Source organism: Rufibacter ruber, assembly GCF_014138425.1.
GTDB classification, from domain to species: Bacteria; Bacteroidota; Bacteroidia; order Cytophagales; family Hymenobacteraceae; genus Nibribacter; species Nibribacter ruber_C.
Map to the genome: position 1 here is coordinate 1 of NZ_JACJIQ010000028.1, position 41,981 is coordinate 41,981.

The following is a 41,981-nucleotide window of genomic DNA, read 5'->3' on the forward strand; positions in this document are numbered from 1 at the left end:
AGGGCGCAGCACTGGCTTGCCCTGCATCTGCTAGCCTTTACAGCCTTGTTTATCCGAAAATTCAACCAAAATCAAAAACTCTAAACAGCTTCAATCTGTTATCAAAGCATGACAAAAAAGTTCACGCTGTTTTTGCTCTTGAATCTGGGAATGTGGTGGTGGTCACTGCCTCAGGCGCTGGCACAGCCGTCTAATGACTTTCATTTTCCATTTGTACAGAATTACCCAAAGCTGAACTACCAGGCAGGAAATCAGAATTGGGCAATTACCAAAGGCCACAACAATGTCATGTATTTTGGCAATTCAGATGGCCTGCTGGCTTTTGATGGCCAATACTGGCAGCTTAACCGCATGCCTAACAAAGTCATTGTGCGGGCTGTGGCGGCAGACACGGCAGCTAACCGCATCTATGCCGGGGGCTTTGGGGAATTAGGCTATTGGCATTACAATCACCAAGGCAAGTTTGTCTATCAGACTTTAACCCATCTTCTACCTAAAGCCAGTCCGCTTAAAGACGAGATCTGGAAGATCTACGTGGAGCCAGACCGGGTAATTTTTCAGTCCTTTTCTGCCATCTACATCTACGCACAAGGCAAGATTACCGTCATCAAGGGCGAGCACACCTTGCTTTTCCTCTTAAAGGCAAAGGGCAGGTACTTTGTAGAAGTCATTGCCAAAGGGCTTTATGAGCTGAAACAGAACAAACTGGTGCTGGTGAAGGGGAGTGAGTTTCTAGGCATGAGCGGGGTTTTGTCTGTTCTCCCCTTCTCTGAGAATTCCTTCCTGATTGGCACTGCCAAAAATGGGGTTTTCTTATTGACTGACGCTACCATCACCCCCTGGCCCAATGCCGCCAATGATTTCTTGAAGGCAAACCAGCTTAATAACGGAGTGGTTTTGCAGAAAGACTATTTTGCCTTCGGCACTATCTTAAATGGCATTATCATAGTAGACCGGGAAGGAACTGTGATCAACAGAATCAACAAGTCCAGTGGCCTGCAAAATAACACGGTGCTAAGCTTATTCACAGACCAGGAACAGAACCTGTGGGCTGGTTTAGACAATGGCATTGACAGAATTGAGATCAATTCCCCGTTTTACTTCTACTTTGACAAAACCGGTAAATTTGGCACCGTCTATTCCAGCATTATCCATGCGGGCAAAATATACCTGGGAACAAATCAAGGCCTTTTCTATAGTGACTGGCCCTCTAATTCCCCACAAAATTACCAATCACTTGATTTTAAAATAATAGAAGGGTCACAAGGCCAGGTGTGGGAGTTAGCTTTGGTAGATGACCAGCTATTCTGTGGCCACAATGAAGGTACTTTTCTGGTGCAGGGTACCCAGTTCAGGAAAATTTCTGATTTCAAAGGAGGCTGGACCCTTAAAAAGCTCTCTTCCCGGCAAGACATGCTCATTCAGGGCACTTATACGGGGTTAGTGCTCTACAGAAAAACCCAAGACGGTTCCTGGGCCCTTTCTCATAAAATTGAGGGGTTTGGAGAACCCTCCAGGTATGTAGAACAAGACAACAATGGGCAGCTCTGGGTAAGCCACGCCTATAAAGGACTATTTAAACTCACCTTAAGCCCAGATCTCCAGAAAGTAGAGAAAATAAAACGGTATGACCAGCGGCAAGGCCTCCCCAAAGATTACCACATCAACACGTTTAGGCTAGATGGCAGGCTTGTCTTTACCTCTGACAATGGTTTTTATGTGTATGACGCCATCAGTGATTCTTTTTCAAAATACACTGAGCTGAACAAAAAGCTTGGCTCATTTGCCAAGGCTAACAGAATTATAAAAGCGGCCGGCAGCAACTACTGGTTCATTAGTCAAGGCCGCGTGGCTTTGGTAAGTATGCCTCAAGCGGGTACCTTACAGGTAAACGCCACCCCCTTCAACATGCTGAGCGGGCGAATGGTGCAGCATTATGAAAACATTAGCCGGATCAGTAACTCTATCTACCTCATCAGTATTGATGAAGGCTTTGTTGTTTATAATGCGGCAGCACGGCCTGCTGCCAGAAAAACCATTCCGCCGGTGTTAATCAGGCGGGTTCAGCACACGTTAGAAGCCCCCCATGTTCTTACAGAGCTGGCATCTCAGAAAATTGAGATCCCTTTTAAGCAAAACAGTATAAGCATTGCCTTCTCCCTGCCATACTATAGCCAGATCCAGCCCAAGTTTCAGTACTTTTTAGAAGGCTACTCGCGCGAGTGGTCAGACTGGTCTTCCACCACTCAAAAAGAGTTCCTGAACCTGGCCCAGGGCGAATATAGGTTTAAGGTGAGGGCAAAGATTGAAAATGAAGCCATTTCCCCTATTACGCAATTTGCTTTTACAGTGGGGCCGCCGTGGTATGCCACGTATTGGGCCTATATAGGGTATGTGGTTTTGGGAATCCTGCTGCTGTATGTGTCCAGACACCTGTATCTACAGAAGCTGCAGAGAGATAAAGAACGCATACGGGTGAAGATGGAGCAGGAGAAAGAGGAAGTTCTGAAACGGGAGGCTTTGATCAATGAGCAAAAGCTGGTTAAGCTCAGAAACGAGCAGCTTGAAAACGAATTGGCATCTAAAAGCAGGGAACTGGCTAACTCTGCACTGAGCATTGTCTCTAAAAATGAACTCCTGGAGGGCATCCGCGAAGAAATTCTCCAGCTAAAAGATGCTACTGGCAAAAAGCTGTCGGCAGACCAGTTAAAGAAACTACAGCGGGTTATTGATGAAGGCATGGACCGCGATTATGACTGGAACCTATTTGAAACCAGTTTTAACGAGGCACATGAAAACTATTTTAAAAAGCTTAAGACCCTTCATCCTGACCTTACGCCTAAAGACCTAAAGCTTTGCGCCTACCTGCGCCTGAACATGAACAGCAAAGAAATAGCTTCGTTGCTAAACATTACAGTACGCAGTGTTGAAATAAGCCGGTACCGCCTCCGGAAAAAACTGAATCTGGATCATGAGAAGAATCTGGTAGAGTTTCTCATGGAGGTCTAACCTGTCCCCCTCATTTCCTGTTTTAGGGCTGTTTTTCTTAAAACAGCCCTAAAACAGGAAATGAGGGGGACCCACCAGTCGTTTTATCTTGACCGTCCTAAATAGCTACTTCCTCTCATTCCACCTCCCACTTCTCATGACAATCAGGGGCCAGTATGCCACCCTTTCCCTGACAATTTTGAACATTCCTAAGACAGACTGAATAAGCAGCCGATAAAGGCAGGCAAGCCATAACCGTAAAGGTGTTGTGCAGGAAGCAGAAGTTCCAGGAATAAGAAGACCTTGCTTTTTTACAATAGTAATTCTCCCTCTACATTGCCTCATGCCAACCCAAAAGAGCAGTTTTTGAGAATCTCACCCCTACATCTTGCAGATGAACACCTCACATTTCTTTTCAATCTAAGGGAAACCACCTCAACATTACCACACACACCAGCCTTTCATCTACATTCTCTCTGTTTCCATTTTCAAAAATGAACCTTCCTAAATAGGTGTTAAAGCAGCAAAAACAGCTAATCATTACTCAAATTTTAACATTTTAACATTTGATGTAGCATTGTATAGGTGGTTTTTTATTAAATCAGCAAAGAAGTAAGCAGATTTGAGAACGATTTCTAACAACTGAATCACTTAAGCTCAAACTCTATTCTACCATGAAGAGACTACTACTAGTACTATTTTTCACTTTGCTCCTGCTACCGGCACTTTATGCCCAGGGGCTTCTTACCGTAAGAGGGAAAATTACCTCCGGAGCTAACAATGATCCGCTCATTGGTGCTAGTGTTCAAGTAAAAGGAACCACCCTTGGCGCCCAGACTGACCTTAACGGAGAATATTCACTTTCTAATGTGGCCAGCAACGCTACATTGGTCATAACTTACATTGGCTATGTTTCCCAGGAGGTGGCAGTGAACGGCAGAACCTCTATCAATGTGGCACTGCAAAGTGCCTCTAGTGAGCTGGACCAAGTGGTAGTGATAGGCTATGGCACCCAGCAGAAAAGAGATGTCACGGGTTCTATTGTGTCACTGAAAGCCGAAGAGTTTGAAGACGTTCCTGTTCCTAACCCGCTTAATGCTCTACAAGGGAAAGCTGCAGGGGTTTTGATTACTAACAACGGATCTCCGGGTTCAGCTCCTAGCATTAGAATTAGAGGTGTAGGGTCCATCAATGGAGTTTCTCCCATTTTTGTGGTAGATGGGATTATTACCAACAACATTGATTTCATCAATCCTAATGATATTGCGTCAATGGAGATCCTGAAAGATGCCTCTTCACTAGCCATCTTCGGACTACAGGGTGCCAACGGGGTGGTTATTGTGACCACTAAAAGAGCACGTACAGGTGAAACAAACATCAATGTAAATTCTTACGCTGGTGTGCAGCGGGTAGATAATAAAATTGAGGTTGCTAATGGGCCTCAGTTTAGACAGTTATATAATGAACAGCTAAACAATCTAGGGCAATCTCCTTTTGATTTTGATTTCAATGGGTATACAGCAGACACAGATTGGCAAGACCTCATTTTAAGAGAAAATGCCTTCATCAATAACAATAGCGTCAGCATCACATCGGCTACAGAGAGGAATTCGGCTAGTTTAAGTTTGAGTTACTTTAACCAGGAGGGGCTAGTGAAGTATGACTCTTATAAAAGATATACTGCCCACTTACGGGATGAATTCACTATTAATAAAAATATAAAGGTAGGTGCTGACATTAACTTATTCCGTTGGGACCGCACCCCGGCAACGGGCAGCATCACCGGCGCATTATGGGCAGCCCCTGTCTATACACCTACTCATTCATCTGGAGTCTATAATTCAGGGCCTCTGTTCCAGAGAACACAGGTGGGTAATCCACTAGCTTTTATGGAAATAAACAAGGGCACTAACATTAGCAACGGGTACCGTCTGGTGGCCTCTGCTTTCGGAGAGGTGAAATTCCTGAAAAATTTCACGCTCCGTTCTACCTTTTATACAGACTTGGGCTTCAACCAGAGCAGAAGTTATTCACCACTTTATGTGATTGGGGTGCCAAACCCAGACCCTAGCCTTGACCAGCGTGCGCAGAGAAATGAAGTAACCTCTGTTAGTCAATCTAAGGATACCTACACTGCTTGGCAGCAAGATCATTTACTTACGTATAGCCGCACTTTCAATGAGAAGCATGACGTCACATTGTTATTAGGGGCCACTTTGCAATACAGCGGCAGTGACTTTCTCAATGGCTCTGTGCAAGGCATTACCGCCAACATTCCTAACAACCCAGATTTCTGGTACTTAGGCATCAGCAATGACCGAGAAACGCAACGTAATGGAGGACGAGCAGAAGAGAGTGCTTTAGCGGCCACGTTTGCCCGGATCAATTATTCTTTTGCCGGCAGATATTTACTGAATGCTTCTTTGCGCAGAGACGGGACTTCAAGATTTGGGCCGGTGAACCAATATGACCTCTTCCCTTCTATTGGGGCAGGTTGGGTAATTAGTGAGGAGAGCTTCATGCAGAACCAAAGCATTGTAAACTTTTTGAAGCTGAAAGCGTCTTGGGGACAGCAGGGAAATCAGCAGGTAGGCAATTATGTAATCTACCCTAGATTGAATACGGGTATCTCGGCGGTTTTTGGTGACAGAATTTTCCCAGCCGCTCAGCCTGAATATGTTCCAAACCCTGGTATTAGATGGGAGAAAATTGAAGGATTTGATGCCGGTGTGGAAATTTTCACTCTCAATAATAAGTTAAACCTAGAGATTGACTACTACAACCGTAAAACTAGAGACATTCTAACTCTTGTCCCAAGGCAGGCTACGGTGGGGGTTGGCACCAGTTACGTTAATGCAGGTACCGTTTTAAACAGAGGCTTTGAATTCACAGGTACTTGGAGCGAGAAAAAAGGCGATTTTGGCTACAGCATCAGTGCTAATTTCACAACTATCCATAATGAAGTACTTGCAATTGGGGAAAATAATGGCTTTGAACTTTTTGACGGCAATTCCAGGACCTCTGTAGGCAACCCTATTGGCTCATTCTACGGTCTTGTGCATGATGGTATCTTCCAAAATGCAGATGAAGTAGCCAATTCTCTGCAAGCTGCCACGGCCAAGCCAGGCGATATCCGCTATAAAGATGTTGATAATGACGGAGTCTTTAATCAAGCAAAAGACCGTACCTTCATTGGTTCCCCAACCCCAGATTTTACCTATGGGGCTTCGCTTAACTTCAACTATAAAGGATTTGAGCTAGGCATTGACCTACAGGGAGTGGCAGGTAACTACATCTACAACAGTCGCATTGCCCAAAATTTTGCAATTCTTAATTATGAAGCCAGAAGATTAGGTCGCTGGACCGGTCCCGGCACTTCTAATTTTGAGCCCATTTTGGACAATACTCGGGTACAGAACTTCCTGCCTTCAGACTACTTCTTAGAGAAAGGCGATTACTTCCGCATTAGGAACTTAACAGTGGGGTACAACCTACCTAGTGGTTTTGTGCAGAAACTACGCATGAAAAATGCGAAAGTGTATGTAAATGCCCAGAACCTGAAAACCTTCACAGATGCCACCGGCTATTCACCAGAAGTTGGCGGCCCTACCCCCTTAAGTTTCGGGGTAGACAACGGCACGTATCCTGTTCCTTCCATTTTCACCGGTGGTATCAACATTAACTTTTAGTACTCATGAAAAAGATAACTAAATATACAACTTTTGCCCTAGCAGGCGCACTCTCCCTTTCCGCACTTTCTTGTAATGACTTTCTTGACCGTGAACCTCTAGGCAGATATACCACAGAAACGTACCCGGCCGGCGGTCTTACCCAATATGTATACGGGATGTATTCAGGTCTTCGGGCTTGGGGCGTACATGCCTTTGCTTTTGTGGGCATCACCAGTATTACCTCAGATGACGCAGACAAAGGCAGTACCCCTGCTGACGGTGCAGACCAATTGGCCTTAGATAACTTTAACATTCTGCCCAACAACGGCCTGATCACTGACTTTTACCGATCCCATTACACAGCAATTAGTAACTGCAATGTAGTATTAGAGCAGGCAGAAGCACAGAAGGCTGCCCTTAGCCCTGAAGATTATGTAAGATCACAAGCCGAGGCACGGTTTGTGAGAGGGTATCTCTACTTCAACCTGGTAAGAACGTATGGCCGCGTACCACTTGTGGACCGTGTTTTTAAAGAAGGAGACAACTTTAACATACCGCAATCTTCCGCCGCAGAAGTCTACAATTTCATTGAGCAAGACTTGATGTTCGCTTCCACCAACCTTCCGCCCACGTGGGGTACCCAATATCCTGGCAGACCAACCAAATGGACAGCCCAGGCCATGCTCGCAAAAGTGTATCTATACCAAAAGAAATGGGGCAGCGCCTTGACCAGCGCGAAAGCCGTGATGGGGTCTGGTTTATATAACCTAAGTACTCCTTACAACCAGATCTTTACCGAAGCCAAAGAAAACGGCCCAGAGTCTGTTTTTGAGATTCAGGCGCTGTACACCCGCACAAACCAGTTTGGCACTCAATACGCAGAGGTACAAGGGGTAAGAGGTTCCGGCGAGATGGATTTGGGCTGGGGCTTTAATGTGCCATCACAGCAACTGGTAAACGCCTATGAGCCCAATGATCCCAGAAGAGATGCTACCATCTTGTTCAGAGGCGAAACCACGCCGTATGGCGAGGTGATTCCGGCCTCTGTGCCCAATGAGCGCTATAACCAAAAGGTGTACACAGACCCAAAATTCAGATTGGAAGCCAACAACAGGCATGGCCTATGGGTGAACATCCGAATCTTGCGCTATGCAGACGTAGTGCTTATGGCAGCAGAAGCCGCCAATGAGTTAGGAGGCACTGCCAATACAGATGATGCTTTGGCATATCTGGAAATGGTACGCGCCAGGGCACGCGGGAACAATGCCGCCATTCTGCCAAGAATAACAGAACGTGACCAAGCTGCCCTACGTGACCTTATCAGACATGAACGCCGTATTGAGCTGGCCATGGAACATGAGCGCTTCTATGACCTGGTGCGCTGGGGAATTGCAGGCCCTGTATTGCGCGCCGCCGGCAAAAACTTTGTAACGGGTCGGCATGAACTGATGCCAATTCCGCAAGGCGAAATTGATAAATCAAACGGCGTACTTACCCAAAACCCTAATTATAACTGATCTACTCCCGTAGAGTTCGCCTCTAACTAGTTTCTAAGACTTGACAGATGCTGTTTTTCTGAAGATATGGCGTTTTACGCCTGTTTTCAGAAAAACAGCTCAAAAACACCTCTTCCAATGAGAGGCTGGGATTGAATTTTCTTTACTCAGCCACTTTAGCCTGGTTCAACGCCAACAACACAAAATTAAAGTCTACCACAATGGGTTTATTAAAGCGCGTACCCTTGCTGCTTCTTTCAATTTTCTGCATGGGCTACACCCAAGCCTGCAAGGAACAGGAAGACCCTGCCCCTGAACCTCAACCAGTTGCTCCCTCCTCTACGGCAGGAGATAAAAAGCTGCTGGACCAGGTACAGCGGGAAACATTTAACTATTTCTGGGATTTTGCCCACCCGGCCTCTGGCATGGCCCGGGAACGGACCACCTCCGGTGATTTGGTCACCAGCGGCGGCTCCGGCTTTGGGGTACAGGCCATCATTGTAGGTACGCACCGAAACTTCATCACCAGAACTCAGGCGGTAGACAGATTACTCAAAATCACCAATTTCCTGGCAACAGCTGATAGATTCCACGGCGTATGGAGCCACTGGATCAACGGCAACACCGGCAAGGTCATCGCATTCAGCGCCAAAGACAACGGCGGCGATGTTATTGAGACAGCTTTTCTGATGAATGGCCTGCTTACTGCCCGGGCCTACTTTAACGGTGCAGATGCCAAAGAAACGGAACTCCGTAACAAGATCACCCAACTCTGGGAAACGGTAGAATGGGATTGGTATGCCTCCAGGGGAGACAACAAATTGTATTGGCACTGGAGCCCCAACTATGGCTGGGACATGAACATGCCTATTAGTGGCTGGAATGAGGGGTTAATTGCCTATGTTCTGGCGCTTGCATCCCCTACCCACCCCATTTCTACAGCTGTTTACCAAAACTCCTGGACCAGAAACGGAAGCTTTGTGAATGGGTCTACCTATGAAGGGTACAGACTCCCGTTAGGACCAGCTTTTGGTGGCCCTTTGTTCTTTGCACACTACTCCTTCATCAGCTTAGATCCTAGGCAACTGCAGGACCAGTATGCCAATTACTGGAAGCAGAATGTTATTCATACCCTTATCAACCGCTCTTACAGCATCAACACCGCCCCTAAAAGCTATGGGTACTTTGCCAGCCTCTGGGGGTTGACCGCCTCTGACACTTACAATGGCTACACGGCCCACAGCCCCACCAATGACAACGGTACTATGACGCCCACCGCCGCCCTGTCTTCCTTCCCCTACACCCCATATTTCTCTATGCAGGTGCTCCGGTATCTGTACCAGAACTTAGGCAATACCATGATTGGCACCTATGGCCCATATGATGCCTATAACAAGGAAAGGAATTGGGTAGGCACGCAGTATTTGGCGATAGACCAGGGACCAATAGTGACCATGATTGAGAATTACCGCAGTGGTTTGCTATGGTCTCTTTTCACCAACCTGCCAGAGATACAAGCCGGTTTGGCAAAAGCCAATATCACCAAGCCCACCCCTGAAACAGGTTTCCCCTACGCGGTACTGGAGGTACAGTCTAACCTGCTGGATTTACTTAAACACCCAGATGCAGATGCCTATCAGATAGAAGTAGCGGTACATAACAGCCCTGGCCTCACCCTTACGGTTGAGAAAGGAGATGGTACTGTAGTAGAAACAGTTTGGAACAATGAAAACAAAGCGAATGGGGTCTATACGGTGAATTTTGGGAAAACTTTGCCGCCCGCCACCTACCGCCTTCGGCTTAAAAACAGCACTTTAGATAAATTCATCACAGTTTTCCTGCATTAACCGGTTTACTGCCAGCATTCAAGTTGATCGTCACACCAGAACAGACAAACTAAAACTATATGAGACTACCATTACTCCTTACCTTCAGAAGACAGGTCATCCCTCTATTCATGGTGTCTGGCCTACTGCTGCTCTTCAGCCATTCCTCTTTGGTAGCGCAAAGCAAACGAGATACTGTTAACATTGATTTTGGCAACTCCACCCGCCTTTCTACTGGTACCTGGAATAATGTCACAGATTCTAAGACAGGCTCTGTGAACAATCTAATCAACTACCAAGGCTTGAATTCCGGAATTACCGTGGCTGTCACAGATGCTTTCAATGACGGGAGCAATACAGCCGGAGCAGCTGCAGATGATAGTCTCAGAATACCGTCTAATGCCGCCACTGATAGCTTCTTTGGCAGCAAAAGGGCTGCCGTGGGCGGTTTTGAACCAACTGGGGGTGTGACCTTCTCTAACCTTAGTCCTCAGACGGCTTACAGCTTTGCCATTTTCGCCTCAAGGGTAGACACTGGAACCGGCGGCACTAACCGCGAAACCAAGTACACGGTCACTGGTAAGACTACGCAAGTGGTGGCAATGAACCCTTCTGGGGCTAAAGGCTATTTTGTGCGGGTCAGTAACATGCTCCCCGCTGACAACGGTACTATTACTGTTACCGCTACCACGGGCACCAACAATACCAACCCAGATGGCTACTATTACCTGGGGGTAATCAGAATCACATACCTCAATAACGCCACAGTGGGGCCTAAAAGTCTGGCTGTTACTTACCCTAATGGCGCCGAGCGGTGGGAAGCAGGCAAACAGGTTTTCATTGGCTGGAACAGCGAAAACATTATCTCTGCCAATCTTGAATACTCCACAGACAATGGCGCCACCTGGATTCCTATTGCCTCCTCTGTACCTGCCGCCAACAAAAAATACACCTGGACAGTACCAGCCACGGTTTCAACCCAAGCATTGGTAAGGATTACAGACGCAGATGATGCTAATGTAAAAGATATCAGCAACCACCCTTTCACCATTAGGCCAGACAACGGCAAAGAGTATAACATAGTAGTTCTGGGCTCTTCTACCGCGGCAGGTACAGGTCCTAGCGCCCAAGACAGTGCCTGGGTATGGCGGTACAGAACCTATCTCACCCAAAAAGACACAGACTTCAATGTTATAAACCTTGCAGTTGGCGGTTACACCACCAGCAGCATCTTACCAACCAACAACCCGCAGAACAACATCACCAAGGCCCTTTCTTACAACCCAGAGGCTATCATTATCAATATGCCGTCTAATGATGCAGCTGGCAATGTGGCGGTATCAACGCAAATGGCCAATTATACCACCATCGCCGATTTGGCCGCCAATGCCAATGTGCCGTTGTATGTCACGACCACCCAACCTAGAAACTTCAACGGGGACCAGGCTAAAATCCAGATTCAGGTAGACATGGTGGCTGCCACCCAGAATAAGTTCGGGAACAAGACCATTGACTTCTGGACCGGCTTCCCAGATGAGACAAACCAGATGAAAGCCATTTACAACAGCGGTGACGGCGTGCACATGAACAATCTTGCGCACCGCATTCTATTTGAGCGGGTGGTGGCCATGAACATAGACCAAGCCATCATATCTCAAAACCCTTTGGGTAGTTCTCAAGAGGCAAACCCGTCTTTGTACAGAATTTACCCCAACCCTAGCACTGGACAAATTTTCATTCAGCCCAAAGACGGCCACCCCATTCAGAGAGTCACGCTGCATACGCTTACCGGCCAAGTAGCCTTAGAGATAGGATCAGACAAAAACCTGGGTCTTACAGTTGATGCGTCTGCTCTAACCAAAGGTATGTACCTCTTGCAGATACATACACAGCAGGCTACTTACACCTCCAGAGTAATCCTTCACTAAAACCCATATTACTTTCTTCTCACACTAACTTATTATTCCAAAACATTAAAAAACCTGCTTATGAAACGTTTATCTAACCATTGGAGCACCCTGCTAGCGGCACTGGTCCTTTTATGTTTTACCGCCTGCGGCGATGATGACAGCGCACCGGAACCAACTAAATTTGAGTTGAAGTCTTTGATGGCAGGCACTATTAACCTTAATACGGCAACGGCTGCCACTAATGTGCCAACAGATGCCACCATTAAGGCCACCTTTTCAACCAACGTAGACGCTGCTACCGCTACCAATACGGTTGTGACTCTTAAAAAGCAGGGTGAAACCGCCAATGTTCCGGCTATGGTAACTGTTACGGGCATGGAAGTAACGCTAGCGCCCAATGCAGCACTAACCGCAGGAACAACCTATACACTTAGCATTGGCGCCATTAAATCTTCTGACGGCCAAACAATGGCGGCCATGAGCAAGAACTTCACTACCGCCGGCACTGCGCCCCTCCCTGGCACGGTGGCCCATTGGTCATTTGACGGGAATACCAATGCCGTGGTGGGGAATTACAATCCATCGGCCAGCATTGACATCACCTATGGCCCAGACCGTAAAAACCAGGCCAACAAAGCAGCAGTTTTCAACGGGTCTACTTCTATCATAGAGATTGACAACGGAAGCCAATTATTGAATGCCAGCAATTTCACCCTTAGTTTCTGGATGAAGTTGAATTCAGATAATGGCAACAGAGACCATTTTGTGATGGGCCTAGGTGCTTTTCATGGCTTAGGGATGGAAGTTCCAAAAACTTATGGCCTCTTTAAAGTAGTAGCCCAATATGAATGGGCAGACGGCAGAACAGGTGCCAATGACTTTGTATTTAACGGTGACGGAAAAAACAAAGATAACGGGGGCTGGGCAGCCATTGAAACTGAAAAAGATTTAACAAATACCGGTGGGGTAGCTGGACTGCTGAAAGATAAATGGGCCCACGTCACGTTTGTTTTCAATAGTGCCACCAAGTCAAGGTTCCTGTATATCAACGGCGAACTCATGGAGAAAGACAACTTTACCTTATTGCCAGACGGTGACCTGAAGACGGCCAAAGGCCTTAAATTCAATGGGAACACTGAGGTGCAAAACAAACTGGCGTTTGGGTTTAACCAGGCAAGAGGCGGCATTATGTGGGCAAATGAACCTTGGGGCGGTTATCAATTCCCAACGGCTAACCATTTCAAAGGAAGCTTAGACGAGATTAGAATATTCCATTCCGCCTTAACCGCAACTGAGGTGCAGGCTATGTATAACTCTGAGAAATAATCAACTGCAGCTTTCTGTTTTCAGGTTGTTTTTCCAAAACTAGCCAGAAAACAGAAAGCTGCTTTTCTACCTCCCCCTACACACGTACCTGTCAACTATACCTTCTTTTTATCCCCCGATTGTGTCTTTCATGCCCAGTCATCAACAACTACCTATTGCCATGCCCATGAAGAAACTTGCTGCCCTCTTCTTCACTTTTTGTTTATTTCTTCCTGGAGGAGTACAAGCCCAGAAAAAAAGAAATTCTGCCCAAAGCACCGTTTCCAGACCCCAGAATCTATCAGATGAACAACTGCTGGACCTGGTGCAGAAGCAGACCTTTAAATACTTCTGGGACTTTGGCCACCCCGTAAGTGGCATGGCGCGCGAGCGCAGCAATACCTCCTTTGACTACGGCAATGAAGTAGTAACCACCGGCGGCACCGGCTTTGGCGTGATGGCCATTATTGTAGCCGCAGAACGCGGCTGGATTACCCGTCAACAGGCTGCAGAGCGCACCCTCAAAATTGTGAACTTCCTGCAAAAGGCAGACATGTTCCATGGCGTATTCCCGCATTGGCTCAATGGTGCCACGGGCAAAGTGATTCGGTTTAGCCCCAAAGATGATGGCGGAGACCTGGTGGAGACCTCTTTCCTGTTCCAGGGGTTACTGACTTCTAAACAGTATTTCACCCAGAACAACCCCATAGAAAACCAGCTCCGCAACAAAATTCAGGGGCTCTGGGATGGCATTGAGTGGAACTGGCACACCCAGGGTGGGCAAAATGTGCTGTACTGGCACTGGAGCCCCAACAACGGCTGGAGCATGAACCACCAGATCAGAGGCTGGAACGAATGCCTGATTACCTATGTATTGGCCGCTGCATCGCCACGCTATTCCATTTCTCCGCAGGTGTACCACCAAGGCTACGCCACCAGCAACCACTTCCGGAATGACCGGGAGTACTACAACATAAAGCTGCCGCTGGGCTTTGACTACGGCGGGCCTCTGTTCTTCTCGCACTACTCGTTCCTGGGCCTTGACCCCCGCGGTTTAAAAGACAATTACGCAGACTACTGGGAGCAGAACAAAAACCACACCCTCATCAACCGTGCCTATTGCCTGGACAATCCCAAAAAATACAAAGGCTACAGCGCCAACAGCTGGGGCCTCACCGCCTCAGACAGCCACCGGGGCTACGCCGCCCACTCCCCTACTGAGGACTTAGGCGTCATAACCCCCACCGCTGCGTTGTCAGCGTTCCCTTACACGCCAGAATATTCCATGCAGGCGCTCAAGCATTTCTACAACAACCTGGGTGATAAAATCTGGGGTGAGTACGGCTTTGTAGATGCTTTCAGTGAGCACCACAACTGGTACGCCAATTCTTACCTGGCCATTGACCAGGGCCCTATCATTGTCATGATTGAGAACTACCGCACCGGTCTGCTCTGGAAGCTCTTCATGGCGAACCCGGATGTGCAGAACGGCCTGAAGAAGCTGAACTTCAAAAGCGACAAAATCCAGGGGGAGGCAAGTAAATGAGAAAGACGTTTTTCCTTTTCTTCCTTCTCATAGGGCTTGGAGCACAGGCGCAGCAACAGCAGCAAACCTACTGCAACCCCATGAACCTGGACTACGGCTACACGCCCATCCCTGACTTCACCCAGTCTGGGAAGCACCGCGCCACCGCAGACCCGGTCATTGTGAATTACAAAGGCGACTACTACCTTTTCTCCACCAACCAGTGGGGCTACTGGTGGAGCAGTGATTTGTACCACTGGAATTTTGTCTCTAAGTCGTTCCTGAAGCCGCACCACAAGGTCTATGATGACCTCTGTGCGCCCGCCGTGTTTGTGATGGGTGACACCATGTTGGTTTTCGGGTCTACGCATGAGAAAAATTTTCCGCTCTGGATGAGCACCAACCCCAAAGGCAACGAGTGGAAGGAAGCCGTGGAGCCGTTTGAGGTAGGTGCCTGGGACCCGGCGTTTTTCCTGGATGACGACGGCCGCCTGTACCTCTACTGGGGCAGCAGCAACGTGCACCCGCTCTACGGCATTGAGATAGACCGCAAGACCTTTAAACCTAAGGGTGAGAAGAAAGAGCTCATTCACCTGAACCATGAAAAGTTTGGCTGGCAGCGCTTTGGCGAGTACTTAGACAACACCTTTCTGGACCCGTTCATGGAAGGTGCCTGGGTGACCAAGCACAACGGCAAATACTACCTGCAGTATGGTGCGCCCGGCACTGAGTTCAGCGGCTACGCCGATGGCGTGCAGGTAAGCGACCACCCATTGGGGCCGTTCAAACCGCAGCCGCACAACCCGTTTGCCTACAAGCCCGGTGGCTTTGCAAGAGGTGCCGGGCACGGCAACACCTTTCAGGATCAATGGAACAACTGGTGGCACGTGTCTACCATGGTCATCTCGGTGAAGAACAACTTTGAGCGGCGGCTGGGCGTGTGGCCCGCCGGGTTTGACAAAGACGGGGTGCTGTACAGCAATGCCACCTTCGGGGATTACCCGCACTACCTGCCCAATGGCCCCGCTGACCACCTCAAAAGCCGCTTCACCGGCTGGATGCTCCTCAACTACAACAAGCCGGTGACCGTATCTTCCACCCTGGCGGCTTACGCACCCAACTACGCGGTAGACGAAAGCATTAAAACCTACTGGAGCGCCGCCACCGGAGAAAAAGGAGAATGGATTCAGACGGATTTAGGCGCTTTGAGCACCGTGAGAGCCATCCAACTCAACTACGCCGACCAGGACGCTGAGTTTCTGGGCAAACAAACCAACACCTACCACCAATACAAAATCTACCACTCTACAGACGGTAAAAAGTGGAAAATGCTGGTAGACAAAAGCCAGAACAAGACAGATGTACCGCATGACTACATAGAGCTGCCCCAGGCTGTGAAAACCCGCTACCTTAAGCTGGAGAACATTCATATGCCCACCGGCAAGTTTGCCATCAGCGGGTTCAGGGTGTTCGGCAACGGCACGGGCGCCAAGCCTAAGCCAGTGAACAACCTGGTGGTGTTGCGCACTGAGAAAGACAAGCGCAGCGCCTGGCTCAAGTGGTCACAGTCGCCAGACGCGTATGCCTACAACATTTACGTGGGCATTGCGCCAGACAAGCTCTACAATGCCATTATGGTGCACGGCAGCGGCGAGTACTACTTCAAAGGCATGGACAAAGACCTGCCCTACTACTTTCAGATAGAGTCTATCAACGAGAACGGCATCTCTGAGAGAAGCGCTGTTATTGAGTCAAAATAACGTTGCGTTTTGGGCCTGTTTTTCAGAAAACAGGCCCAAAACAGAGAAGGCAGCCTTAGCTACAACAGAAAGGGCCACCCTCGTCAAACACCCCTAGCTTAAAGATTACCCATTACAAAACACGCATGAAAATGAGAAATGTGACCACCCTTGTCCTGGTTTTGCTTTTAAGCGGAAGCTGCACGCAGATGAATCCGCAGAAACCAACGGCCATAGCCACTGAAACCGGGAAACCCCAACCCGAAACCAGCACCCCTACCAATACCGGCAAGCCGCAAGATGCCAAAATGAAGAAATTCATTGATGACCTCATGGCTAAAATGACACTGGAGGAGAAGATTGGGCAGCTGAACCTGGTGTCGGTGGGTTTTACCGTAACCGGCCCCGTGGTAAGCGAGAACGTAGACGAGAAAATCACCAAAGGCCTGGTGGGCGGCGTGTTCAATACCTTCACCCCCATTGCCGTGCGCAAACTGCAGGAGAAAGCCATCAGCCAATCGCGCCTCAAGATTCCGCTGCTGTTTGGGTATGATGTGATACATGGCCACCGCACCATCTTCCCTATGCCCATTGGCCTGGCCGCCAGCTGGGATTTGGCCGCCATTGAGCGCAGTGCCCGTATCTCAGCTGACGAGGCTTCGGCCGACGGCCTGAACTGGGTGTTATCGCCCATGGTAGACATTGCCCGTGACGCCCGCTGGGGCCGTATTTCTGAGGGCTCCGGTGAAGACACATATCTCACCTCCCAGATTGCCAAAGCCATGGTACACGGGTATCAGGGCGCTGATCTGGCAGCCTACAACACGGTCATGGCCTGCGTGAAGCATTTTGCCTTGTACGGCGCCGCCGAAGCGGGTCGTGATTACAACACCACAGACATGAGCGACCGCCGCATGTTTGACGAGTATTTACCGCCCTACAAAGCTGCCCTGGATGCAGGCGCCGCCAGCGTGATGTCTTCGTTCAATGATATCAACGGCGTACCCGCCACCGGCAACAAATGGCTCATGACTGATTTGCTGCGCAAGCAGTGGGGTTTTGACGGCTTAGTAGTGACAGACTATACTGCTATTAACGAACTCATTCCGCATGGCATGGGCAAAAACGAGTATGAGGTAGCCAAAGTAGCCCTGGATGCCGGTATTGACATGGATATGGTGGGCGAGGTGTTCCTGCAGCACCTGAACCAGCTGGTGAAGGACGGGAAGGTAACCGAAGAACAGATCAACGTGGCCTGCCGCCGTATTCTGGAGGGCAAGTACAAGCTGGGCTTGTTTGAAGACCCGTACCGCTACGCCAACGAGCAGCGGGCCAAGGAAACCCTGCTCAAAAAAGAGTACCGTGACGCCGCCCGTGACATTGCCCGCCGCACGCTGGTGCTCCTGAAAAACCAGAACCAGACGCTCCCGCTTAAGAAAACCGGCTCTATTGCGTTGGTGGGCCCATTGGTAAAAAGCCAGATTGACCAGCTGGGTAACTGGAACGGTGCCGGCGACTACAAGCAGGCCATCAGCGTAGAGCAGGGAATCAGAAACGTAGCCCCTAACGTAAAAATCACCTACGCCAAAGGCGCGAACATTGCCAGCGACACCCTCATGCTCAAACGCCTGAACGCCCACGGCGGCATGCTGGAGATTGACCCACGCTCGCCCCAGGAAATGATACGCGAAGCCGTGCAGGTAGCAAAAAAAGCAGAGGTAGTGGTAGCCGTGGTAGGCGAGTCACAAGGCATGACCGGTGAGGCTTCCAGCCGCGCTGACATTACCTTGCCTGGTCACCAGTTAGATCTCTTGAAAGCCCTCAAAGCCACGGGCAAGCCGCTGGTAGTGGTGCTGATGAACGGCCGGCCCTTAGCCCTGGAGTGGGAAAATGACAACGCTGATGCCATGCTGGAAACCTGGTTTGCCGGTACGGAGGGGGGTAACGCCATTGCTGATGTTCTCTTCGGGAATTATAACCCGTCTGGTAAAATCACCGCCACCTTCCCGGTATCTGTGGGGCAGTTGCCTATCTATTACAGCCACAAAGCCACGGGCCGCCCGTATGCAGGTCAGCTGCTGGACAAATACAAATCGCGTTACTTAGACGTGCCCAATGAGCCGCTGTACCCGTTTGGTTTTGGCTTGAGCTACACCAGTTTTTCGTACACGGCCCCAACCCTGAGCAGCAGCACCATGAAAGCCGGCGGTAACTTAACCGTAAGTGTGCAGGTGAAAAACACCGGCAACTTTGACGGCGAAGAAGTGGTGCAGCTGTACGTGCAGGACTTGATAGGCTCCGTTTCCAGACCGGTGAAAGAGTTGAAGCACTTCAAGAAGATTTTCCTCAAGAAAGGCGAAACCCAAACCGTCACCTTTACCTTGTCTGAAGAAGACCTAAAGTTCCATGACATCAACATGAACTACGTGGCCGAGCCGGGTGACTTCAAGGTGTACGTGGGCACCAACTCCCGTGACGTGCAGGCGGCTCCCTTTACGTTAGTTAAATAAGTTGAACTTTGCGTTTTTGGGCTGTTTTTGTAAAAACAGCCCAAAAACGCATTTCTATTTCCTTTAAAGACTATCCTTCTCCCAAAACCCATGAACATGCAGGCGTTCAAAAACAGAGTTCTCTGGCTACTTTTCCTGTTGCTGGCTTTTTCATCAGCCCAGGCCCAGGAGTTAGCGCTATATGAATACAAGCAGTTTGTCTCTGGAACAGACACCCTCCACTACCGCATTCTGTACCCCAAAAACTTTGACGCCAACAAAAAGTACCCGGTGCTCTTCTTCCTGCATGGCGCGGGGGAGCGGGGCAGCAACAATGAATCACAGTTGGCGCACGGCGGAAAGCTGTTTTTGCGGGATAGTATCCGGGAGCAGTTTCCGGCCATTGTCATCTTTCCGCAGTGCCCCAAAGACAGCTACTGGTCAAACGTGAACATTGTCACCGAGCCGGGCGGCAAGCGCCACTTCAACTTTCTCACCGGCTGCGACCCTATGCCGCCCATGCGGCTCCTGCAAAACCTGGTAAAGCAAACCCGCGTCCAAAAGTTTGTTGACAAAGACAGAATGTACGTGGGTGGCCTTTCCATGGGCGGCATGGGCACGTTTGAATTGCTTCGGCGGGAGCCTAAGCGGTTTGCCGCCGCCTTTGTGATCTGCGGCGGAGACAACGTAGGCAACGCCAAGAAGTACAAGAAAGTGCCGCTCTGGGTCTTCCACGGAGGCAAGGATGATATTGTGGAGCCGCATCTATCAGCCAGAGTGGTCACCAAACTGCAGGAAATTGGCGCCAAAGAGGTCAAGCACACCGTGTACCCCAACGCCAACCACAACAGCTGGGACGCCACCTTTGCCGAACCGGCGCTGCTGCCGTGGCTGTTCTCGCATGAGAAGTGATTGGTACAAACTCCTGCGCAAAACTTAAAACCAGACACATACTCAAAAGCCCCTGCTACCATTGTAACAGGGGCTTTTTTATTCAGGAAAACCGTAGATAGAGCAAAACGGCGTACTCTAAGAAAAGAACCTACTTTCTGTTTTCGGGCTGTTTTCTGGAAAACAGCCCGAAAACAGAAAACTACGAGTTGCCCAACATTCTGGCGTTCATCTGCGCTGCAAAGGCATCATTCTCCTCTCTGGAGGCTTTGCGCCTTTCCTCTGAAGAACCAAACCCTACCTCCAATTCGCCAGTATCTATGCGTTGCATCACCGAGTCTGCGAATTCATTGAGGGGTACGCCAAACGTATGCAACCCCACTCCGCCCAAATCTGTGTTGACCGCAGGCGGCACTAGCTCCACCACTTCCACAGAAGTCTTAGACAGCAGAAACCGCAAAGACATGGTGTAGGAGTGCAGCGCCGCTTTGGTGGCGCAGTACACCGGCGCGAAGGCAGCGGGTGTAAAGGCCAGCCCAGAGGTCACATTGATAATTGCCGCCTTCTCCTGCCGCCGCAGGTGCGGAATAAACAGGTGGCACAGGTGAATGGGTGCTTCTACATTTATCAACAGCTCCTGCTGCGTCTCGCCCCACGCCTCCTGCTGCTCCACCGGGTTGATGCGGCGCTGAATACCGGCGTTGTTCACCAGCACGTTCAGGGCAGGAAATTCTTTGGTGGTCCACTCCATTAGGGCAATACGGTCACTTTCTTTGGCCACATCACAGACAATGGTGTGCAGGGCCGGATGCTGCTGCTTCGCCTCATTCAATTTATCAGCACGGCGGCCGCAGATGATCACGGTGCTTCCGGCTTTTAAGAAGCGTTCAGCAATGGCTAACCCAATCCCGGAGGCGCCTCCGGTTACTAAAACGGTATTTCCTGCTAGTCTCATAGATCTTGATTCAACGGTAAGTCTTTGATCAGGAGTACGCGCCCAGCATTCTGTGGTTCCTGTGCATTAGAAGCAGTTTGACAGTTTTTCTATCCTTACTTATTAATTCTTTTTGAAAATGCTCAGGAAAATCTCCATCTTCCTGCAGAAAACCAACACGTTACCATTTACCCCCACTGCGTATGAGAAAAATCCTACCCTATCTCCCCCTGCTTCTCCTCCTGCCCCTGCTCAGCCTGGCCCAGTCACCCAAGCGGGAGTTCAGAGGCGCCTGGATTGCCACCTACTCAAACATTGACTGGCCCAACAAGTCGCAGACGCCTGCCCAGCAGCAGGCTGCTTTAAAAACCATTCTAGATGAACACAAAGCCACTGGCATCAATGCCATCTTCTTACAGGTCAGGAGCCAGTCTGATGCACTTTACCTGAGCCAACTGGAGCCCATCTCTGCAGACCTCACCGGCACCCAGGGCAAGCTGCCTTCCCCGCTTTGGGACCCGCTGCAGTTTGCCATAGAAGAAAGCCACAAACGCGGCATGGAACTGCACGCCTGGCTCAACCCCTACCGGGCTATAGGCAACGTGGCCAACCTGGAAAGTTTTACTGGCAGCCATGTGGCCAAGCAGCACCCGGAGTGGTTGATAACCTCTGGGTCTCTTCGTACCCTGGACCCCGGCCTCCCTGCGGTGCGCAACTACATCATGGCCGTCATTGCCGACATCATCAAACGCTATGATGTAGACGGAATCCACTTTGATGACTACTTCTACCCCAACGCTACGTTTGACGATAATGCTACCTTCACCGCCCACCCGCGCGGGTTCACCAACCAGGCAGACTGGCGCCGGGACAATGTGAATCTTCTGGTAAAGCGGGTGCATGATACCATCAATGATCTGAAGCCCTGGGTGAAATTCGGGATTTCGCCCTCTGGCATTTACCGCAACAGTACTGACCCGGCCATAGGTACCAATACCTCTGGGTTGCAGCACTATTCTGCGTTGTATGCAGATTCCCGTAAATGGCTGCAGGAAGGCTGGATTGACTACCTGGCACCGCAGGTGTACTGGTACATTGGTCAGCCGGGGGCGAATTACGGGGTGGTGGTGCCGTGGTGGAACAACAATGCCTTTGGCAGGCACATCTACATTGGCCTGGCTGGCTACAAAGTGAATGACCCGGCACAGGGAACCAGTTGGGCAGATCCCCAGCAGATCCCTAACCAGGTGCGCATGAACCGGCAACTGGCAAATGTGTACGGGCAGGCCATTTACAATACCAGCAGTTTGCGCAGCTCCAGCAAACTGGGCATGAGAGACTCGTTGCGGCTCTTTTTATATAAAAAACCAGCCTTGCTACCCAACATGCCGTGGCGGGACGCCACCCCTCCGGCTGCCCCAACCGCTCTCACGGCACAAAGGTTTGACACAGACTCAGTGGCCCTTTCCTGGGCGACACCCGCAGCGGTGTCTAATGAGCTGGACAAGGTGAAACAGTATGCCGTTTACCGCTCAGAAAGCCCAGCGATTGATCTCACCACCACTGACCATCTCATTGCCATCACCAACACCAGTGCGGTGGGCTTCAAAGACAAGGTGCCAGACGTCACCAGAAACTATTACTATGCTGTTACGGCCCTGGACCGTTTCCACAATGAGAGCACCCTGTCAAATATTACCAGCAGCACCCTCACAGCCTCCAGAGAAGAAAGCGGGGTCTTCTCCTCTGCCCTGGCCGCCTTTCCTAACCCGTTTTTTGGGGAGCGCCTCACCATCCGTTTCAGCCTGTGGCACACAGACCCCGCCGCAGAACTGGCAGTGTATGATCTCTATGGAAGAAAGGTACAACAGGTTTACAGCGGCAGACTGGAGGGTCAGAAAGAACACCAGTTTGACATTGCTACCCAACCACTACAGGGGCGGGTCTTCCTCATCAGGTTGATGACCGCCGGCAAGGTCTACACTGCTAAAGTGATCAGAGGCTACTAAGCAGAAAGGGAGCATCTTTCCTGCCACAAATCAATCGGCCGTTTTTGGCCTGTTTTCAGAAAAACAGGCCAAAAACGGCCGATTGATTTATGACCTGCAGTTCTTTGACTGCATGCCCTCAGTTTACTATCTCTACTCTAGGCCAGCAGCGTATTCTTCACGTAATCCCGGCTCTGCCTGATGCTCTTGTACGGGTCCATGGCGGCGGCAAAGTTCTCCTGCTCCACAAAAATGCGTTCCACCCCAGACAGTTTGGCCTGCCTGAAGATCTCCTGATAGTTGATGCTGCCGCTGCCCACTTCTGTGTTCAGTTCAGGTGCTTGCTTGTTCATGTCCTTCACGTGCCACATCACAAAGCGGCCCTGGTGCTGCCTGAACAAATCAACCGGCTTCAGGCCCGCCCTGACTACCCAGTAAAGGTCAGCCTCAAAGCTCACCAGCCCCGGATCTGTCTCTTGCAGCAGCACCTCATAGCCGGTGGTGTTGCCATATTTCTGAAACTCGAAGTCATGGTTGTGGTACGCCAGCTTTAAACCGGCGTCCTGGCAAAGCTGCGCTGCCACGTTCATGAGGTTGGCAATGCGTTTGTAGTCATCCAGCTTGGTGCGTACCTCTGCATCCAGCCACGGAACAGTGATGTACGTTTGCCCCACGGCTTTACCGGCCTCAATGTAGCGTTTCACCACATCTGTGTTGCCGTCTTTCATGTACTGGCCAAACTCATAGTGCCCGCTGCTTGAGGTCAGGTTATTGGCGTCCAGCACCTCTCTGAACGCCTTGGGCGACAGCTTCCAGTAGCCGCTGTCTGGGGCGTAGCCATAGGTTTCCACGTCATTGTAGCCCGCCTGCGCCACCCGGGCAATCACCCCTTTCACATCTTTGGGCAGCAGTTGGCGCATGGTGTACAACTGGATTCCGATGTCCTTGATTTCGGCCTTGGCCGATGTGGGATTCTCTGCCCCGGCCGCCTCAGCGGTAGCCCCGGCCGCTGTCTCTGTTTTCCGGCCCGCTGCCTCACAGGAGGTGAGCAAAGACGGCGCAAACGCCACCCCCGCCGTTAACAGGCCCAGCCGCTGTAAAAAAGATCTTCTATTGTTCATTTCAGTTGATGGGTAATTTGGAGGAAGAATTGTTGGCTTCAATGCCAGTTACATGTTTATAAAGTGCAGGCCTTGACAGCTTAGCCACTTAAGCGGCAGCGTTTCCAGCTTCTACAGCGGCGGCAGAACGTTACGCCTGGTTTTCTGGCACGGCCTCTGCGTTACAAAGGCTTTTGGAGCCTGTTTACATTTGTCTTTTGCGCTGCAAACGGGTATCAAAAGCACCTGACGTCGCGGTTGACGCGCACCGTAGCGGGGCGTATGCTGCTCAAGAAACCGCTATAGAAGAACCTTTCGCTCCCCGTTTTCACTGGCAAAACCAAAAGGTAAACAAGCTTTTAGGCAAAAGTCAATTCAACGCATTGGCACATGTTCTTTTTCCTGTTTTGGGGCTGTTTTGGCCAAAACAGCCCTAAAACAGAAACGGGTGCCGCCCTGCCCCACGGGCTTAGACGTCACAGATCTGGACCGCCTGCCTAAGGGAGGCCAGCTTGTCTTTGGCGGTGGGTATGAACTCCTGCGCCACATAGCCTTTAAAGCCGGTGTCTTTGATGGCCCGCATGATAGCCGGGTAGTTCAGTTCCTGTGAGTCATCAATCTCATGCCTGCCGGGTACGCCGGCGGTGTGGTAGTGGCCAATGTACTGGTGGTTGTCCCTGATGGTCTGGATCACGTTGCCCTCGTCTACCTGCATGTGGTAGATGTCATAGAGCAGCTTGAAGTTCTCTGAGCCCAGCCGTTTGGCCAGTTCTACGCCCCAGGCGGTGCGGTCGCACTGGTAGTCTGGGTGGTTCACTTTGCTGTTGAGCAGCTCCATGACCAGCACCACCTTGTGCTTCTCGGCGAGCGGAAGCAGTTTTTTCAGCCCCTCTGTGCAGTTCTTCAGACCGGTCTCATCATCCAGCCCCATGCGGTTTCCGCTAAAGCAGATCAGGTTCTTATAACCCGCCTTGGCCACCTGCGGGATCATGTCTGAATAGTTTTTCAGGAGGGTGGCGTGGTACTGCGGGTGGTTCCAGCCCTCTGTGAGGCTGATCTCGGCTCCGTTGCACATGGTAGACGCCAGGCCGTACTTCTTGAGCACCGGCCAGTCTTTGGGCCCCACCAGGTCAATGCCCACCAGCCCCATTGCCCTGGCCTCTTTACACAGTTCCTCTACAGAGAGGTTGTTAAAGCACCAGCGGCACACAGAATGGTTGATGTTTCCTTTCAAAGCGTAGGTTGTTTTCTTTTCATCTGCCGCAAAGCAGGAGACGCTGCCGGTGGCGGTAAGCACGGCCGCCCCGGCCAGCATGCCTTTGAGGGCGGTTCTTCTTTGGTTGGTTGAATCCATCATAGGGCAATGGGGGTTAAGGCAGGCTGGTCACGGCGGGAGATCTGTCGGTTTCCGGTTCAAAGGCCGGCACTTCTGCTTTAGGGGTTTTCTGGTCTCTGAACAGCAGCAGGAACAGCAGGGCCACCACCGCGGCTATGCCCGCCGGTACCAGCCAGATGCTCTGCCACAGGTTTTCCGCGCCAGCGCCCCGGTAGTACTCCCCAATGTAACCGGCCACCCAGAACCCGATCAACATGCCCACGCCATACGTGGCCAGCGTTACCAGGCCCTGCGCCGAACTTTTATACTTCTCACCGGCTCTGGCATCTGTGTATATCTGGCCAGACACAAAGAAGAAGTCATAGCAGATGCCGTGCAGCGCAATACCAATGATGAGCATAAACGACAGCTCGCCGGCGTTGCCGTAAGCGAACAGCACATACCGCACCGCCCACGCCACCATGCCCACCAAGATGGTTTTTTTAAAGCCGTATTTGGAGAAAAACACCGGCAGCAGCAGCAGGAACAACACCTCAGAGATCTGCCCAATGGTCATTTTGCCCGTGGGGTTCTCCAGCCCCACATCAGTGAGGAACGGGTTGGCGTTCTGGTAGTAGAACGCTAGCGGAATACAGATCAGCACTGAGGCCAGGAAGAAGATCAAGAAGTCTCTGCTCTTTAAAAGCTTGATGGCGTCTAGCCCCAGGATCTCAGAAACAGAGCTGCTGCCTTCACTTTTCACCGGCGGCGTCTTGGGGAGCAGGAAGCTGTAAACCCCCAGGATGGCAGACGCAACGCCCGCCATCAGGAACGTGTTGCGCAGCAGTCCCTGGCCAATGCCTTCGGCCGAATCCCAGTGGAAGATATAGCTGATGGAAAGCCCGGCGGCAATCCACCCCAGGGTGCCCCACACCCTGATGGTGGAGAACTCCTTCTCCGGGTTCTTCATCTGCCTGAATGACACTGAGTTCACCAGCGCCAGCGTGGGCATGTACGCCACCATGTAGGCAAACACATACGGGTAGAACGTGCCCACTTCTGTTGACTGGTACATCTGGTACATCAAGACCGCGCCCACCAGGTGCAGAATACCCAGAATGCGTTCTGCGTTGAAGTATTTGTCAGCAATCATCCCAATGATGAACGGCGCAATGATGGCCCCAAAAGACTGCGTAGAAAACACGCTCGCTGACTCCAGATCAGACGCCTTCAGGTTGTTGCCCAGAAAGGTGCCCAGCGTGACAAACCATGCGCCCCAGATAAAGAACTCCAGAAACATCATGATTGATAATTTGATGCGGGTAATTGAATGCATGATTTGTTTGTTAGTGGTTCAATATTGGTCTCTCGTTGTTGGTTATTCCTGTTTTGGGCCTGTTTTTCCCAAAACAGGCCCAAAACAGGAATAGGCTTTTCAGGAGCATTCTCGCCTATCTCCATCTATGGAAGTAGCCTGCAGGGGAACTCCGAATGCCCTTGCCTGCAGTTTCAGAACTGACGTGCCAGGGGCATCAGGAATCCAGAACAGCTGGGAGTCAGCTCATTAAGCGAGCACTCCTCACTAAAAGCCTCTAGGGCGCAGAAGTGACTTCTGCGCCTCTTTTTCAGGTAGTGCGTTTTGGGCCTGTTTTCAGTAAAACAGGCCCAAAACGCACTACCGCCCGCTACAGCCGCTTGATCATGATGTTCTTGAACCAGACATCATCACCGTGGTCTTGCAGGGCAATCTTGCCAGACTTGAAAGCGCCAAAACCTTCCATCTTGGCAAACTTGCTGCCGGCAATCATGCTGCGCCAGTTGTCATCCCACATAGTGGTTGAAAGCACCTGCTGGCCGTTTTGCAGGACTTTGAGCTGGTTGTTCTGGCTAATGATCTCCACGTGGTTCCATTCGCCGGCAGGCTTTACGGTCTCAGGGCTGCTGGCAATGAGGTCATAGAGGTCACCGGCGCGGTGCTTGTGGATTTTGGCATCTGGGTGGCCGTCATTGTCCAGCACCTGGATTTCAGGGCCCGTGTGCCACACGTATTTGTACTTGGCGGGGTCGTCCTGCACAAAGAGGATGATCCCGCTGTTTCCCTTAGGGGCAATCTTCCAGTCCATTTTGAGGTGGAAGTTGTCAAAGCTCTGCTCAGAGACAATGTCGCCGCCCTCAGCGGTCTGCCAGTCTTTCTTGGCGGCGGCATCCAGGTGCAGGGCCCCGTCTTCTACTTTCCAGGCTTTGCCAATGGTAGCCTTGCCGTAGCTGTGCCAGCCGTTGGTGGTTTTGCCGTCAAACAGCGGCTGCCAGCCACCTTTGGCACTGTTTTGCGCGGTAGGCATAGACGTATTTTGAGAGGATTGGCAGGCGCCCAGCACCGCCAGTGATAAAAACGGGAGAAGTTTGCGCAGTTGCATAGAGCATTTATTTTTTAAGGGAAAGGACATATTGCGCCATGGCTTTGGCATCTGCTTCGCTCACGCCCGGGTGCGGCGTCATAGGCACTTCGCCCCAAACCCCTTTGCCGCCCTCAATGATTTTACCCGCCAGATAGTCAATGTTCTTCTCATTGGCCTCATACTTCTGGGCCACCTCCTCATAGGCGGGGCCCACCAGTTTCTGGTCGTTTCTGTGGCAGGCGGTACAGTCTGACTGTGCAATCAGCTTGGCGCCTTTCTCTGCGTCTGGCAGGGCCGTGCCGCCGCCCCCGTCTGAGCGGTCAGTGCCAATGTTCATGGCGTTGGTGTCAACGTCTGAGGGTTGGCGGGTGGCCGCGCTTAAATCTGCGGCATCACCCCCGTTGATTTCAGAGTTCTCTGCGTTTTCTGTTGATGATTTACTGTCACAGGCGGCAAACAGCGCGCAGCAGGCAAAAAGGAGGACTAGTTTTTTCATAAGGGGTAAAAGAAATGACTGAAGGCGCAGGCAGTGGGTAAGTTGAAAGCCCCACCTTCTAAAAATCTGTTTTCTGTTTTACAATCTGTTCAAATACAAGTTTCTGTTTTGGGCCTGTTTTCTGGAAAACAGGCCCAAAACAGAAACCACTTCTGGTGGTGATGCCCAGCCGTGGCTACACCACAAAATCTGTCCACTTCTCTGAGCTGCCGCTGCTGGCCACCACCGTCTCAATAAAGGCCATGCCGCGCACCCCGTCTTCTACAGAGGGGAAATCCATGGCTTCCGCCGAAGGCGTGGTGCCCTCTATGCGGGCTGAGAGCGTGAGCGCGAAGTTGCGGTACAGGTTGGCAAAGGCTTCAATGTATCCCTCTGGGTGGCCGCCGGGCGTGCGGGTGTTGTGCTGCGCGAAGGAAGACAGGCCGCCGGTGCCGGTCCGGTAAATTTGCGTGGGTTTGTCCAGCCATTTCACCAGCAGGGTGTTGGGTTCCTGCTGGGCCCACTCCAGCCCGCCGTCTTCGCCGTAGACTCTGATCTTGAGGCCGTTCTCCTCACCGGCCATGACCTGGCTGGCGGTGAGCACCCCGGTAGCGCCCTCAGTGAACCGAAGCAGCACGTGCCCGTCATCATCCAGCGCGCGGCCTTCTACCACGGTGTTCAGCTGGGCGCACACCTGCTGAATTCTCTGGCCGGAAATGTACTCGGCCAAATGGGCGGCGTGGGTGCCAATATCGCCCATGCAGCCGCTCTTGCCAGATTTGGCCGGATCTGTGCGCCAGGCGGCCTGTGCGTTGCCCTCTTTTTCTGAAAGACGGCTGAGCCAGCCCTGGGTGTATTCTACCAGCACTTTTCTGATCTTGCCCAGTTCACCGGCCTGCACCATCTGCCGCGCCTGCTTCACCATGGGGTAACCGGCGTAGGTGTGGGTGAGTAACAGCAGCAGACCGGTCTGCTCCACCTTCTGCTGCAGCTGCCTGGCCTCTTCCAGGGTAAGGGTCATGGGTTTCTCTATCACCACGTGAAAGCCTTTGTCCAGGGCTTTGAGCGCGGGATCAAGGTGGGCGTGGTTGGGCGTGACAATGCTCACAAAGTCCATGCGCTGGTCCTGGGGCAGGGCGCTCTCCTTCTCCAGCATCTCCCCGTAACTGGTATAGATGCGGTCTTGGGGCAGAAAGAGGTCTCGGCCGCTTTCCCGGGCATTGTCTGGACTGGTGCTGAGGGCACCGCAGACCAGCTCAATGGCGCCGTCCATGGTGGCCGCTATTCTATGAATGGCTCCAATGAAGGCGCCTTTGCCACCGCCAATCATGCCCATTCTTAGTTTTCTTTTCATGCGTACTCTACTATCTGTGGAAAGCCAAACCCACCCCTCCCCAAAGGGCAATGACGTGTGCCTGCCTTTTTTGTTTGTTCACTTTTAAAGTTTCTGTTTTGGGCCTGTTTTCTGGAAAACAGGCCCAAAACAGAAATCAGATCGCCCACGCCCTGTCGCCTTTTTTATAAGGCATGCAGCCGTCATAGCGGCCGGGAACGGGCAGATACCTGAGCGCTTTGGTAGCGCCCACCTCAGACGTGAAGTACCCCAGCAGCGTGAGCTCTTTCATCATTCTGAAGTAGTGGTTGGGCTCCTCTTCCTTTTTGTTTTTCTGGTGCTCCTTCTGCTCGGCGTCCAGCTGGGTCAGCAGGGCGGTGCGCTCCTGCGGGGTGGCTTTCAGGAACCCTTTGTTCAACTTCTTCTTGCTGGCTTCCTCCAACTGCTGAAGGCCTTTCAGGAACACCTGCTGGTCTTCTTTTTTATAGCAGTCCTGCACCATGACGGCCATGAAACTGCCTACCTGAGCGGCTTTGGCCCCGGGCGTGCTGGTGGTAGGGAGAATGGTTTCGCCCACTTCGTCTAAATAGGCCACCTGGTCCTGGTCAAACAGCCCGTTGACTTTGGGGGCCTTGGAGGTACAGGCCACAATCAGGTCTGCCCCCAGGATGGTGCCCCCCATGAGCCAGCCTACGGCGGCAATTGCTTCACGTCTATTCATACTAGTTCTAGTTATGCACTGCGGTCATAGATTCATTTCTTGCCAGATTTGCTTCTGTTTTAGCCTTGAAATCTGGAAAACAGGCCAGAAACGCCCATGTGCTTCACCGGTTACGCTTTCAGGGACCAGCCCTGGCGGTACTCGCGCTTCACAAACTGGTTCACGTCTTCAAAGTTGGTCACGCGCATGTTGGCGTTGTCCCACACCAGTTTGATGTTGCGGCCCGGGTAGTCAAACCCTTTGCCGTCTGCCTTGGGTTTCTGGATGTCATAGCCCCTGATGGCCAGGTTGGCCATGAGCAACGCCTCTGTCAGCGGACCGGCAATTTCAAACGGGGAGCTTACTTCTTTCTTTCCATAACCGGCAATACAGGCTTCCACCCACTGGGCGTAATGCCCGGCGTCACTGCCGGGAACCCGGGCCAGCGTCTGCTTTACTTTCACCTGCTCTGTGCGGGAGGTGGGCAGCAGGCGCGGATTCTTGCCGTAGGTGCTGCACATCATCTTGCCTTTGGTGCCCACAAAGAGGGTCCCGTTGCCGCCGTCGCCAAACAGTTCATTTGGGCCCAGTTCATCTGGGCGCACGGGCTGAATGCCGCCATCCATCCAGTGCACGGTCACGGGGCCTTTGGTTTTGTTCGTTTTAGGGAAGTTCAGGGTCACGTGGCTGGAGGGCGGGCAGCTCTCCGGGAAATAGCCGCGCTTGAACTCATCTACGTACACGCTGCCTACGCTGGCCTGCACATCTGTGGCGTATTTCAGGTTCAGCACGCTGAATGGCGCCTCCAGCAGGTGGCACCCCATGTCACCCAGGGCACCGGTACCGTAGTCCCACCAGCCGCGCCAGTTAAAGGGCACCAGCTTGTTCACGTATTCTTTGTACGGGGCAGTACCCAGCCAGAGATCCCAGTCCAGGTCTTTGGGAACCTCTGCTTTGTTTGTTGACCACGGAATGCCCTGTGGCCAGACAGGCCGGTTGGTCCAGGAATAGATGGTGTGCACGTCTCCAATGATGCCGGCATCATACCACTCCCGCAATTGGCGCACCCCATCGCCGGAGGCGCCCTGGTTGCCCATCTGGGTCACTACTTTATAGCGTTTGGCGGCGTCTGTGAGCACCCGTGCCTCATAAATATCATGGGTGAGCGGTTTCTGCACGTACACGTGCTTGCCCAGCTGCATGGCCGCCAGGGTGGTCACCGCGTGGTTGTGGTCTGGCGTTGAAACCGAGACCGCATCAAAGTTCTTGTGTTCCTTGTCAAACAGTTCACGCCAGTCTCTGTAGTACTTGGCTTTGGGGAACCGCTCGCGGGTAACGGCCCCGCGGCTGTCATGCACATCACAGAGAAACCCAATATCAGCTTTGCCGCTCTCATAGAAACTCTTGATGTCACTTTCACCTTTGCCGCCAATGCCTACGCCGGCAATGATGAGGCGGTCACTGGGGGCCAGAAAACCTTTGCCGCCCAGCACATGGCGGGGCACAATCATAAAACCTGCCGCCGCCAGGGCACCGGCTTTCAGGAACTTTCTTCTGGTGCTGTCTTGCGGAAGCTTTTCTTTTTCTTCTTCGGCCATGGGGATAGGGTTAGGGATACGTGCTTGCAGGGGAAATTAAAGGTTCATTCTTTTAAGTTCGCCCACGGCGTGGTCTACCGCGCGGGCTGTGAGGGCCATGTAGGTGAGGGATGGGTTCTGGCAACCCGCTGAGGTCATGGCCGCCCCGTCTGTCACGTACACGTTGGGCGCATCCCAGACCTGGTTGTGCTGGTTCAGGACTGAGGTTTTAGGGTCACGGCCCATGCGCGCGGTGCCCATCTCATGAATTCCCTGCCCCATGGCGTACCCGGCATCAAAGGTTTTTACGTTTTTGAGCCCGGCAATCTCCAGCATCTCCTTGGCGTCTTCGGCCATGTCTTTGCGCATCTTGTGCTCGTTCTCTTTGATCTCGCAGCTGATGTCCAGCACGGGCAGCCCCCACTTGTCTTTCTTGTTCTTGTCTAGCCGCACAAAATTCTCATGGTACGGCAGGGTCTCGCCAAAACCGTTAATGCCCATGGTCCACTGGCCCGGCTCGCTAAGCGCCTCTTTCAGGTCAGCGCCAATGCTCATCTCGGCAATCTCGCGGCCCCAGTTGCTGCGGCTGGCGCTGCCCTGGTACCCGAATCCCCTGATGTAGTCGCGCTTCTCGCCGTTCAGGTTCCTGAACCGGGGAATATAGATCCCGTTCGGCCTGCGGCCGAAATAGTACTTGTCTTCATACCCTTCTACTTCGCCCCGGGCGCCGGTTCTGAAGTGGTGGTCCATGAGGTTGTGCCCCAACACGCCTGAGCTGCTGCCCAGGCCGCCTTCCCACACGTCAGTGGCTGAGTTCATCAAGACCCAGGTGGAGTTAAGCGTGGAGGCGTTCAGGAACACCACCTTGGCGAAGTACTCATAGGTTTGGTTTGTCTCTGCGTCCAGCACCTCTACCCCTGTGGCTTTTCTGGTGTCTTTGTCATACAGGATTTTGGTGACAATAGAGAACGGCCGCAACGTAAGGTTGCCGGTAGCCATGGCCGCCGGCAGCGTGGCCGACTGGGTACTGAAGTACGCCCCAAACGGACAGCCCAGCCAGCACTTGCTGCGGTACTGGCAGTTCACTCTGTTATTATGGGGGGCGGTGAGGTTGGCCGTACGCCCAATGATCATGTGCCGGTTGCCTTTGTAATGGCTTTTGAGGCGGGCGGCCACGTCTTTCTCTACGCAGTTCATGTCCATGGGCGGCATGAAGTCACCGTCTGGCAGGTGCGGAATGTTGTCTTTGTTCCCGGAGATACCGGCGAACTTCTCTACGTAGCTGTACCACGGGGCCAGGTCTTTGTACCGGATGGGCCAGTCAACGGCAATGCCGTCTTTGGCGTTGGCCTCAAAGTCCAGGTCTGAGAGGCGGTAGCTCTGGCGGCCCCACATGAGGGAACGGCCGCCCACGTGGTAGCCGCGGTACCAGTCAAACCGTTTGGTCTCTGTGTAGGGGCTTTCCTTCTCGTTGACCCAGTAGTCCAGGTTGGTTTCCTGCAGGGGGTAGTCCCGTTTGAGCACCGGGTAGTTCTCAATCATCTCCTGCGTTCTCCCGCCCCGGTGCGGATATTCCCAGGGCGCTTTGTTGGCATTCACATAGTCTTTCACGTGCTCTATGTTTCTGCCACGCTCCAGCATGATGGTCTTCAGCCCTTTTTCTGTTAATTCTTTGGCAGCCCAGCCGCCTGAGATCCCGGAACCAATGACAATTGCATCGTAATGATTATCGGCCATACGCAGGTATATTCTTACTTTATAAGGTTAAGTATTCAGACACTTTTTGGTAAACATATTATTGCAAACTCAACGATCAAGCAACAGAAGGAACCGTTGTTGAAAAGATGGCAATGGAAAAGCTGTTTAATAATAAATTTTAAAAATATGAATTGCAAACTTTCCAGGGAAAACAAAGGGAGAAACCTGTTTGGCAGCTGCTACAGGGCCTCTGTCTCATCTCACCTGGGCAGCAACCAGAAAGAACAAAGGGGCTCCTCAGTGCAGGCAGCGCACAAAATTTCCTGTTTTGGGCCTGTTTTCTGAAAAACAGGCCCAAAACAGGAACAGCTACGGGGAAAGGTTTTTTTACTGGTACTGGCTATGCTTTTACGCCCAGCTCCTGCATGGTAACCACCGGAATATCTTGGGCGGGTCCGGCTTTGAGTTCCCGGAAACCGCTGGCTGGGTATTGGTAGCCGTTCTCGGTCAGTTCCCAGAGCAGCGGGGCCAGGCTGAGGGTGGCCGCTTTGAAGCCCTGCAGGATAGCGCCCATGTTACCGGTGCCCTTAGACAGCGCGGCTTCGTTCTCTATTTCAAACGGACCGGAAAAGCCTTTTTCTTTCAGGGTGTTCACAAAACCGCGCCAGTCTACGTGGTCACTCCCCCCGAAACCCGGCAAGGTGGCCTCATAGTTGTGGCGGTCCCACTCAGTCTGGGCGGTGGGCACCCCGGCGCGCTGGGCCAGGTCAGCGTCTACCTGCATTTTAGGGTACAGATTGCCCCAGTACACGCTGCCCACGTTGCGGGTACCCTTCACGTGAATGCGGTGCAGGCGGGCCATATCTGTATTCCTAATCACCTCGCTGGGGTCTAGGTGCTGCCAGATGTCATGTGACGGGTCATAGATTTCGCCGTGGGCGGAACTGGGAATAAGTTCATACATGAGCTTGCGGGCGGCCAGTACGCCGGTGAGGTTGTTGAACGTGCTGCTGTAGCCCGCCTGTCGCCAGCCTTCCATGGGGCAGTTTTCATAGAGCACCGTTACGCCCAGGTCCTCGGCGTATTTAATAATAGGCGTGAAAATGCGGGCGTACTCGTCTAAGTTCTTCTGGAAGCCGTTTTCCTGGTTACCCAGCTCGTGGTTGTAGCCCACAAAGGTGCCCACTTTCACGTCATTGCTGTCGCCGCCCAGGAGGTGCGCCATGCGTATGAGGCGCAGCAGGTGGTTTTGGTTTTTCACGCGCTGCGCCGGGTCGCCGCCAATGAGGTTATCAAACGCGCCCAATGACAGCCGCAGTTGGTGTTGGTTGAACTTCTCAAGTAGGGCCTGGGCATCGGCGCAGCCGAAATTTTCATAGTTCAAATGCGTGGCCACGAAATCATCCCGCGTCCCATCTTTCCGGAACACGCACACGTCCAGCCCCTGCACGCCTACGTCCTTGGCTTTCTCCATAACTTGGTCTAACGTGAGCTGGTCAAAGGCTGAGGTCATAATCCAGATGGGGTTGTTCATAGCGGTGCAGGGGTTTGTTCAGTTGTTGAAGGTTTTCATGCGCCCTGGCGTACTCGCCTGCCGGGCAGCTAAAGATTAGAAATTCTGATGCCTTGACCAAATTCTGTTTGGGTCAATCACCGCAATTTTCCGTTTTGGGCCTGTTTTCTGAAAAACAGCCCAAAAACGGAAAATCTAGAAAGATGTATACGCTTTGCATCCCACCACCCAAACTTTGCCTCCGGAGCCTACTAGGGCGCGGAAGTTACTCCCGTGACTTACAACTCCGGCAGATACTCCCGTTTGAAGGGGCGAAGGGGGATGTTGACACCTCCAGATCCACGCATTGATGATACGGCATAGGGCCGCCCGTATTCCCGGTACCCCCCTTGGAGGGGTAGGGGTTACGCATTGCTGAACCTTTCCCGATGAATCTGGAGACGAACTGCACGGGTGGTCACGAGCTGCAAGCTCGCGCCAGCGCATCATTCTTAAAAATCAACAATACCTAATCAGCAATTCTCCAAAGCCCCCGTTGCGTCTTTAGACCTGCGAGCGTCTGTGCTAACTTCTGTAGCTACCGTTGCCCCTCACCTTAGCCCTCTCCCCAAGGGAGAGGGAATACTGCTTTTCCGTTTTCGGGCTGTTTTCCGGAAAACAGCCCGAAAACGGAAAAAGCCTCACCTGCCAAGGCAGGTGAGGCTTTTCAATAGCAGCAGGAAAGAATTATTCCTGAATACCCGGTACGCCTACGGGCATAGCGCTGTGCCAGTCAAAGTCTGGGGCTTTCTTTTTGGTTGGGGCCAATTCATCTAAGGTGTTGGCATCATACAGACGGCCGTTCCGCATCACGTATTGGATGGTGTTGGTGTTCCGGATGTTCTCCAGCGGGTTCTGGTCCATAATCACCAGGTCGGCCAGTTTGCCGTTCTGGATGGAGCCCAGGTCACCGTCTAAGCCCAACGACTTGGCCCCCAGAATGGTAGCGGTTTTCAAGGCGTTCAGGTTGCTCATGCCGCCAGACTGCATAGACCAAAGCTCCCAGTGGTAGCCCAAGCCCTGCAACTGTCCGTGCGAACCTACGCCGGCCAGACCTCCGGCTTTTACCAGGCGGTCTACAAACTGGGCGTGCTTGTCAAACACGTGCTCCTCTTTCATAAACCAACCGCTTCTGCGGCGCGACTTCTCGTCCAGCTCCACTTTTGGGGTGAAGTAGTTGAGCTTTTTGTCGTTCACCAGGTCTTCGGTGGCGTAGTAATAGTTTTCGGCCCACGGGCCGCCATAAGACACCAGCAAGGTAGGCGTGTAGGCAATCTGCGACTGTGACACAAACTCCAGCACATCTTTGTACAGCGGGAAAACAGGGTACGAATGCTCGTGGCCCGGGTAACCGTCCAGTACTTCAGTGAGGTTCAGTTTAAAGTCCAGACCGCCCTCGGTGGTAGGCATCAGGCCTTGCTCTTTGGCGGCCATGATAATCCATTGGCGGTGCTGGCGGTTGCCCACCAGGTACATTTTGATGGTCTTGGTGTTGTAGTACTCTGAATATTGTTTGAGTACGCTTTTGGCGTGGTCCAGGCTCTTGAGGTTATAAGACCAGTAACCCACACCCGGACCAGTGGAGTACACGCGCGGACCAATCATCTTGCCGGTTTCCACCATGTCTGAGTAGGTGAGAACATCAGTAGTGGCGGTTTGCGGGTCACGGGTGGTGGTCACGCCGTAGGCCAGGTTGGCGGCGTAAATCCAGACTTGGTTGGAGTGCACACCCCAGCGCGGCCACATGTGTGCGTGGGTATCTACAAAGCCGGGCGTAATGGTTTTGCCCTTCACGTCTACCACGGTGGCATTGCCTGCGGTTAACGTACCCGTTTTACCCACCGCCTTGATGCGGTTGTTCTCAATCAGGATGTCGCCGTTTTCAATCACTTCATCGCCGTTCATGGTGATGATGCGGGCACCTTGCAACAAAATATTCCCGGTTGGAATGTCACGTGGAACGGTGATGGCGATTCTGGTTTCAATGGGTTTATAACCTTCAATCTTCACGGCCTCTTTGGCGCCGGTGCTGTCTTTCTTGGCCTCGGTGTCAGGTTTGGCTTCTTTCTTTTTCTCCTCAGCGGCCTCCATTTCGCGTTTTTTGGCGAAGGCGGCGTCTAAATTATAGGCGAAGAAAGCGTTACCGATAGACCAGTACACAGATTTACCGTCGGCCGACCAGCTGGGAAATTGGCCGCCAATGTCAGTGAGTTTCCAGCTGGGGAATTGGGAGCTGGCCACGTCTGCCACTGAGATGGTAGGCGTTTCGCCGCCCACAAACGGAATGGTCACCACGTAAATCTCATTGTTAATCAAGGCCAGCGCTTTGTCGCCTTTAGGCGATTTGATGACGGTGGTGGCGGTAGAGGCCTGTTGCTGCGGTTCGCGCTCGTTCAGGTGGTGGTTATGGCTCATTTCCTCCTCCAGCATGTCGGCGTAAGACCCAAAGGTGGTGATGCCTTTCACTTTCACGTATGGGCGCTTGTCGGTGCCGTCCCATCTGATGGAAATCAGGCCGTCTGCTGAGCTGTACAGGTAAATGCGGTCATCGCCCTGTACAAAGTGCGGGTTTGCGCCCAGGTTGGCTTTGGTCACAAACGTGCTGGGTCCGCCTTTGGCGGAAATCCAGTTGATGGTCTGGCGCGAGTCAAACGCCCCCGGCCCCGCCGATTCACGGTAGGTCTGCGCCGAGCCTTTGATGAACACAATTCTATCACCTTTAGGCGACCACACCGGCTCCTGGAAAACCGAGTTCTCCTGCGTGAGCTTCACGGGTTTGCCTTTGCCGGTGGCCGACACTTTGTAGATAGCACCTCCGGTTTTCTCGTGCCACGTCACAAACACCAGTTCCTTGCCGTCTGGCGACCAGGCGGGTTGCGCCTCGGTGAAGTCATTGGTGGTGACACGCTTGGGCGTACCGTTCGGGTACTCGGTGATGTACAGGCGGTCCAGGGCGGTGAAGGCCAGCCGTTTGCCGTCTGGTGACATGGCTGCGTCGCGGATTTGGGTCACCTTCATGGTTTTGTCATCAGAGATGGGGTATTTGAACTCCACCTTCGGGCCGATGGCGATTTTGGTCTCCACCTCAAACGGAATCTCCTTGGCCGCACCGCCGCTCACCGGAATGCGGTAGATTTTTCCGCCGTAAGACGCTACCAGTTCCTTGCTGTCGGGCGTGAACGACATGGCTGGTAACACGCCCAGCGGCGCGATGGATTCCTGCTCGTCGCGCTGCACCGGGTAGGCCAGCCACTTCTCATCACCCGATTTCAGGTTCTGCACAATGAGGCCGGTCTGGTTATTATAACGGGTTCCATACACCAGCATAGTACCGTCTGGCGACAACGTAGGAGAAAATGCCGAGCCGTAGCGCGAGGTGCGGGTATCGGTTTCACCGGTTTCGCGGTCAAAAGTGGCCAGTTGGTACTGCGGCAGCTGCGCGTTGTAGTTCCAGGCACCGGTGCGGCGGGCGTACCAGATGTAACGGCTGTCTTTGCCAAAGGCCGGTTCTACCGTTTTCAACGTTTCAGGCGTCTTGATGAGTTGCGTACCGCCGCCGCTGTCTTTGTGGTAGAGGTGCAGCTTCAGGTTTCTGCGGCCTTGGGAAACCACCAGGTATTCACCGTCTGGAGTCCACTCGGCGGCCTGAAAGTTCTCATTCTTGCTCTTGCTGATCTGGCGGGTCTTTTTGGTGGCAAGCTCCATGATCCAGACGTTGTCATTGCCGTCACGGTCAGAGAGGAATACAATAGACTTTCCGTCTGGGCTGAAGCGGGGCTGCACATCTAAGGCCATGCCCTCGGTGAGTTGTTCGGCCTTGCCGCCGCCCATGGGCAGCAGGTACAGGTCTCCCAGCATACTGAAGATCAATTTACTGCCGTCTGGGTGCACGTCCAGCGCCAACCAGGACCCTTCATTGGTTTTAAGGTCAATGGTTCTGCCCGCCTCCAGCGGCAGGTCTTTTTTCTCTTCTTTCCTGGGGCTGTCTTTTTTGGCCGGGGCGGGTGCATTCTGAGCCAAAGACGGCTCAGTGAACAGGCCCAGGGTGCAAAGCAGCAGCACGGGTTTCTTCCAGCCAGAGAAATTGCTGGCCAAGAACTGCTTCCTCATAAAAAATTAAGTTTGTTGTAGGTGTGTGTGTTTGGGAGAAGTGAAGGTAAGGACTTTTTATGGGAATAGCGGGATTTTAACATTTGCGGCTGGCCGTATTTCTGAACTCAGCCTTGTCCCCAGCTTTAGTCAAAAATTTCCCTTATGTTTTTGGCCTACTTTGGCTAAAACAGCCCGAAAACGCACTTTCTTCTAAAAACAGAAAGCGGTCAGCTTAGCAAAGCCACCCGCTTTCTGTGCATAGGTGTTTCCATTTTAGGGCTATTTTCAGAAAATCAGGCCGAAAACGAAAGATGTGCCGCTTATTTAGTCTTTAACATTTCCAGAGCCTCTGGCCCTTTCAGCATAGCAATGGCAAAACCAATGATTCCAGCAACTATAATAAACAAAATATACCCCAGTAAGGCCAAACACATTACGCCAATTACCCTCAGCACAATAGATTTCAAGGGTTTGCCTTGGTAGACTTCTTTAAAGAAGAACACCAGGATAACAGGCACCGCCAAGATGGAGATTTGGGTGACCGTATAAAAATCTTCAGGCGAATGCCTGAAAATGAACATGATGGGGTACGCAAAGATGATGCTCACCAAGGTGTAGAAAGACAGGATATAGGCGTTCATGACTACATGCTCATAGTAGTTATGCCCCCATTTCCTGAAAGCGATCTTAGTGGTGAGCGCGAAAAGCGGAACGTACAGCAGCATGAGCATGGAGCTGTAGCTTGACATGAACGAGAGGATAGTCCCAACCAGCCCTGCGTCAACGTTCTGCTGGGCAAAGTATACGGCCATTACCTCTTTCAAGTTCAGCACCTTAAAAGAAAGAAACGTAGCAATACCGCTCAGAACAAACACCAGCAGGATAGGTTTGTAATGGTTTACCCGGTGCCCGTCTATGTATTCTTTAGCGGTTTTACCCGGATTTCTGAGGACGCTCTTTATAGAATATAGCAGACCCTTGTTGGTATGTAGCACCGTGTACTGAAACTCTTCCCAGAGGTAGTGCCGGTCAATTCTCTTGTACTTTTTCTGCCCGCAAACCGCACAGAAATTCCCGGCGAGGGTTTGCTCACAGTTCTTACAGTTCAGCAGCATAACACTCATAAGACCTTAGAGGCTTCTGGCTTTGATTTCTTTGTTTAACAGGCTCCAGTTGATCAACAAAGGCATAAACGCCACGGGCATCATCAAAATAGGAATGAAAACAGCCATAGACATGCGTCCGGAGCCCTTGGTCAAAAAAAGATAGGTTACCGCCGCAATGGCAAGTAAATAAACAACCCCGAAGCCAATAGAAACACCCTTCATGAGTTCACTCCTCTTCAGCAGTTTCTCATCTGTCAACTCTTTGTACGTATTCTTCTGCATATCAATTCTACTTGTAAAAACTCAATTACACTTAGCGGGTCGGGGCTTGTTTTTAGCTCTTTAAAGATACTAACCATCCTCTCACCCATTCTCTTAGGTTCTATTCTAAAACTTAGGCTGAATGGGATTTAAGTAGGCAAAATAATGAATTATGACCAAAAACAGTTATGGCAACATAAAATATAATAATCAGCTAACGGTCTCGTGTAAAAAGTGTGCTAGGCCGTCGGCCGTAGCATGATTTTTACACAATGTTGGCAAAAGTTTTTTTATTTAAGCATTAAGGTTGCAGCAAAGGCAATTACTATAAATGTTCCTAATACAATCATAGTCCGAGAAAATTTATTAGTAAGCTTTACTTTTATTACACCTTTAGGAATGTTTTTCTCAAGAGCTTTTTTTACCTGATTATAGTTTTTATACTGCTTTTCTCCTAGTGTCATCTGGTCACCGTCGGGCAATTGTATAAGAATTCCACCTGTCGACCATACATAATCAGAAATCTTCAAATCCTTGTAATCGTAAAATCGGTTTATAAGTCCATATAAATATACAACTTCAAGCTTGTCCGAGTGGAACTTAAAATCCCTTAATAGTGACATGAACAAGACTAAAGGAAAAATGGAAATCCACGAAAGGAAAAGGATTCCTGCAATTATGTCAATGTCAGTAATATTATCGAGATTATTAATTATTATGATATAGACTATATAAAGTATTACTCCCGAACAGATAGTAAAAACCACAAGTAAAGGAAGTAGAATAAAAGTAAGCTTAGATTTTATCATTCTTTAAATTTTTGCCAACGGCCTCGTGCAAACAGCGTGCGAGGCCGTCGGCCGAGGCATTATATTTGCACAATGTTACATGCTTTTATTTTTTCTTAATTCTTATTGTCCTTATTGATTTTAGAAATAGCTCGTTACCCTTAGGTGATAAGTTGAAACCAGAAATCTGTAACATAAGCTTTCCCATAGGCCCCACACCTAAGCTGTCAAAGTAGACACCTGTAAGTCCGTCACCAATTACTTTAGGTTCTACTATTTTAGCTTGATAGCCATCTATCATTTCAAATGAATTCTTCCATTTTCTGTATTTCTCCCTGTCAGCCTCTTCTATATTCTCCTTATTAATAAATACTCTCCCTGTAGTATCATATTTATTCTCTAAAAACCATGAAATCATACTGCTTGGATAGATCTTTACACTTGCTTCTTCCAAAGAGCTTGAATATACTCCATAATCGAAGTGAATGGTATCTCCTTTACTTGTAACTATTTCCTTAACCTGGGAGTCAATCCCTTGTACATCATTTACTCTCCAATCAGATGGTAATTCAATGGAGAATGAACCGAAATCTTGTCTCTCTGTTCTAACATTTTCTTTAGTAACACATGAGCATAATATGACAAGTAAGATTGCGAAGTTCTTCATAATTATAATTGCATGTAACGGTCTCGTGTAAGCGGCGACGATGGCCGTCGGCCGATGCTGACGTTTATACAATCCTATGTTTGTAAAAACTAATTAACTTGTATAAAAGAGAAGAAAGGAAGGAACAAGATTTATTATACAATAAGGCCCTTGTAA

Annotated in this window: 28 protein-coding genes; 12 read left to right on the plus strand and 16 right to left on the minus strand. The window is 51.2% G+C overall.

Annotation, left to right across the window (positions count from 1 at the left end; genetic code table 11):
- The 11 genes from FHS90_RS22330 to FHS90_RS21235 all read left to right on the plus strand — a co-directional run.
- Positions 1 to 194 (plus strand): hypothetical protein (locus FHS90_RS22330; RefSeq protein WP_220483126.1); only part of this gene is annotated, 194 nt, incomplete at its 5' end.
- Entirely contained in the window at positions 109 to 3,009 is a 2,901-nt protein-coding gene (locus FHS90_RS21190) for a ligand-binding sensor domain-containing protein (protein ID WP_182514480.1), read from the plus strand. The genes FHS90_RS22330 and FHS90_RS21190, both read left to right, overlap by 86 nt.
- 653 nt (positions 3,010 to 3,662) lie before the next feature.
- Entirely contained in the window at positions 3,663 to 6,677 is a 3,015-nt protein-coding gene (locus FHS90_RS21195; RefSeq protein WP_182514481.1) for a SusC/RagA family TonB-linked outer membrane protein, read from the plus strand.
- A gap of 158 nt (positions 6,678 to 6,835) precedes the next feature.
- A complete protein-coding gene (locus FHS90_RS21200) occupies positions 6,836 to 8,176 on the plus strand; it encodes a RagB/SusD family nutrient uptake outer membrane protein (protein WP_220483127.1) in 1,341 nt (446 codons plus the stop codon).
- Between the two features lie 248 nt (positions 8,177 to 8,424).
- The gene (locus tag FHS90_RS21205; RefSeq protein WP_246387307.1) at positions 8,425 to 10,002 is read left to right on the plus strand and encodes a glucoamylase family protein; all 1,578 of its coding nucleotides are present in this window, start codon (positions 8,425 to 8,427) and stop codon (positions 10,000 to 10,002) included.
- Between the two features lie 59 nt (positions 10,003 to 10,061).
- On the plus strand, positions 10,062 to 11,909 hold the full coding sequence (locus tag FHS90_RS21210; RefSeq protein ID WP_182514484.1) for an SGNH/GDSL hydrolase family protein: 1,848 nt from the start codon (positions 10,062 to 10,064) through the stop codon (positions 11,907 to 11,909).
- A 60-nt stretch (positions 11,910 to 11,969) separates the two neighbouring features.
- Positions 11,970 to 13,217, plus strand: a complete 1,248-nt coding sequence (locus FHS90_RS21215) for a LamG-like jellyroll fold domain-containing protein (protein ID WP_066831785.1) — start codon at positions 11,970 to 11,972, stop codon at positions 13,215 to 13,217.
- Between the two features lie 166 nt (positions 13,218 to 13,383).
- Positions 13,384 to 14,742, plus strand: a complete 1,359-nt coding sequence (locus FHS90_RS21220; protein ID WP_182514485.1) for a glucoamylase family protein — start codon at positions 13,384 to 13,386, stop codon at positions 14,740 to 14,742.
- Positions 14,739 to 16,481: a family 43 glycosylhydrolase gene (locus FHS90_RS21225; protein WP_182514486.1), complete on the plus strand. Its 1,743-nt coding sequence runs from the start codon at positions 14,739 to 14,741 to the stop codon at positions 16,479 to 16,481. The genes FHS90_RS21220 and FHS90_RS21225 overlap by 4 nt, the downstream gene beginning before the upstream one ends.
- A gap of 125 nt (positions 16,482 to 16,606) precedes the next feature.
- The gene (gene bglX, locus FHS90_RS21230; protein WP_246387309.1) at positions 16,607 to 18,970 is read left to right on the plus strand and encodes a beta-glucosidase BglX; all 2,364 of its coding nucleotides are present in this window, start codon (positions 16,607 to 16,609) and stop codon (positions 18,968 to 18,970) included.
- A 96-nt stretch (positions 18,971 to 19,066) separates the two neighbouring features.
- The gene (locus tag FHS90_RS21235; protein ID WP_182514487.1) at positions 19,067 to 19,861 is read left to right on the plus strand and encodes a carboxylesterase family protein; all 795 of its coding nucleotides are present in this window, start codon (positions 19,067 to 19,069) and stop codon (positions 19,859 to 19,861) included.
- Between the two features lie 181 nt (positions 19,862 to 20,042).
- On the opposite strand, the gene FHS90_RS21240 is transcribed toward FHS90_RS21235, so the two are convergent.
- Entirely contained in the window at positions 20,043 to 20,795 is a 753-nt protein-coding gene (locus FHS90_RS21240) for an SDR family oxidoreductase (protein ID WP_182514488.1), read from the minus strand.
- A gap of 182 nt (positions 20,796 to 20,977) precedes the next feature.
- Here FHS90_RS21240 and FHS90_RS21245 point away from each other — a divergent pair, with 182 nt between their 5' ends.
- The gene (locus FHS90_RS21245; RefSeq protein ID WP_182514489.1) at positions 20,978 to 22,783 is read left to right on the plus strand and encodes a family 10 glycosylhydrolase; all 1,806 of its coding nucleotides are present in this window, start codon (positions 20,978 to 20,980) and stop codon (positions 22,781 to 22,783) included.
- 137 nt (positions 22,784 to 22,920) lie between these two features.
- Here FHS90_RS21245 and FHS90_RS21250 read toward each other — a convergent pair whose 3' ends face one another.
- The 15 genes from FHS90_RS21250 to FHS90_RS21320 all read right to left on the minus strand — a co-directional run bounded on the left by FHS90_RS21250 (position 22,921) and on the right by FHS90_RS21320 (position 41,825).
- Positions 22,921 to 23,883, minus strand: coding sequence for a sugar phosphate isomerase/epimerase family protein (locus tag FHS90_RS21250; RefSeq protein ID WP_182514490.1), 963 nt, complete (start codon positions 23,881 to 23,883; stop codon positions 22,921 to 22,923).
- Positions 23,884 to 24,331: 448 nt separating this feature from the next.
- Positions 24,332 to 25,216: a hydroxypyruvate isomerase family protein gene (locus tag FHS90_RS21255; RefSeq protein WP_182514498.1), complete on the minus strand. Its 885-nt coding sequence runs from the start codon at positions 25,214 to 25,216 to the stop codon at positions 24,332 to 24,334.
- 16 nt (positions 25,217 to 25,232) lie between these two features.
- Positions 25,233 to 26,513 (minus strand): nucleoside permease, encoded by a 1,281-nt coding sequence (locus FHS90_RS21260; protein ID WP_182514491.1) that lies wholly within the window; start codon positions 26,511 to 26,513, stop codon positions 25,233 to 25,235.
- Positions 26,514 to 26,862: 349 nt separating this feature from the next.
- Positions 26,863 to 27,594, minus strand: coding sequence for a 3-keto-disaccharide hydrolase (locus FHS90_RS21265; protein ID WP_066839358.1), 732 nt, complete (start codon positions 27,592 to 27,594; stop codon positions 26,863 to 26,865).
- A gap of 7 nt (positions 27,595 to 27,601) precedes the next feature.
- The gene (locus FHS90_RS21270) at positions 27,602 to 28,072 is read right to left on the minus strand and encodes a c-type cytochrome (protein WP_182514492.1); all 471 of its coding nucleotides are present in this window, start codon (positions 28,070 to 28,072) and stop codon (positions 27,602 to 27,604) included.
- A 175-nt stretch (positions 28,073 to 28,247) separates the two neighbouring features.
- Positions 28,248 to 29,405, minus strand: coding sequence for a Gfo/Idh/MocA family protein (locus tag FHS90_RS21275; RefSeq protein WP_182514493.1), 1,158 nt, complete (start codon positions 29,403 to 29,405; stop codon positions 28,248 to 28,250).
- A 136-nt stretch (positions 29,406 to 29,541) separates the two neighbouring features.
- A complete protein-coding gene (locus tag FHS90_RS21280; RefSeq protein ID WP_066839362.1) occupies positions 29,542 to 30,105 on the minus strand; it encodes a gluconate 2-dehydrogenase subunit 3 family protein in 564 nt (187 codons plus the stop codon).
- 110 nt (positions 30,106 to 30,215) lie between these two features.
- The gene (locus FHS90_RS21285; protein ID WP_066839363.1) at positions 30,216 to 31,682 is read right to left on the minus strand and encodes a Gfo/Idh/MocA family protein; all 1,467 of its coding nucleotides are present in this window, start codon (positions 31,680 to 31,682) and stop codon (positions 30,216 to 30,218) included.
- Positions 31,683 to 31,718: 36 nt separating this feature from the next.
- Entirely contained in the window at positions 31,719 to 33,398 is a 1,680-nt protein-coding gene (locus FHS90_RS21290; protein WP_066839364.1) for a GMC oxidoreductase, read from the minus strand.
- A 361-nt stretch (positions 33,399 to 33,759) separates the two neighbouring features.
- Positions 33,760 to 34,893 (minus strand): sugar phosphate isomerase/epimerase family protein, encoded by a 1,134-nt coding sequence (locus tag FHS90_RS21295; protein WP_066839375.1) that lies wholly within the window; start codon positions 34,891 to 34,893, stop codon positions 33,760 to 33,762.
- 705 nt (positions 34,894 to 35,598) lie between these two features.
- Complete coding sequence (locus tag FHS90_RS21300; RefSeq protein ID WP_182514494.1) at positions 35,599 to 39,021, minus strand: amidohydrolase family protein; 3,423 nt, start codon at positions 39,019 to 39,021, stop codon at positions 35,599 to 35,601.
- A 302-nt stretch (positions 39,022 to 39,323) separates the two neighbouring features.
- The gene (locus FHS90_RS21305) at positions 39,324 to 40,127 is read right to left on the minus strand and encodes a DUF3667 domain-containing protein (protein WP_066836873.1); all 804 of its coding nucleotides are present in this window, start codon (positions 40,125 to 40,127) and stop codon (positions 39,324 to 39,326) included.
- A gap of 6 nt (positions 40,128 to 40,133) precedes the next feature.
- Complete coding sequence (locus FHS90_RS21310) at positions 40,134 to 40,391, minus strand: hypothetical protein (protein WP_066836870.1); 258 nt, start codon at positions 40,389 to 40,391, stop codon at positions 40,134 to 40,136.
- Between the two features lie 269 nt (positions 40,392 to 40,660).
- Positions 40,661 to 40,834: a hypothetical protein gene (locus FHS90_RS21315; RefSeq protein ID WP_182514495.1), complete on the minus strand. Its 174-nt coding sequence runs from the start codon at positions 40,832 to 40,834 to the stop codon at positions 40,661 to 40,663.
- A gap of 430 nt (positions 40,835 to 41,264) precedes the next feature.
- Entirely contained in the window at positions 41,265 to 41,825 is a 561-nt protein-coding gene (locus FHS90_RS21320) for a hypothetical protein (RefSeq protein WP_182514496.1), read from the minus strand.
- Positions 41,826 to 41,981: the final 156 nt, after the last annotated feature.

What these genes read in the sequence shown, in the direction of transcription:
- FHS90_RS21190 (WP_182514480.1), top strand. Translation starts at nt 109, where the DNA reads ATGACAAAAAAGTTCACGCTGTTTTTGCTCTTGAATCTGGGAATGTGG.
- FHS90_RS21195 (WP_182514481.1), top strand. Translation starts at nt 3,663, where the DNA reads ATGAAGAGACTACTACTAGTACTATTTTTCACTTTGCTCCTGCTACCG.
- FHS90_RS21200 (WP_220483127.1), top strand. Translation starts at nt 6,836, where the DNA reads ATGTATTCAGGTCTTCGGGCTTGGGGCGTACATGCCTTTGCTTTTGTG.
- FHS90_RS21205 (WP_246387307.1), top strand. Translation starts at nt 8,425, where the DNA reads ATGGGCTACACCCAAGCCTGCAAGGAACAGGAAGACCCTGCCCCTGAA.
- FHS90_RS21210 (WP_182514484.1), top strand. Translation starts at nt 10,062, where the DNA reads ATGAGACTACCATTACTCCTTACCTTCAGAAGACAGGTCATCCCTCTA.
- FHS90_RS21215 (WP_066831785.1), top strand. Translation starts at nt 11,970, where the DNA reads ATGAAACGTTTATCTAACCATTGGAGCACCCTGCTAGCGGCACTGGTC.
- FHS90_RS21220 (WP_182514485.1), top strand. Translation starts at nt 13,384, where the DNA reads ATGAAGAAACTTGCTGCCCTCTTCTTCACTTTTTGTTTATTTCTTCCT.
- FHS90_RS21225 (WP_182514486.1), top strand. Translation starts at nt 14,739, where the DNA reads ATGAGAAAGACGTTTTTCCTTTTCTTCCTTCTCATAGGGCTTGGAGCA.
- bglX (WP_246387309.1), top strand. Translation starts at nt 16,607, where the DNA reads ATGAAAATGAGAAATGTGACCACCCTTGTCCTGGTTTTGCTTTTAAGC.
- FHS90_RS21235 (WP_182514487.1), top strand. Translation starts at nt 19,067, where the DNA reads ATGCAGGCGTTCAAAAACAGAGTTCTCTGGCTACTTTTCCTGTTGCTG.
- FHS90_RS21240 (WP_182514488.1), bottom strand. Translation starts at nt 20,795, where the DNA reads ATGAGACTAGCAGGAAATACCGTTTTAGTAACCGGAGGCGCCTCCGGG.
- FHS90_RS21245 (WP_182514489.1), top strand. Translation starts at nt 20,978, where the DNA reads ATGAGAAAAATCCTACCCTATCTCCCCCTGCTTCTCCTCCTGCCCCTG.
- FHS90_RS21250 (WP_182514490.1), bottom strand. Translation starts at nt 23,883, where the DNA reads ATGAACAATAGAAGATCTTTTTTACAGCGGCTGGGCCTGTTAACGGCG.
- FHS90_RS21255 (WP_182514498.1), bottom strand. Translation starts at nt 25,216, where the DNA reads ATGGATTCAACCAACCAAAGAAGAACCGCCCTCAAAGGCATGCTGGCC.
- FHS90_RS21260 (WP_182514491.1), bottom strand. Translation starts at nt 26,513, where the DNA reads ATGCATTCAATTACCCGCATCAAATTATCAATCATGATGTTTCTGGAG.
- FHS90_RS21265 (WP_066839358.1), bottom strand. Translation starts at nt 27,594, where the DNA reads ATGCAACTGCGCAAACTTCTCCCGTTTTTATCACTGGCGGTGCTGGGC.
- FHS90_RS21270 (WP_182514492.1), bottom strand. Translation starts at nt 28,072, where the DNA reads ATGAAAAAACTAGTCCTCCTTTTTGCCTGCTGCGCGCTGTTTGCCGCC.
- FHS90_RS21275 (WP_182514493.1), bottom strand. Translation starts at nt 29,405, where the DNA reads ATGAAAAGAAAACTAAGAATGGGCATGATTGGCGGTGGCAAAGGCGCC.
- FHS90_RS21280 (WP_066839362.1), bottom strand. Translation starts at nt 30,105, where the DNA reads ATGAATAGACGTGAAGCAATTGCCGCCGTAGGCTGGCTCATGGGGGGC.
- FHS90_RS21285 (WP_066839363.1), bottom strand. Translation starts at nt 31,682, where the DNA reads ATGGCCGAAGAAGAAAAAGAAAAGCTTCCGCAAGACAGCACCAGAAGA.
- FHS90_RS21290 (WP_066839364.1), bottom strand. Translation starts at nt 33,398, where the DNA reads ATGGCCGATAATCATTACGATGCAATTGTCATTGGTTCCGGGATCTCA.
- FHS90_RS21295 (WP_066839375.1), bottom strand. Translation starts at nt 34,893, where the DNA reads ATGAACAACCCCATCTGGATTATGACCTCAGCCTTTGACCAGCTCACG.
- FHS90_RS21300 (WP_182514494.1), bottom strand. Translation starts at nt 39,021, where the DNA reads ATGAGGAAGCAGTTCTTGGCCAGCAATTTCTCTGGCTGGAAGAAACCC.
- FHS90_RS21305 (WP_066836873.1), bottom strand. Translation starts at nt 40,127, where the DNA reads ATGAGTGTTATGCTGCTGAACTGTAAGAACTGTGAGCAAACCCTCGCC.
- FHS90_RS21310 (WP_066836870.1), bottom strand. Translation starts at nt 40,391, where the DNA reads ATGCAGAAGAATACGTACAAAGAGTTGACAGATGAGAAACTGCTGAAG.
- FHS90_RS21315 (WP_182514495.1), bottom strand. Translation starts at nt 40,834, where the DNA reads ATGACACTAGGAGAAAAGCAGTATAAAAACTATAATCAGGTAAAAAAA.
- FHS90_RS21320 (WP_182514496.1), bottom strand. Translation starts at nt 41,825, where the DNA reads ATGAAGAACTTCGCAATCTTACTTGTCATATTATGCTCATGTGTTACT.